At 49.0% G+C, this 57,671-nt stretch carries 54 protein-coding genes (1 of these 54 running past the window's edge); 17 read left to right on the forward strand and 37 right to left on the reverse strand.

All coding sequences use genetic code 11. From position 1 onward, the window contains the following. Window positions 1–3,478, reverse strand: a 3,478-nt coding sequence (locus OGX86_RS19615) for a retention module-containing protein (protein WP_286640466.1), incomplete at its 3' end; no start/stop codon positions are given. 332 nt (window positions 3,479–3,810) lie between these two features. Here OGX86_RS19615 and OGX86_RS19620 point away from each other — a divergent pair. From OGX86_RS19620 to OGX86_RS19630, 3 genes are all read left to right on the forward strand, one after another. Further along, a complete protein-coding gene (locus tag OGX86_RS19620; protein ID WP_286640467.1) occupies window positions 3,811–5,154 on the forward strand; it encodes a TolC family outer membrane protein in 1,344 nt (447 codons plus the stop codon). Between the two features lie 89 nt (window positions 5,155–5,243). Continuing rightward, window positions 5,244–7,436, forward strand: coding sequence for a type I secretion system permease/ATPase (locus tag OGX86_RS19625; RefSeq protein ID WP_048225311.1), 2,193 nt, complete (start codon window positions 5,244–5,246; stop codon window positions 7,434–7,436). Beyond that, complete coding sequence (locus OGX86_RS19630) at window positions 7,423–8,796, forward strand: HlyD family type I secretion periplasmic adaptor subunit (protein WP_053069286.1); 1,374 nt, start codon at window positions 7,423–7,425, stop codon at window positions 8,794–8,796. The genes OGX86_RS19625 and OGX86_RS19630 overlap by 14 nt, the downstream gene beginning before the upstream one ends. A gap of 41 nt (window positions 8,797–8,837) precedes the next feature. Here OGX86_RS19630 and OGX86_RS19635 read toward each other — a convergent pair whose 3' ends face one another. Beyond that, window positions 8,838–9,443, reverse strand: a complete 606-nt coding sequence (locus OGX86_RS19635; protein WP_048215661.1) for a helix-turn-helix domain-containing protein — start codon at window positions 9,441–9,443, stop codon at window positions 8,838–8,840. A 455-nt stretch (window positions 9,444–9,898) separates the two neighbouring features. Here OGX86_RS19635 and OGX86_RS19640 point away from each other — a divergent pair, with 455 nt between their 5' ends. The 4 genes from OGX86_RS19640 to OGX86_RS19655 all read left to right on the forward strand — a co-directional run bounded on the left by OGX86_RS19640 (window position 9,899) and on the right by OGX86_RS19655 (window position 13,148). Further along, complete coding sequence (locus OGX86_RS19640; protein WP_048225313.1) at window positions 9,899–10,684, forward strand: winged helix-turn-helix domain-containing protein; 786 nt, start codon at window positions 9,899–9,901, stop codon at window positions 10,682–10,684. Beyond that, on the forward strand, window positions 10,684–11,196 hold the full coding sequence (locus OGX86_RS19645) for a YqeJ family protein (RefSeq protein WP_003825820.1): 513 nt from the start codon (window positions 10,684–10,686) through the stop codon (window positions 11,194–11,196). Before OGX86_RS19640 ends, OGX86_RS19645 begins: the two co-directional genes overlap by 1 nt. A 506-nt stretch (window positions 11,197–11,702) precedes the next feature. Continuing rightward, a complete protein-coding gene (locus OGX86_RS19650) occupies window positions 11,703–11,960 on the forward strand; it encodes a hypothetical protein (RefSeq protein ID WP_286640470.1) in 258 nt (85 codons plus the stop codon). Between the two features lie 186 nt (window positions 11,961–12,146). Next, window positions 12,147–13,148, forward strand: coding sequence for a BsuBI/PstI family type II restriction endonuclease (locus tag OGX86_RS19655; RefSeq protein WP_286640472.1), 1,002 nt, complete (start codon window positions 12,147–12,149; stop codon window positions 13,146–13,148). A gap of 49 nt (window positions 13,149–13,197) precedes the next feature. Here OGX86_RS19655 and OGX86_RS19660 read toward each other — a convergent pair whose 3' ends face one another. The 4 genes from OGX86_RS19660 to OGX86_RS19675 form a co-directional block, all read right to left on the reverse strand. Further along, the gene (locus OGX86_RS19660) at window positions 13,198–14,688 is read right to left on the reverse strand and encodes an Eco57I restriction-modification methylase domain-containing protein (RefSeq protein WP_286640474.1); all 1,491 of its coding nucleotides are present in this window, start codon (window positions 14,686–14,688) and stop codon (window positions 13,198–13,200) included. 189 nt (window positions 14,689–14,877) lie between these two features. Continuing rightward, entirely contained in the window at window positions 14,878–16,350 is a 1,473-nt protein-coding gene (locus tag OGX86_RS19665) for a hypothetical protein (protein ID WP_286640476.1), read from the reverse strand. Window positions 16,351–17,001: 651 nt separating this feature from the next. Further along, on the reverse strand, window positions 17,002–18,225 hold the full coding sequence (locus OGX86_RS19670) for a hypothetical protein (protein WP_286640477.1): 1,224 nt from the start codon (window positions 18,223–18,225) through the stop codon (window positions 17,002–17,004). Between the two features lie 179 nt (window positions 18,226–18,404). Further along, entirely contained in the window at window positions 18,405–18,590 is a 186-nt protein-coding gene (locus OGX86_RS19675; protein ID WP_032160635.1) for a helix-turn-helix transcriptional regulator, read from the reverse strand. Window positions 18,591–18,853: 263 nt separating this feature from the next. Between OGX86_RS19675 and OGX86_RS19680 the strand changes: the two genes are divergently transcribed. Both OGX86_RS19680 and OGX86_RS19685 read left to right on the forward strand, forming a co-directional pair. Further along, a complete protein-coding gene (locus OGX86_RS19680; protein WP_286640478.1) occupies window positions 18,854–19,354 on the forward strand; it encodes a hypothetical protein in 501 nt (166 codons plus the stop codon). A gap of 238 nt (window positions 19,355–19,592) precedes the next feature. Continuing rightward, window positions 19,593–20,882 (forward strand): HNH endonuclease, encoded by a 1,290-nt coding sequence (locus OGX86_RS19685; RefSeq protein WP_286640479.1) that lies wholly within the window; start codon window positions 19,593–19,595, stop codon window positions 20,880–20,882. Between the two features lie 101 nt (window positions 20,883–20,983). Here OGX86_RS19685 and OGX86_RS19690 read toward each other — a convergent pair whose 3' ends face one another. The 5 genes from OGX86_RS19690 to OGX86_RS19710 all read right to left on the reverse strand — a co-directional run bounded on the left by OGX86_RS19690 (window position 20,984) and on the right by OGX86_RS19710 (window position 24,030). Continuing rightward, window positions 20,984–21,913 (reverse strand): tyrosine-type recombinase/integrase, encoded by a 930-nt coding sequence (locus tag OGX86_RS19690; RefSeq protein WP_286640480.1) that lies wholly within the window; start codon window positions 21,911–21,913, stop codon window positions 20,984–20,986. A 46-nt stretch (window positions 21,914–21,959) separates the two neighbouring features. Further along, entirely contained in the window at window positions 21,960–22,412 is a 453-nt protein-coding gene (radC, locus tag OGX86_RS19695; RefSeq protein WP_286640482.1) for a RadC family protein, read from the reverse strand. Window position 22,413: 1 nt separating this feature from the next. Beyond that, a complete protein-coding gene (locus OGX86_RS19700) occupies window positions 22,414–22,875 on the reverse strand; it encodes a hypothetical protein (protein WP_353655323.1) in 462 nt (153 codons plus the stop codon). Between the two features lie 119 nt (window positions 22,876–22,994). Next, window positions 22,995–23,387 (reverse strand): DUF2787 family protein, encoded by a 393-nt coding sequence (locus OGX86_RS19705; protein WP_286640485.1) that lies wholly within the window; start codon window positions 23,385–23,387, stop codon window positions 22,995–22,997. A 268-nt stretch (window positions 23,388–23,655) separates the two neighbouring features. After that, complete coding sequence (locus tag OGX86_RS19710; RefSeq protein WP_286640727.1) at window positions 23,656–24,030, reverse strand: helix-turn-helix domain-containing protein; 375 nt, start codon at window positions 24,028–24,030, stop codon at window positions 23,656–23,658. 190 nt (window positions 24,031–24,220) lie between these two features. Between OGX86_RS19710 and OGX86_RS19715 the strand changes: the two genes are divergently transcribed. From OGX86_RS19715 to OGX86_RS19725, 3 genes are read left to right on the forward strand one after another with little or no spacing between them, the layout of a single operon-like run. Then, window positions 24,221–24,748 carry a hypothetical protein gene (locus OGX86_RS19715; RefSeq protein WP_286640487.1) on the forward strand — a complete coding sequence of 176 codons (528 nt, stop codon included), beginning with the start codon at window positions 24,221–24,223 and terminating at the stop codon, window positions 24,746–24,748. Window positions 24,749–24,762: 14 nt separating this feature from the next. Continuing rightward, window positions 24,763–25,122 (forward strand): acyl-CoA dehydrogenase, encoded by a 360-nt coding sequence (locus OGX86_RS19720; RefSeq protein ID WP_286640491.1) that lies wholly within the window; start codon window positions 24,763–24,765, stop codon window positions 25,120–25,122. A 30-nt stretch (window positions 25,123–25,152) separates the two neighbouring features. Then, window positions 25,153–25,488 (forward strand): hypothetical protein, encoded by a 336-nt coding sequence (locus tag OGX86_RS19725; RefSeq protein ID WP_286640493.1) that lies wholly within the window; start codon window positions 25,153–25,155, stop codon window positions 25,486–25,488. Window positions 25,489–26,200: 712 nt separating this feature from the next. On the opposite strand, the gene OGX86_RS19730 is transcribed toward OGX86_RS19725, so the two are convergent. The 3 genes from OGX86_RS19730 to OGX86_RS19740 all read right to left on the reverse strand — a co-directional run bounded on the left by OGX86_RS19730 (window position 26,201) and on the right by OGX86_RS19740 (window position 29,714). Beyond that, window positions 26,201–27,145 (reverse strand): HEPN domain-containing protein, encoded by a 945-nt coding sequence (locus OGX86_RS19730; protein ID WP_286640494.1) that lies wholly within the window; start codon window positions 27,143–27,145, stop codon window positions 26,201–26,203. 12 nt (window positions 27,146–27,157) lie between these two features. Beyond that, entirely contained in the window at window positions 27,158–28,360 is a 1,203-nt protein-coding gene (locus OGX86_RS19735) for a DUF262 domain-containing protein (protein WP_286640496.1), read from the reverse strand. A 76-nt stretch (window positions 28,361–28,436) separates the two neighbouring features. Further along, window positions 28,437–29,714 (reverse strand): tyrosine-type recombinase/integrase, encoded by a 1,278-nt coding sequence (locus OGX86_RS19740; protein WP_286640498.1) that lies wholly within the window; start codon window positions 29,712–29,714, stop codon window positions 28,437–28,439. Window positions 29,715–29,931: 217 nt separating this feature from the next. On the opposite strand from OGX86_RS19740, the gene mutS reads away from it, so the two are divergent. Beyond that, a complete protein-coding gene (gene mutS / locus OGX86_RS19745) occupies window positions 29,932–32,493 on the forward strand; it encodes a DNA mismatch repair protein MutS (RefSeq protein WP_286640500.1) in 2,562 nt (853 codons plus the stop codon). Between the two features lie 92 nt (window positions 32,494–32,585). On the opposite strand, the gene OGX86_RS19750 is transcribed toward mutS, so the two are convergent. From OGX86_RS19750 to OGX86_RS19760, 3 genes are read right to left on the reverse strand one after another with little or no spacing between them, the layout of a single operon-like run. Then, the gene (locus OGX86_RS19750; protein ID WP_032944812.1) at window positions 32,586–32,822 is read right to left on the reverse strand and encodes a non-oxidative hydroxyarylic acid decarboxylases subunit D; all 237 of its coding nucleotides are present in this window, start codon (window positions 32,820–32,822) and stop codon (window positions 32,586–32,588) included. 10 nt (window positions 32,823–32,832) lie between these two features. Further along, window positions 32,833–34,260 carry a non-oxidative hydroxyarylic acid decarboxylases subunit C gene (locus tag OGX86_RS19755; protein WP_048215658.1) on the reverse strand — a complete coding sequence of 476 codons (1,428 nt, stop codon included), beginning with the start codon at window positions 34,258–34,260 and terminating at the stop codon, window positions 32,833–32,835. Beyond that, window positions 34,260–34,853 carry a non-oxidative hydroxyarylic acid decarboxylases subunit B gene (locus OGX86_RS19760; RefSeq protein ID WP_048225317.1) on the reverse strand — a complete coding sequence of 198 codons (594 nt, stop codon included), beginning with the start codon at window positions 34,851–34,853 and terminating at the stop codon, window positions 34,260–34,262. Before OGX86_RS19760 ends, OGX86_RS19755 begins: the two co-directional genes overlap by 1 nt. A 160-nt stretch (window positions 34,854–35,013) precedes the next feature. On the opposite strand from OGX86_RS19760, the gene OGX86_RS19765 reads away from it, so the two are divergent. Beyond that, a complete protein-coding gene (locus OGX86_RS19765) occupies window positions 35,014–35,418 on the forward strand; it encodes a MarR family winged helix-turn-helix transcriptional regulator (RefSeq protein ID WP_020996296.1) in 405 nt (134 codons plus the stop codon). A gap of 142 nt (window positions 35,419–35,560) precedes the next feature. On the opposite strand, the gene rpoS is transcribed toward OGX86_RS19765, so the two are convergent. The 12 genes from rpoS to cysD form a co-directional block, all read right to left on the reverse strand. After that, complete coding sequence (gene rpoS / locus OGX86_RS19770) at window positions 35,561–36,553, reverse strand: RNA polymerase sigma factor RpoS (RefSeq protein WP_000081498.1); 993 nt, start codon at window positions 36,551–36,553, stop codon at window positions 35,561–35,563. Between the two features lie 62 nt (window positions 36,554–36,615). Beyond that, window positions 36,616–37,698 carry a murein hydrolase activator NlpD gene (gene nlpD, locus OGX86_RS19775; protein ID WP_223849051.1) on the reverse strand — a complete coding sequence of 361 codons (1,083 nt, stop codon included), beginning with the start codon at window positions 37,696–37,698 and terminating at the stop codon, window positions 36,616–36,618. A gap of 184 nt (window positions 37,699–37,882) precedes the next feature. Next, a complete protein-coding gene (locus OGX86_RS19780; RefSeq protein ID WP_286640502.1) occupies window positions 37,883–38,509 on the reverse strand; it encodes a protein-L-isoaspartate(D-aspartate) O-methyltransferase in 627 nt (208 codons plus the stop codon). After that, window positions 38,503–39,264, reverse strand: coding sequence for a 5'/3'-nucleotidase SurE (gene surE, locus OGX86_RS19785; RefSeq protein ID WP_003825728.1), 762 nt, complete (start codon window positions 39,262–39,264; stop codon window positions 38,503–38,505). The genes OGX86_RS19780 and surE overlap by 7 nt, the downstream gene beginning before the upstream one ends. Next, the gene (truD, locus tag OGX86_RS19790) at window positions 39,245–40,294 is read right to left on the reverse strand and encodes a tRNA pseudouridine(13) synthase TruD (protein ID WP_048215656.1); all 1,050 of its coding nucleotides are present in this window, start codon (window positions 40,292–40,294) and stop codon (window positions 39,245–39,247) included. The genes surE and truD overlap by 20 nt, the downstream gene beginning before the upstream one ends. After that, window positions 40,291–40,770 carry a 2-C-methyl-D-erythritol 2,4-cyclodiphosphate synthase gene (gene ispF / locus OGX86_RS19795; protein ID WP_003034167.1) on the reverse strand — a complete coding sequence of 160 codons (480 nt, stop codon included), beginning with the start codon at window positions 40,768–40,770 and terminating at the stop codon, window positions 40,291–40,293. Before ispF ends, truD begins: the two co-directional genes overlap by 4 nt. 55 nt (window positions 40,771–40,825) lie before the next feature. Then, window positions 40,826–41,521, reverse strand: a complete 696-nt coding sequence (gene ispD, locus OGX86_RS19800; protein ID WP_003825722.1) for a 2-C-methyl-D-erythritol 4-phosphate cytidylyltransferase — start codon at window positions 41,519–41,521, stop codon at window positions 40,826–40,828. Window positions 41,522–41,539: 18 nt separating this feature from the next. Next, complete coding sequence (gene ftsB / locus OGX86_RS19805) at window positions 41,540–41,851, reverse strand: cell division protein FtsB (protein WP_003034163.1); 312 nt, start codon at window positions 41,849–41,851, stop codon at window positions 41,540–41,542. Window positions 41,852–42,065: 214 nt separating this feature from the next. Next, complete coding sequence (locus OGX86_RS19810) at window positions 42,066–42,389, reverse strand: DUF3561 family protein (RefSeq protein WP_020996298.1); 324 nt, start codon at window positions 42,387–42,389, stop codon at window positions 42,066–42,068. 47 nt (window positions 42,390–42,436) lie between these two features. Beyond that, window positions 42,437–43,042, reverse strand: a complete 606-nt coding sequence (cysC, locus tag OGX86_RS19815; protein WP_003034157.1) for an adenylyl-sulfate kinase — start codon at window positions 43,040–43,042, stop codon at window positions 42,437–42,439. After that, window positions 43,042–44,469: a sulfate adenylyltransferase subunit CysN gene (cysN, locus tag OGX86_RS19820; RefSeq protein WP_008785677.1), complete on the reverse strand. Its 1,428-nt coding sequence runs from the start codon at window positions 44,467–44,469 to the stop codon at window positions 43,042–43,044. Before cysN ends, cysC begins: the two co-directional genes overlap by 1 nt. 9 nt (window positions 44,470–44,478) lie before the next feature. Further along, on the reverse strand, window positions 44,479–45,387 hold the full coding sequence (cysD, locus tag OGX86_RS19825; RefSeq protein WP_003034152.1) for a sulfate adenylyltransferase subunit CysD: 909 nt from the start codon (window positions 45,385–45,387) through the stop codon (window positions 44,479–44,481). Between the two features lie 254 nt (window positions 45,388–45,641). On the opposite strand from cysD, the gene OGX86_RS19830 reads away from it, so the two are divergent. Beyond that, window positions 45,642–46,685, forward strand: coding sequence for an aminopeptidase (locus OGX86_RS19830; protein ID WP_032944823.1), 1,044 nt, complete (start codon window positions 45,642–45,644; stop codon window positions 46,683–46,685). A gap of 45 nt (window positions 46,686–46,730) precedes the next feature. Here OGX86_RS19830 and cysH read toward each other — a convergent pair whose 3' ends face one another. The 3 genes from cysH to cysJ all read right to left on the reverse strand — a co-directional run bounded on the left by cysH (window position 46,731) and on the right by cysJ (window position 51,060). Then, window positions 46,731–47,465 carry a phosphoadenosine phosphosulfate reductase gene (gene cysH / locus OGX86_RS19835; RefSeq protein WP_048215654.1) on the reverse strand — a complete coding sequence of 245 codons (735 nt, stop codon included), beginning with the start codon at window positions 47,463–47,465 and terminating at the stop codon, window positions 46,731–46,733. An 83-nt stretch (window positions 47,466–47,548) separates the two neighbouring features. After that, the gene (gene cysI, locus OGX86_RS19840; RefSeq protein WP_286640505.1) at window positions 47,549–49,261 is read right to left on the reverse strand and encodes an assimilatory sulfite reductase (NADPH) hemoprotein subunit; all 1,713 of its coding nucleotides are present in this window, start codon (window positions 49,259–49,261) and stop codon (window positions 47,549–47,551) included. Beyond that, window positions 49,261–51,060: an NADPH-dependent assimilatory sulfite reductase flavoprotein subunit gene (gene cysJ, locus OGX86_RS19845; protein ID WP_286640507.1), complete on the reverse strand. Its 1,800-nt coding sequence runs from the start codon at window positions 51,058–51,060 to the stop codon at window positions 49,261–49,263. Before cysJ ends, cysI begins: the two co-directional genes overlap by 1 nt. Before the next feature lie 430 nt (window positions 51,061–51,490). Here cysJ and queD point away from each other — a divergent pair, with 430 nt between their 5' ends. Then, entirely contained in the window at window positions 51,491–51,853 is a 363-nt protein-coding gene (queD, locus tag OGX86_RS19850; RefSeq protein WP_003825707.1) for a 6-carboxytetrahydropterin synthase QueD, read from the forward strand. A gap of 91 nt (window positions 51,854–51,944) precedes the next feature. Here the strand turns inward: queD and queE are convergent, their stop codons facing one another. From queE to OGX86_RS19865, 3 genes are all read right to left on the reverse strand, one after another. Beyond that, entirely contained in the window at window positions 51,945–52,616 is a 672-nt protein-coding gene (gene queE, locus OGX86_RS19855; RefSeq protein ID WP_003034139.1) for a 7-carboxy-7-deazaguanine synthase QueE, read from the reverse strand. Between the two features lie 71 nt (window positions 52,617–52,687). After that, window positions 52,688–53,377 carry an N-acetylmannosamine-6-phosphate 2-epimerase gene (locus OGX86_RS19860; RefSeq protein WP_032944829.1) on the reverse strand — a complete coding sequence of 230 codons (690 nt, stop codon included), beginning with the start codon at window positions 53,375–53,377 and terminating at the stop codon, window positions 52,688–52,690. Beyond that, window positions 53,377–54,933 carry a maltose/glucose-specific PTS transporter subunit IIC gene (locus OGX86_RS19865; protein WP_286640509.1) on the reverse strand — a complete coding sequence of 519 codons (1,557 nt, stop codon included), beginning with the start codon at window positions 54,931–54,933 and terminating at the stop codon, window positions 53,377–53,379. The genes OGX86_RS19860 and OGX86_RS19865 overlap by 1 nt, the downstream gene beginning before the upstream one ends. Before the next feature lie 165 nt (window positions 54,934–55,098). Between OGX86_RS19865 and OGX86_RS19870 the strand changes: the two genes are divergently transcribed. Next, window positions 55,099–55,923, forward strand: coding sequence for a MurR/RpiR family transcriptional regulator (locus OGX86_RS19870; protein ID WP_048225330.1), 825 nt, complete (start codon window positions 55,099–55,101; stop codon window positions 55,921–55,923). Window positions 55,924–55,979: 56 nt separating this feature from the next. Here OGX86_RS19870 and eno read toward each other — a convergent pair whose 3' ends face one another. Both eno and pyrG read right to left on the reverse strand, forming a co-directional pair. Continuing rightward, complete coding sequence (gene eno / locus OGX86_RS19875) at window positions 55,980–57,278, reverse strand: phosphopyruvate hydratase (RefSeq protein ID WP_003034129.1); 1,299 nt, start codon at window positions 57,276–57,278, stop codon at window positions 55,980–55,982. 87 nt (window positions 57,279–57,365) lie between these two features. Further along, window positions 57,366–57,671 carry the 3' end of a glutamine hydrolyzing CTP synthase gene (gene pyrG, locus OGX86_RS19880; RefSeq protein WP_003034127.1) on the reverse strand. It continues 1,332 nt past the right edge of the window, so only the last 306 of its 1,638 coding nucleotides appear in the window; the start codon falls outside the window, past its right edge; it ends in the stop codon at window positions 57,366–57,368.

The raw sequence follows: 57,671 nt of genomic DNA on the forward strand, positions 1-57,671 counted from the left end.
GCTCAGTAAAGTTCAGGGTGTTGTCGGCGGTGACATCATGAATATTGACGGTGTTATGCGCTTTAGTGTCCAGCACCACGGTACGGTGCGCCAGCGCGGTCACTTCATTACCCACCGCATCGTGGCTGACCAGCGTCACCACCACCGCATTTTTACCTTCCTTCAGCGTGCCGACCGGCACCGCCACTTCGTAGCGCAGTTCGCCGTTATCATCGACCACCGTTCCGGTAAAACTCTGCCCCCGCACGCTGACGGTAACGGTATCCCCCGCTTTGGCATCGCCGCCTGCCACGCCGCTTATCAGCGTGGTCATGCGGTTTTCAATGGCGTTGACCACATTGTCGTTCGCGACGGTATCGATATGTACCGTGTTTTCCGCGAAGTTATCGAGATGCACGTCGTGGCTGCTGGTGGCTATCGCCAGGTTGCCCGCCGCATCATGGGAGGTGACGCTGACATGGACCGTCGCCTCTTTCAGCACATGGCCGACGTTGTCAGAGAACGCGCTCGAATCCACCTCGATACGGTAGCCGAGGGTATGTTTCCCGGTATTAATCACCTGGCCGTGATACTGGTGGCCGTTAATCTCCACCAGCACCGGGTCGCCCGCTTTCGCATCTTCCCCGCGCACGTTTCCGGTAATCGTCTGCTTCGCCGCCGACAGCTCAGTAAAGTTCAGGGTGTTGTCGGCGGTGACATCATGAATATTGACGGTGTTATGCGCTTTAGTGTCCAGCACCACGTTACGGTGCGCCAGCGCGGTCACTTCATTACCCACCGCATCATGGCTAACCAGCGTCACCTGCACATCATTTTTACCTTCGTGCAGCGAGCCCACCGGCACCGCCACTTCGTAGCGCAGTTCACCATTGACCTCAACCACCTTGCCGGTAAAGACTTGCCCTTTCACGCTAACGGTCACCGGGTCATTGACAGCTGCATCGCCACCAACGGCACCGCTTATCAGCGTGGTCATCCGGTTTTCAATGGCGTTCACCACATCGTCGTTCGCTACGGTATCGATATGCACCGTGTTTTCCGCGAAGTTATCGAGATGCACATCGTGGCTGCTGGTGGCAATCGCCAGGTTACCCGCCGCATCGTGGGAAGTGACGCTGACATGGACCGTCACGTCTTTCAGCACCTGACCGACATTGTCAGAGAATGCCACAGAATCCACCTCAATGCGGTAACCGAGGGTATTTTTCCCGGTATCAATCACCAGGCCGTGATACTGATGGCCGTTGATCTCCACCAGCACCGGGTCGCCCGCTTTCGCGTCTTCCCCGCGAACATTCCCGGTAATTGTCTGCTTCGCCGCCGACAGCTCAGTAAAGTTCAGGGTATTATCAGCGGTAACGTCATGAATATTGACGGTGTTATGCGCTTTGGTATCCAGCACCACGGTACGGTGAGCGAGCGCGGTGACTTCGTTACCTGCGGTATCGTGGCTGACCAGCGTCACCTGTACCGCATTTTTACCTTCTTTCAGCGTGCCGACCGGCACCGCCACTTCGTAGCGCAGTTCGCCGTTTTCATCGACCACCGTTCCGGCAAAATTCTGTCCCTGTACGCTGACGGTAACCGCATCCCCTGCTTTAGCATCACCGTCTGCCACACCACTTATCAGCGTAGTCATGCGGTTTTCAATGGCGTTGACCACATCGTCCGACGCCACCTTATCGATATGTACGCTGTTTTCCGCGAAGTTATCGACATGCACGTCGTGGCTACTGGTGGCAATCGCCAGGTTACCCGCTGCATCATGGGAGGTGACGCTGACCTTCACTTCCACATTCCCATCGACCAGGGTGCTGTTATTTGCAAAGTCAGAAGCGTTCACCGCAATACGGTAGCCCAGCGTGTTATTGCCGAGATCGATAACCTGCCCGTTGTACTGATGACCGTTAATCTCCAGCTGTACCGGGTCACCAACCTTGGCGTCTTCGCCGCTCACGGTTCCGGAAATCACCTGATTGCGCGCATACAGTTCAGCACGGTTCAGAGTGTTATCGTCGGTCACATTGTCGATAGTCAGCACGTTATGTGCCTGGGTATCAAGCACCACGGTGCGGTGCGTCACAGCAGTAGCTTCATTGCCTGGCGCGTCATGGCTTACCAGCGTCACCTGCACATCGTTAGCCCCCTCTTTGAGAGTTGCGGAAGGCACAACGATTTCATAGCGTAGCTGGCCATGATCGTCGAAAACTGTGCCGTGAAACGCTTTGCCCTGAATGGTCAACGTGACCGGATCACCCACTTTCGCATCACCGCTGGCAATGCCAGAAATAATGGTCGGCATACGAAACTCATTAGCGTTGACGACATCATCATTCGCCACCGTTCCAATGGTCACGGCATTTTGCGCATACAGATCGTTATCGACATGATGATCCGTGGAAACAATGGTGGTGTTTCCTGCGTCGTCAGTAGAGGTTAATGTAGCGTGAATGTTCGGGTCATTCAGTAACCCCTGGGTCAGGACCGGGATGGTATAAGTCAGAGTCCCATTTCCGGGGTCGGTAACAACACCGGTATATTCTTTACCATCAACCAATAAAGTAACGATATCGCCTGGTTTAGCATCGCCGCCGATCGACCCGTGGATCAGGGTTTGCGGTTGACGCGACTCTTCGTAGTTAATGAGGTTATCCGGCGTGACGTTATCAATGGTAATGTCGATGTGTGGTCCGGTAATATCAATCAGCGCATGATCAAAACTTTCTGCCGTTCGTCCCGTCACATCGGTGGCTATTGCCACCACTGTTACATTTCCCGGGACCAGTCCCCCCAGATCGGTATCAATATTCCAGTGCCCGTTGCTCACCGGAACAGTAACGGTGAATGTGTTTTTTTGGCTATCGGTGAAGGTGAGTGTGATGTGATTTTGATTACTGGTGCCGCTTAAATGGGTCTGATGGAATTCGCTTTTGTTAATGAAACCGTCGTTGCCGGCAAACTCGGTAATTTGTACCTCAGGCGGGAAAACACTCGCGGAACCTGCGGTAACTCCCCCTATCGGCAGATTGATATCCCAGTTCGGGCTTCCCAGACCTTTAGTGTTAAAACCTGCTGTCGGATCAACCACCTGCCCGGTCAATTCAAGCTGAACCAGAGTGTGCCCCCCGCCGCCACCTTCTAATGTTGCCGGTGCTTCATTACCCGCCGCGGTGGCTTCCAGCACCTGCGTCGGGTCAGCGCCATCGGCAATGGCCTTTTGTGCGGCGGCAATATCCTGAGCACTACTTTCCGGATGATGGCTAACCTGTAGCCCGTGCTCACCCCAATGGCTATTACGGCCTATATCCAGCGTTTTTCCGTCTGGTAAAGAGATACTTACCGCGCCGCTGGCACCGGTCACAATTTCTTCACCGCTATATACCCTGTCGCCTTCATGAACCAGTCGTTGTGCACCATTGGCATCAACTACGTAAACCTGTCCAATAATTGCTTTGATCACACCGAGTAATTTGCTCACCGTAACCTCACTTAATTACCATCATTATTTTTATAAACTCGTTAATACATTAACGAACAAATATCACATTCAATTAATGTAAACATTAATATCTCAATGTAGAAAAAAACACATTTTATAGAATGCAATTACATGAGACTTGACTGGCAAATGAATATAATAAAAAATAACCAAAAATAAAACACGATGTGACAAAACATGTCGCTGAATAGCTGATTACAGCCATCAATTAAGACAATTCATATTTGTTAATTAATATAACGTGTTTGTAAAAATGGATGATAGCGACGACACCTGGATGTCATAACCGTGAGATATAGGGCATTCATGTCATGAAGAAGTTTTTAGTTTTTCTGCTTTCATGTTTTTCAATAAATGCAGTAAACGCAGAAGACTTACAAAATACCGTTAAAGATGCATTAGCTAATCATCCTGAAGTTAATGCTGCAATAAATAGCCGTTATTCCTCGGTGCAAGATCTGCGTGCGGCACAAGGTGGCTATTTGCCATCACTGAATTTAAATGCCGAGGCCGGGCGCAAAGATGTTGATGATGCAACTACCCGCGCTGCAGGACGCAATAACGGTCTGACTCAATCACCTAACGAGGCGACTATCAGCCTCGAGCAAAATGTGTTTAACGGCTTTGCGACCAACAGCGAAGTGGCGCGACAAAAAGCGACCGTAGACTCACGCGCTTACAGCGTGATGAACACCAGCGAAAGCACCGCTTATGCGGTGATTCAGGCCTATTTCGACGTGCTGCAACGCGAAGAATTTGTGCGCCTTGCTGAAGACGATCTGGCGAACCACGAGCGCATTTATGACCAGATAAAACTGCGTACCGATCAGGGCGTTGGGCGCTCTGGGGATTTTATGCAGGCCGAAGCGCGTCTGGCGCAGGCGCGAAACAACCTGCTGACCGAGCAGACTAACCTTGAAGATGCGAAAACCACCTTTGTCAGCGTGACGGGCATGGATCCGCAGGGCTTAAGCCAGCCAGAGAGCATTGACTCTCAGTTGCCAGCCTCGCTGGAAGATGCCAAAAGTCGGATGGAAAAAAATAATCCATTACTGAAGTCTGCCAATGCGGATATCGAAGCTGCGCACCAGCAGTATGAAGCGTCGAAATCCACCTTCTATCCACGTGTGGACGTTGAGCTTTCCCGCGGGATTAGCAACAACACCGATACCACTCGCGCACACACCGAAGAGTGGGAAGCGATGGTAAAACTGCACTACAACCTGTACCAGGGCGGCAGCGACAAAGCCAACATGAACTCCCGCGCTTATCTGCACAAGCAGGCTCAGGATGTACGTAATAACACACTGCGCCAGCTGAATCAGGAGCTACGCCTGGCCTGGACCGCACTGCAAAACGCACGCGCCCAGCTTCCTTCGGCGGAAGAATATGCCGACCGCAGCGTCAAAGTGCGCACGGCTTATCAGGATCAATTTAGTCTTGGCGAGCGCACGCTGCTGGATTTACTCGATAGTGAAAATGAAGTGTTCTCTTCTAAACGCCGTCTTGTTGAATTACGTTATCTGGCCATGACCAGTGGCTATCGTATTAGCGAACGCACCGGTGAATTAATGAATATTCTAAAAATTACACCGCCGCCATCGGGGCAACCGGTAGATTCAGCAGAAGAAAATAGCTTACCGGAACTTCATTAATAATTATTAATCCCCAATAAATCTCTGACCTGCACGCTTATAATTAGCTTGCTATTATTTAACCGTGCACGGTCAGAATGGTTGCGAAAATGAGTGCACAAGCCGAATTATTAAATGACGTCCCTGAGAATTACGCTAACCCTAATTCTCAACATCACGACCCACGTAGCCATAATGACGACCCGTTATTAGATAGCTTACTGATTCTGTGTTCTCTGCACGGTAAACCGGCGAGTCGTTCAACATTAAGCAGTGGCCTGCCATTAGAAAACGATCGGCTCACGCTAAATATATTTCCACGCGCGGCGGCAAGGGCCGGTTTAAAGGCGCGAGTCGTCACGCGCACGCTCGATAAAATTCCGGCAATGTCTCTGCCTGCTGTCTTGTTATTGAATGCAGGGGGAACCGGGGTGTTGTTGGCCTGGAACGATGACGGTAGCGCCCGTTTTATGCCCAGCGAAAGCGAAGGTGGGGAAATTTGCGTTGATGCCGCCACGCTTGAGCAAAACTATGCGGGCAAAGTCATTTTTGCGCATCCGCGCCACGAATTCGATTTGCAGGCAGAGGCCTTTCTGCCACGCACCAAATCCTGGTTTAAAGACACGCTGAAGCTGTCGCGTTTTCTGTATATGGATGCGGTATTGGCCAGTCTGTTAATCAATCTGATTGCGCTCGGCACACCGCTCTTTACCATGAATGTGTATGACCGCGTCGTGCCAAACCAGGCAACGGTCACATTATGGGTGCTGGCAGTCGGCATCTGCCTGGCTTTTGTCTTTGATCTGATTTTAAAAATGCTGCGCGGTATCTGCCTTGATATTGCAGGTAAGAAAAGCGATCTCATCATCTCTTCAACCCTGTTTGAGCGCATTGTCGGTATGGAGATGAAAGAGCGCCCGGCACGCGTGGGAAGCTTTGCACAAAACATTCACGAGTTTCAGTCACTGCGTGATTTCCTCTCATCCCTCACTTTGACGACGATTATCGATTTGCCCTTCACCCTGTTACTGCTGATTGTTATTGGCATTATCGGCGGCGCGCTGGCATGGATCCCGGTACTGACATTACCGATTGCCCTATTGTGCAGTTGGGCACTACAAAAGCCGGTCAACGCTGCTGTGGCAAAAACCATGAGCCTCGCCAGCGAACGTCAGGCGCTACTGATTGAAACCCTGAGCAGTCTGGATGCCATCAAAGTGAATAATGCCCAAAGCGAACGCCAGTTCCAGTGGGAACAAACGCTGGGCAGCCTGAGCCGTCTCGAACTGCGGGTGAAAACCTTGTCCAGCCTGGCCAGCAACCTTACCGGCTGGTTCCAGCAAATTTCAGGCGTGGTGATGATCATCGTCGGGGTGTACATGATTATCGACGGCAAACTGAGTATGGGTGGCTTGATCGCCTGCTACATGCTTAACGGCCGGGCACTCATGCCGCTGGGTCAGCTCACCGGCCTTATCGCCCGCTATCAGCAGGCGAAACTGACCATCAAAAATACTGAGAAAATGATGTCGCTGACGCAGGAGCGCCGTGCGGATGAAAACCCACTCAAGCGTGAACAGTTACAGGGCAGCATTGAATTTCGCGATGTGGATTTCAGCTACCCGGAGCAACAAAACCTGTCGCTGCACAAAATTAACCTGACCATTCAGCCCGGTGAGCGCATCGGCATTATCGGGCGTAGCGGTTCCGGTAAAAGTTCGCTGAGTAAACTTATCGTCAATTTATACCAGCCGAGCGCCGGGAACCTGCTGATCGATGGTATCGACTCTCGCCAGCTGGATGTGAACGATCTGCGCCACAGCATCGGCTACGTGCCGCAGGACATCCAGCTATTCAACGGCACGCTGCGCGATAACCTGCTGTGCGGAGCGCGCTATGTCGATGACGAAACGATGCTGCGAGCGGCAGAACTGGCTGGCGTCAACGAATTCGCACGCCTGCATCCCGACGGCTATAACCTGCAGGTCGGCGAACGCGGCTCCCAGCTTTCCGGTGGGCAACGGCAGGCGGTGGCGCTCGCGCGTGCACTGTTGCTTGATCCCCCTCTCCTGCTACTGGATGAACCCACCAGTTCAATGGACAACACCAGCGAAGAGAAGATCAAACACGCGCTGGCCCCCTGTATTGCGGGAAAAACGTTATTACTGGTCACGCACCGCGCTTCCATGCTGTCGCTGGTTGACCGTCTGATTATTGTTGATAAAGGTCGCATCATCGCAGACGGTCCGAAAGGGGTAGTGATGGATGCGTTGAAAAAGGGGCAAATTAATGCGTCTCGCTGATCTCCTGACTCGTGCCCGCAGTCACATGCAGCACTATTTTCGCGGTCGTGATGAAAATCAAACCGACAGTATTAATGAGGTTAGCCAGGCCATAATTGATGATGCCCCAAGAGTGATACGACTGACGTTGTGGGTGATCCTCGCGCTGGTGGTGCTGTCCTTCATCTGGGCTGGTTTTGCAAAAATTGATGAAGTGACACGCGGTGAAGGCAAAGCGATCCCTTCATCAAAACTGCAAAAAATCCAGAACCTGGAAGGGGGAATTGTCACCGAGCTGTACGTGCATGAAGGGCAAATCGTTAACGCCGGAACTCCACTACTGCACCTCGATGACACGCGCTTCGCCTCCAACGTTGGCGAAACTGAAGCCGACAAACTCGGTCTGCGCGCCAAGGTAGAACGCCTGACGGCTGAGGTTGAAAGCCGGGACTTTGTGATTTCACCCGAGATAGCCAGCCAGGCGCCGGATGTCGCCCGGGGAGAAACCGAGCTGTACAACAGCCGTCGGGAACAATTTCACAACGAAATTTCCGGGCTTGAAGAACAGCTGGTACAGAAAAAACAGGAGCTGCGCGACTTTGAGTCAAAGGAGGATCAGTTTAAGCACAGCCTCGGGTTAATCCGTCAGGAAATCAAAATGTCCGAGCCGCTGCTCGCTTCAGGCGCCATTTCAAAAGTCGAACTGCTGCGCCTGCGTCGTACCGAAGTGGAAACCGCCGGGCAGCTCAATTCTATTAGCCTGTCGCTGCCCAAGGCCACGTCAGAAATTAAAGAGATTGAGAATAAAATCGGTGAAAGCCGTGGCCGTTTCCAGAGCGATGCGCTGGCCCAACTCAATGAAGCTCGCACCAATCTGAGTAAAACCCAGGCAAGCGTTAAAGCACTGGAGGATCGGGTGAACCGTACCATGGTCACCTCACCGGTGCGGGGTATCGTCCAGCAGGTGATGGTGAATACTATCGGCGGCGTCATTCAACCGGGCAGCGATCTGGTGGAAATCGTTCCGCTGGATGACAAACTGTTAATCGAAGCCAAAATCCAGCCGCGCGATATCGCCTTCCTCCATCCGGGTCAACATGCGATGGTGAAATTTACCGCTTACGATTACACCATCTATGGCGGTCTGCAAGGCGAAGTAGTGCAGATAAGCCCGGACACCGTTACCGACAAGCAGGGGCGAAGCTTTTATATTGTGCGTTTGCAGACGGACAAAAATTACCTGGGAACAAAAGAGCATCCGATGCTGATCATTCCCGGCATGGTGGCGAGCGTCGATATTCTCACCGGCAAGAAAACGATTCTGAGCTACCTGTTAAAACCGATTATTCGCGCACGCGCGGAAGCACTCAGAGAACGTTGATCGGATGCGCTCCCTTACATTTTGCCGGGGAGCGCATGAATTTATAACGGCGTGCAAAAAGAGAGCTTCCCACGATTCAGGGTGATTTTCCCGTCATTAACCAGCTCCTGTAACACCTTATGGATGGCACTACGTGAAATATGGTTACGGGTCAAAATAAAAGTATACACGGATGTTTTCTCGCGAACCTCTGGCTCCATCGACCAGATATATTTTACGTGTTCAATAATCTGCTCACGAATAGTACGGTGCGACTGCAACGCTTCACGCTGAAAATAACGTTGAAGATGATGCGTTAAGATATCAAACGCCTGCTTCCATAAGTTTTTGGTCGTAAACAGGTGATCGGCATTTTGTACGCTCATCGCCCACATTTCACAATCGGTATCACAACGTAAATAGTGACCAGCCACTTCCGTACGCATTTGTGGCAGGCCGAGAATAGCAGGTGCAGAAATACTCACCGTGACTAAATCGTTTTCCACACGATAAACAGAGACAGTCCCTTTCTCCAGAAATAAGATATGTCCATCGGTCTTCAAATCAATACGCTGACGTTTTTTACGTAACGACAGCCAGGCATTATCCGACTTCTTCATTTCATCGCCAACGAGCACTACAGCATTTTCAATTTCTTTCTGGAACATGGGACTCTCTACCGCAAATTATGGCTTAGTCAAAAAGATGGTTAAATTTACTCGGCACTAAAAATAAATGTCAGCTCGCAAACAAGCTGACATTTATTCCCATCTACATCTACCACCGGCATTCCCTGGTGCCATTGACGCGTTAAGGTTCATGCTGTTTTCGCGTGGTGGTGCCAGGCAGTATATGGCGCTGTCCATAAAGAATTAATGGCAATCATCTTTGTCGACATTTTTTCATCTTTCTGTTCTTTGCAGAGTAGCCAAAAAGATACAATCAATTGATTTTAATGAATTTTATTTTCATTAAAAAGTTTTCATTCTTGTTATATCATGATACCAATTTGCAACACTTCGCGGTTCTCGCTGTGGAATCAGGTCCATGCTGGTGGTCTTTATAGGCTCAGTGGTATCATGACTAAACAACCACCAGACGCATCATCAAGAGTAGAGACAATATGTCTGAGACTGGCAATGTCAGTTATCTGATTGAAAATAGAATAATATTTACGCCAGCCACACAATGTCTGGCGCGGGTAGATCACCCCAATCAGCGGATAAAACTCAAACACTCAGCGTCGTTATGTCTTTTATTACTTATTCAACATCGCGGGCAAGTGGTTTCTCAAAACGAATTACTGGAATTCGGTTGGGGTAAAAATCACCGGCAGGTGAGTTTCAACGCCTTTTATCAAAGCATTCTCTCGTTGCGTAAAAGCTTACTGCAGCTGGAGCTTGAACAGCCGCTGATCACAACGCTCCCCCGCAAAGGGCTGATCATTCAGGAAGAGTTTGATATTCAGGTCATTGAAACACCGGAGGAGAACTCTGCTTCTGCTGAAGAATCCTTAGCGCCAGATGCCACCATTGAGGAATTTTTGGCTGACACACCGCGTCAACCTTTGATAACGGCTGCAGAAACAGTAATGTTGGCACTTACCCTGATAATTTGTGTGCTGATATTATATCCGTGGCAAGCCAGCGATGATTATTTCTCCGGCTATATTACTGCGGATAAAGCACCCACTGACTGTCAGTATTATTTCAATAACGATGCCAGTAATTTCTCCCGGCATACCGCGTTTATCGACAAAAACCCAGGACTGTGTCAGAGCCATAAATTTATCTATATCACGACCTATCCTGAGTCTAAGAAACTGTCCGTACTGGTGTGTCGCTCACCGATAAAAGCCAGGCAAGAAAATGCCTGTCAGTCGGTATATTACCCACGGTATGATAGCTAATGAACTTATATCCCCGAACGTCCCGCATCCAGACAGGTATTATCCTGCTGCTTTGTTTTGCTGCGCTTATTCTTACTGTCGTCTATCGGTACAGTAAGAACAATGGCGAGTTACATGATCTCACCTGCCGCTCTGCCATCGAAATTGTACGCAATACAAGCTCGTTCCGAGGGATTATTGATATTAAAACCGGGGGCAGTAAAGGTATTGTGAATATTGATGGTATTATCAAAGATGCCGAAAATAATGAGCAAACCGTGCAACGCATGGTACTTTTTACACAATCCAGCTACGGCTCAAGCCCGGTCTGGATTTCACAGAAAATCCAAATTTCCAATCGAGAAACGGCTCCCGCCAGCCTTATTCAGGAACTCCTCCCCGATTTTTTCCTGACCAATACCAGCGTATCCAACGTCGATTTTTTTGCACTGAACAGCGCGACATACCTGATTACCAAAGAGGGGATCCCCTATCTGTACTGCCAGAATTATGCTTTGCCGGAAAATGAATAATCAATAAGCGTTCTGGCGGCAAAACCTACGGATGAATCTCAGTCGTTGTCGGTGATAAGATAGACCATTCAGGTCGAGCCAACGCTCGTCGTTACTGCCCTTCAGGCGGCTTTCGAATGACAAATTTGTGGGTTTATGTGAGTTTCCAGGGGCTCACATGAGACTCCCCTGGTACCCAAAAAGATTAAAAAAAGAGCAAAAGCGATATGAAAGAGTCACTTGATACGGACTTCACGAACCACACCCCAATGATGCATTGGGGTGTTTATACTGATTAATAATATGTTTTTCATGTAAGATTTAAAAAACCACATAACAACCTACATTTTTTCTTTTGATTTCAACCTCGCAGTTATACCTTTCAGTTGCTTAGTTAAAATATCTTCACAGCTATGTCATAGCATGAACTCGCTCAATGTTATGTTTTTCAAACATAAAAATGAGTTCCTGAACTAGTCGAGTTGCTGATAAGATCAACACTCATCACAGACGATTGGAATCAGCTAATGGACAAACAAGCTTGGAAACAAAAGGCGTATGAAGTTGTAGTAAACGTAGCCAAGACAAATCAAGAGTTTACACCTGACGAAGTCTGGGCGGCTGGCCTCGAAAAACCTGAGGAAGCCAGAGCCTTAGGTGGAGTAATGGCCCGCGCTAGAAAAGAAGGATTAATTGAAAAAACAGGTCGTGTCAGACCGACCACTCAGCCTGAGAGTCATGCAACTGATGTAACTATCTGGCAATCAAATATTTTTGAAGGTTAATCTACACTGGATTTACCAACCGCCAGCAAAGTTTGTATCACAACAATGCCGCTATCTAGTGATATAGATAGCTGTCGTATCAATTAAGCTAATAATGCATGGGCAAGTAAACATAGCTTTAAGTTGCCGCTCTTACTCGATAGTTAGCCCATTGCTTGGCTTAAATTAATTTTGAAGGATTAAGATGTGGGTATAGAGGATGATGCGATTGCTCGTCGGAGAGAAGCACAGGAGAGAGGGGAGAAGGTTGTTCCTGATTCTTATCAAGGCGTCACGAAACAACGAGTAAGGAATGTACTGGCGGTAATAGACCGATGCACAGAAAACATGATTGATGTTGTCTACGCGCTTCTGTGTGATGAACCAAGTTGGTATAAAAAAGCTGCAAAAAATGGGTATAGATTTTGCGATGGTGGGTCGGTCGCGCATATAGGTACACATGTTGGAATCCTTCAACGTGGTGGAAACTTGAAGCTGGACCGTGAAGGACGGGATTATTGGCTGAAGCCACTATGGGAAATTGGTGCGATAGAGAAAGTATACCTCGATTCAAAAGATGGTCAGTTCAAACCCGGACATCCTATAGCTAAATCATCAAACTCAGCTTATCGTCTTTCAATGGATTTTTTGGTTATTCTTCAGGCTCCAGAAGCCGACTGGCTAGAGCTGGCACAAGGTTGGGCACAAATTGATGTACAGCGTGAGCGGTTAGCATTACAAGCCGCGCAAGCTTTAGAAACGTCAAATACTATTGAAAGTGCTCATTCAAAATTGATTCGTGCCAGCCATGAAATATATGCCACTCGTTTCCTTCCGGGATACCAAGTAATTTATATAGATGATGGTGATGGTGACCGTATTACAACAGAGCAAAAACAAATTTTAGCAGAAGCTGGAGTAACTTTGACGATTAATGACTCAATGCCTGATGTGTTATTATGGAATCGTCAGAGTGATTATTTGTGGGTTATTGAAGCTGTTACCAGCGATGGTGAAGTTGATATTCATAAAATGAACAGTATGAACTCCTTTGCTCAGCGAAATGGTAAAAAAGGCGTTGGATTCACAACGACTTATCCGACATGGAAAAAAGCAGCAGAAAGACAATCTGCTTTTAAAAACCTTGCCGGAAATGCATATTTTTGGATATCAGAAGACCCTTCGCGTGTCTTTAAAATTTTTCAATGAGTTTAAGTAAGTCAAGCTTTTATGCTCGACTTACTTTTTTAACTGAAACTCATAGAGCTTTTGCAAATTTATCAAAACTATCTTGATTAAATTCGCATGCCTGTTTTCCCATATTAATCAATTGCTCACGGTTTGGATATCTAATAGTGTAAAGATCTGCGGCATTAACTTGAGTATGCCCATTGAACTGGCGGAAATACTGATCAACCAAGTTGCTATTTAAATACACCCAAAGACCTTTAGCTATATCGAAATCCAATGGTTTCCCTTTAGCATGTAAATAGTTTGTTTTATTCTCAAACCCAACCATTTCAACATCTGCTATAGACTCAGTATATAACCCCGCAACAATCCTTCTTTTTTCTTCTTTAGAAGTCAATCGTTTAATTAAAATATAAGTTCCATTAGGAACCATCATTTTCTTAGTAAGGTCATTTAAAACAATTGCGTTAGATTTTTTCTTATTAAGTATTGGGTACTTTATCAATCCATTATCAAAATGCATTGGATGGATTAATGGCACAGTATCTTTTCCAGGAATGTCTCTTAGGTTTTCTCTAGTTCTAAAATCTACTACTTTCCCTGTACTTACCTCTATGCCTAAATCTTCGAGGGAACATGGTAACCCACCAATTTTCTTAGCAATATTAACCTGTTCGTCATTTGTTACTATATGAATAAATCGAGCTGAATTATTAGGGCTTACTACCTCATCAAAATCAGCTATTCGCATATCTGGATTTTGATCATCGGCGCAACGACTAGAAATAATCTCAACAGGTCCCTGTGCTTCACCTTTTATGATATGGAAAATCACATTTTCTTGAAGTACACTATCATCTTTAAATGCACTAGTTCGACTTTCAAAGACATGAAGTTTGTTTAAATTATTCCCATCAAGCAATAGTCGTCTAAAATCGCTAAAGTACGGACCATTGCAAAAGCTGCGTGGTGTAATCGCAACCAGCTCACCACCGTTGTCTAAAAGTAATAGTGATAGCGCCACAAAACAGGAATATAAATTCCCAGTTTCAACACCAACACTTCTTAACAGTTTTCGCTCATTACTTGATGCTGCAATTTTTAGATATGGGGGATTCAATATTGCCTTATTGAAATTAAGCTGCTGACCATTATCTTTCTGCTTGATTAAACTAACCGCATGGCTAATAAAGTCGATGTTGTTAACATTCGAACTCCACTCAACACCTGATAAATTAGCAGCCTGCTCGCAGAGCCTGAAAGAATCACTTAACCCATCTAATAAAGTATCTTCAAGCTCCCATGCGTTTGCATTAATTGCATTCGGAGAAAAACTATTTAACGCCCTTTCAACAAGGGCGGTGGTTAGAGAGCCGACCCCAGCCCCTGCATCAATTATATTTAATGTACCATTTAAGTCTCGAAATTTACCAGCAATTAATCTAGCCACAGCGGCAGGAGTCATATACTGACCTTTCTTGGCACGAGTAGAGTCATCTAACTTACTATTTTTTTCTACCCGCAATGCATCAACTTTATTAAGGATATTTTTCAACATAATAAATATAACCATCGACACGGAACTGTGTATTCATACAGTGTAACACATTTTAATTACTCATTCCATATTTTTATATATTACACCAATTTCTTAGGTGGCCTAATAAAAATAGTGCTATACCTAAAAAGCATTCTATAAAAACGCACCACTTTCAATAAAATGAATATAAATATAACAGAATGAAAGTTAGTGCTTCAGTTCAATTAATAAATAAGGATGCCCCCAGTCAGTGACCTCTTCATAAGAAACAAACCCATCGTGCTCTAGAGCACAAACGCCTTTATGGCGGGCAACATAATCGTATACAGCCTGACTTTCCAGCCCCTGTAACATGTACGACAGCAGCTTCCGGCGCATCACATCTGACTTCCTGCGTTTACGCGCTGCCACATCTTTGTAGGTAATGTTGAAAGATTGCCCTACCGCGTTGGTAACGCATTTGCCATAACGGTTGGTTTTCGCTGTAGCTTCGTAACTATCCAACAGCACGGCCAGATCACCTCGTAGAGGAGCTAAAAGACGCTTCCAGCGTTTTAGTACTCGCTTTGCCTCTGTTAGTCCTAGCTCACGATTCAACAAGCGTCGGGTACTGGATTTTAGCGATAGCGTAACGAACCCTGCGTTGAATACGCTGGAAAACCTGAATTGTTTCACCAGTTCTTCAGCAATACGCAATACCCGGCAGATATAGCTCGTTTCCAACACCTCCAGCGACTTTGCCGAAATACCAATACTCAACAGCTCATGCCGTAGTATATCAAGCTGGCATCCCTTGATGTCATAGTTGTGACCACGGGCCAGGCACGCCCACTTCATTTTAGACGGCAGACTTTGAAAGCCCGTACCTGCCTCAAAGGATCTTCCGCCAATGTACGCGGTTTTATACGATTGCTTGTAAGAAACCGTTAACGGTGACTCCTTCACCAGATCCACACCTGTTTCAGCCAGTCGCGACAGGAAGTTGAAAATGAATATTTTGTTCTTCTTCGTGGGATTCTCATTATAGTAATCCAGCAGTGCATCCAGATTGATTTCAAGCGGCTCAAGGTTGTTCCAGACACTCACTACCAGCTCCCTGAAGGCAGCGTTAGGGATATCGCGTTTAGACTGCTGATGTTTAGCATTCTGCCCACGGTCGATCGCAACGCCGATCAATTCATCAAATGAGTAACTTTTACGCTTGGTGAAAATATCCGTCAGATAATGGTAGCGATCCTTACGGCTAAGGTATGCCTCTCTGTCGTTGCCAAACAACTTACGCAGGAAACGTTGAGAAACAGCATATTCCCGGCATAAATGATTAGTATTTGAATACCCGGTTAGTTTAATGATTCCCGCGCTTGCCAGTGCCTCCATTGCACGTTCATGCGTCGGTCCACTTTTCTTAAATACTCCAGGAAGCTTCGCCCTGCCTAATTCAAATGGAACAGGCACAGAATAAGACCATTTTTTATTCGCCTTAATCTTTGCTTTCTTCTTGTTCTTACGACTACAGGTAGCGACACATATAACATGCTGAAGGAATACTGCTATATTACGATAAAAGGGACGCCGCAGACTTGGCACACCATTATAAGGAATACTGAAAACGATCGTCTTGAAATAGTCCAGTGTTGAATTTGTCACTAGGATAGTGTTATGCGTAATGTATGGTTTCATAATTCACCTGTATATATAGGCAGAGCACCATGCCCTGACCCCATTTATTTACAACTGAATTACTCAAATCATATGTGAACCCAACAAGGTTCAGATGCTAGATAATGATCATAATATTGGAGACTGGAGCCTCATGATAGCTGATACTGGATAATGGCTATAGTATGTAATGACATATATACAGTAATATAGAGATAGAGTGTATACAGAGCATAATAGATACGTCTATATACCTTGTAGACGTAAATAGCGATTAAATATCAGCTTGGTCAGAATGGTATTAGCGGATACTTAAAACGTTACCGGTTATTAAGCGGCACAACTTCCCCCCGGTAATATTCAATAGCGACTGTAGACACATGTACACATTATGGAATTTGATCTTTTGAAACCTCTAATTTGCTCAAAACCGCCGATCCTTGCAACTGTCAGAGTCAGGAAAAACCATCGGCGGTTTTCCCCTACCATTGTACGAGATGCGAACCTGACACTAAACAGCAGCGGTAGTTAGCTGGTCTGTCACACCAAAATCCTGCAACGATGAGCGGTTTTGAGGGAAGAATTCAGCGACACAAGACGCATGAGGGACCTTCTCACCGAGTATAAAAGCCAACGATATGGCGGCCTAAAAGACCACCATCAATGCTTGAACTACCGTTTTGGATGCTCCTGCTCATGACGTTTTTGACGCCGTGTTTTGCGCTTTCGTTTGCGTGTATCTTCAACAAGCTGGCTGATGGCCATCTCTTCCTTGGTAGCAAACTTTGGCTTTAATCCACCAATAGCCAGCCCCAACTTAGCCATGCAAACAGGCAGCCAAAAAGACCAGACGTCATGCTTGTTAAACAGCTCTACCTCATTAAGGTACAGGAGCTTGGTGAATTTACGAGCCAGACGTCCCTTTGAATCAACATCGCTCAACGTATTTGTCCATGCTTTGATCCCATTAGTTTTAGGGCGGTTGACAGTAAAAGCAGCATTCATTAGTTCCCCCTCCAGTTTGCGCTTATACACCAACAGACGCTCAAAGGGATGTTCGAGCTTTGAGAGGTCCGACAACATCAGCGCTTTTTGCTTGCATCCTCGCTTACCGGGGCCAGTAGACTCAGGTTGTATACGCACTTCAACACGTAGAAACTGCGGATATTCTTCCTTGTCAATTTCAAGGAAATACTCCCGTTTACGCCTCCCTTTTTCATTCACATATCCTGCGCGATCAGGGAATGCAATCCGCTTAAAGTGCGCAACATCAATCTTGCCATAGATTAACACCGACAGTTTCGAGTCTAACGCCCCAAGGGATAACCCCGGCAGCCCTTTATCATTATCGTAGTCTTTATATTTCGATGACCTTTTTAACCCCCAAAGATAATCATTCAACTTGCACCCATAGATATCCAGAGCGATATCCAGCCGGGTGACCCATGCCCGCGCCAGCAGGTGATCAAAAGTTTCGCCAAGGCGATTCCCCAGCCATTTAAGTAGCAGATCCATACGTTTTCCCGTCATGTGTTGGGGATGAAACTGGATACTGAACCCGCCAGTTCCTGTTTCTTTTGGTCCCCACATGATGTATGCCAGCATTGGTGCATCAGGTTCATTACGTGAAATAAACAGACCATAGTTGTAAGGATGACGTGTACCTTTTGCGTTTTCGGGCGATTTCTCTCGTACAACATAGTTTTTCCACTCCCGCCCCAGTAAAGACTGCAACTTTTGAACAAACTCAGCTTTCTCATCCTCACTGTGGAAGCGGGATACTATTGAAAGCCAGTCGATGCGCAACTTCATCTCATGCCCCTCAAGGCTGTCACAAATCTTATCTGATGGACTAAATTCAACATTCTTCTTGTTAAGCAACTTGTTCTTTTTCATTGGTGTTCCGTATCAGGGACTAACCCGATTGAAGAACAGAGAGCATCAGCAACCCATCAGCTATCAGTAGTAACTGTGGTGAATCGATCGATTAGTTAAACCAGTGTCAGCATTGGCTGATATGTTCTCTGTTCATGGTTATACGTGCGTGAATAACGTGCTGTTAGACGTTCATGCACTTACTGAACACGCTGGCGGTCAGCCAGCCACTGATTAACTTCATGTTCGTAGAAACCTACCGAACGGATACCTATGCGGACCTGCCGGGGGAATTCATTACGCTGGAGCATTCTGTAGAGCGAAGCCCTGCTCATGGCACAACGTTCAAGAACTTCCGGGACTTTGATGATACGAATTGTGGTCATAACGCACCTGTTTAAGTTACGCATCGGCTGATGCGAGCAGGCTTTTACAACCATCATTTCCACCCCTATTTGGGTCAAAAACGCCAAAAGCAACAGTTGCATAGTCGAGAAATCAAAATTGCAACCGTTGCTTTTGTGAGTCAGTTCAGGCTTAATCGTTTCATGAAGCAACTGTTGCTCTTTCGAATCAGTTCAGGTTTTATACTTCCACGAAGCAACAGTTGCTTTTTCATATGATGGTTGACTACAACATTGGGGGCTTAATGAAAAAGCAGAAAACAAGTGATGCCGTGATCCGGGTTATAGCCAGCCGGGAAAAACTCGAAGAGGAGATTGGAAGTGCTTTCTCAATCAATATGAGTGACGATGTCAAAACAAGATTACGGGAACTATGCGTGCTCTATGGCCATCAGGATATGCTCGACAGGATCTCTGGGACAGGTCGGCGTTTTAGCGAGGTACTGGCTACACTGATTGATGCTCATTACATTGTTTATGTATTCAATCCTCGAACTGATCCAGCTAAGGAGCTGATTCGAGTTTTCAAACATGTTCATCGTTTGAAAATGAGAGGCAAGGATAACGAAACCATCAGGGAGACCATGATCGACAGAGGATTTGACAGGCCTGGCGCTATTGCAGATGTCCTGACAGACCAAAAAATGGACCCTAAAGCATGGACAGAGAAGGACGTAGAAAAGATGCTAAACCCGGCGAGAGTCCTGAGGCTTTTGGTAAAAATCGAAAACAAACAAAATGAATGAAGTTTCGTATACATCCTAGCAGCTCACCACCAAGATAAATGGTAATAAAGGCGAGAAATGAATGCGCACAAGATAACTTTAGTGTCACTTGTAACGATATTACATCCTTTCGGGTAGTCACATTTTGTTTGCACTACAAAATTGCCTCCATGTCACCCTCCTTAGAGTTTCGCTTCCAATCTTCTGGCAAAATGTCGCGCTGTATGTTCTCATGGAATGCCTGCTAGAGGAGCCATTTATGAGCCAATACATTGGTGAAGTTCTTAACCTTCCCCCCTTACTTCGTGCAGTAGCGCATTGGAAAAATGAGTGTCTTTTAAAAAATAGATCTATTTTTAGTAAGAAAAAACTGTGGACTACCAAAAATGTAAACATTTTATTAGAACTATATGTTAACAATCCAGATGAGAGCAATAAAGACTTTTTTGAAAAGTTAAAAGGCCAACTTGGTGTTAATTATCCTGATGTTATTTGTCTCGTCGCAGAAATGATGTGGATTCTGTTATTACCATCCATAAACATCACAGAAAGAACAAAAATTGAGAATATTGCTCAGGTATGGGAGTGGTCCGGCTCACCTTTCAATAAAGTGCATAACCTTCTATCTGATGAAACTCTGGCTGGCTATGCCAATACTAGCATTGGTTATAATACTAATCGGTGGCGGGAGTTATCCTATTTAATTGAGATAACGGGAAAGTTGCTTTCACTTCCGTTAGCAGCAAGAAATAAGGTGCTAAACGATGGATGGGAGCTGGCATACTGGCTTGAAAAGACACCAGAGAGTAGACGCAGGCAATTTCGACACATCCTGTTATATCTCTTATTTCCTGATGACTTCGAACGTATTACTAGTGGTGTTCATCGTCTGAAAATTGTTAGTACTTTTGATAATGTCGCTGTAAAAAATTTGCGCAAAATGGAACTATGGAAGATTGATAGAAGGTTACTGGCTATCCGTAAGCAGCAAGAACAGATACTGGGAACCACGAAAATCGACTTTTACCAAGACCCATTACACGACATATGGCACATCAAAAAAAAATCATCTGCCATAGATATAGCCCCCCAGATAATCAAGAAAGAGGAGGCACGTGTTAACGCCATTAATAATGATAAGAAAATAAATATAAAGATAAAAGAACAAATGATCTACGCGCGCCAAGGACATGGCATTTACCGTCGAAAACTTGCTGAAGTGGAAAAAAGATGCAGAATCACTGGGGTTCAAGATACAAGATTTCTGACGGCAAGCCACATTAAGCCATGGCGAGATTGCGATACACATAATGAATGTCTAGATGGAAACAATGGTCTTTGGATGTCTCCACATCTTGATCGATTATTTGACCAAGGTTGGATTTCATTTAATGACGACGGCGACTTACTTTTTACCGATGAAATTGTCATGAACGTTTTGTCTGTATGGAAAATAAAATTACCTGTTAACATTGGGACACTGAATAAATTACAGCAATCTTATATGCTTTATCATCGAAAGTATGTTTATAAGAATGGGGATGCATAAATGCAAGACAGGAAATAAATCAATCGACTCGCGCCCGGAGCATTAGCACTATAAATAAAGATTGCTAACGGCAGAAATCAGTAAAGAAAATAGGTTAATTGTTAAAAACACTTGATGCGTTTGCTGGCGCTGATTTTCATGCTCTCACCACGACAGTCATAGCGTGTAGTCGTGGATATGTCGCTGTGGCCTGCCAGTTGGCGCACAGTATTGATATCCACGCCCTGCTCCAGCAAACGGGTGATGAAGGTACGCCGCATGTCATGCGGAGTAAATCGCGCTATGCCTGACGTATGCTGTAACTCCGCCAGGATACCCGTTAATCCGGTTGTTGTCAGCGGCTGAATGGCGGTCTTCCCGTTGCGCTGAACTCTCCTGAACAACGCACTGTCATCCTCATCTGCACTGACCTTTAGCCATGCACGGATGGCTTTGTCTACCACATTGGCTACGTGAATTTCACGGTATTTACGCCCCTTCCCTTGCCTCACTGTCAGAATGCCATTGTCATAGTCCCGACGCTCAATTTTAACCATTTCCCCGGCCCGCAGCCCTGTTCCGCACAGCGTCAGCACAATGGCGGTATCACGACAGCGGCGCGATGCGTGTTGGTGTTGTTTTGCAGCCTGAATCAGAGCCCGGATTTCCTGTTTGTCTAGAGCCCTTCCCTTGCGCTGGATATCGCCGCTCACGCGCTTAACTGACCGGATACGTGCCAGCATTTCGGCATTCATACAATTGAGGTTAAAGGCCGTCTGCGCCACGCCCCGCAGTGCTGATAACGCCATGTTCACCGATGACACGGCGTAACCGTCATCCAGCAGTGCCGCACGCACTTTAGCGACGGCGGCGTAGTTAAGTTGCTCCCACGGATAGTCTGCTGCATCTGCACCATGTTTAAGTATGCCAGCACTACGGTTTAACAGGCTGGTGATACCCCGCCGCCCTGAGGGAGCAAGGCCGTTGATATACGCATCGAACACGGTAGTTTGCACCACCGAAACGACCTGACGTAACGCGGCCCTTCTCATACGTTTAACCCGCAATAACGTACATTAAACCAGGTAACTTTCAGCATCACACCAGCCCCCGTTCAGCCATCGACACCGTTTCAGCCCCTGCCACGATAAAGTGATCAAGCAACCGTACATCCAGCATTTCGAGCAGTTCCTGAAGCTTTTTAGTCAACCTGATATCGCAACGGCTGGGCTCAGGCTCGCCGCTGGGGTGATTATGGACAAGGATGACGGCGGCGGCGTTATGTTTCAGCACACGTTTGATAACTTCGCGGGGGTGAACGCTGACCGAGTTTAACGTACCCCTGAACAGGATTTCGCGGTGCAGCAGCTGATTCTGATTATCGAGCAGGATGATGCCAAACTCTTCATGTTCAAGCGGTGCCAGCTCAACCATTACGCACCGTCGAACATCATCAGGGGAGCAGAGCTGAACCCCACGCTGATAATACCGGCTGATGATGTCACGCGCCTGGTCAAGGATACGGGTTTCACGCTGGGTAAAAATGGTCATGTCAGAACTCCCGTTCAATGAAGTAAATGGCGTCTGGAAACAGCTGGCGGCGGGTTACGCCAGTACGCAGGGAGAAAGCTTTACGGGGCATGGTGGTTCGCCCGTTGCTGTCGAAGAAACAGAGCGTTTCCTCATCCATTTTGACCAGAAGAGACCAGTGAAACTGGTCGCTGAGCATAATCAGGTGGGAGTAGTCAGTGACGTCCAGAAACCGCTGCATTTCCCTGAAAAGCCGCCCGTCTGTTAACCCCCGCTTCCCGGCAAAGGGTCTGGTGATTTGCACCGGGAACTGGCGGCTGTAATGCCCTTTCTGCAACACCTGAGCTATCAGCCAGTCTAAGCGGTCTTCTTCAATCCCTTCAGTCAGCCATTCATGCAAAGGCCAGCGCTGCTGATAAGTCTGAATAAGCCGGTTCATTAACGGGCGTCGTTTCACCCTGCCGTCAAACAGCCAGCTCAGCATGTTAACCACGCAATAAGCACCGCAAAGACAGTCCAGTTCGCCCTGTTGAGACGCACGTATCCCTCTGTCAGTCGTCACAGTTAATTCCTCATAAATTAGTGATGGTTAGTACAGGGGGATTAGCTTTCCCAGAGAACGGTAATGGTGTAGATGTTCATGGCGTGATACTGAATAAAGTTGGATTGCCAGAGTTCAAATAACTCCCTTCCGGCGTTAACAGGCAGGTCACCAACATGAGCCAGAAAGATATATTGCTGACTCCAGCTAAAATCAATTTCCTTTTCCAGTTCGGGGTAAACCACTCCCATATAACTGAAGTCGGTAATGTAATCGAAATACCATTCATCATTGCGTGAAATAATCCGTATTTCGACAGGATGGTAACCGCCATTTTCAGCGCTGTAACTCAAGTCTTTAAATAACAGACTGACGGCTGTAATTCTGGCTTTATGTGGCGGTGGATTTACCACTTCATTTAATATGATATTTATTAATTCCTGTTCGACGGGCATAGCTAGCCCTTCCTGATGGATAACTCTCATCGTTTTTATTCCGGTAAATATGCATTTGAATTGATGATACAAACCAATAATTGATCATTGCCCATACTGACTGTTTAGACGATAGACGTCCTCCCATCAGGATGGGATAATAAAATGAAATGCTAAGTTGGCAATCAGTGTGTATCAACTACTGGACAATATGACACTATCCAGCAATGTTATTTTACCAGGGGTATTCTTTCAATGCAAATGGTTTCGCTTAGAAATAATTTAGTTGTTATTTTATAAACTCATCCAAAAACATAATTAAGCTTTTCCTTTTAGGGTTATCTAGCTTATTCCAGACTTGCTCGAGACGTTGTTTTAATTCAACGTCAAACCCAGTAGCATAGTTAATCGGGATATCAGAAACATTTAAATCCTCCATACAATCAATAAAGAACCAGCTTATTGGAGTTTTTAAAGCAACAGCAATTTTGACTAAATGAGCAATATTGATCTTATTCGTTCCGCGTTCATAGCGGGAAAGTTGTTGTTGAGAGATATCGATAGTCTCTGCAAGATCGGCAGCAGTTAGCCCTGCTTCTTTACGTCTGGTCTGAATACGCTGCCCTACCAGCTTATCAGCTGAATCTGCCATCAGTTTAACCATCATTTTATCTCCAGAACGTCCATAAGAGGGATTCTGGGGCTTTTTTACTCTTGCATGAACATCACTAATGGACATAAAATTAATCATTACGTCATTTATAGACAAAAATAGCTGCAACCGATCAACTCAACTGGATTGGAAGCCCACTCAGTTGAGCAGCAGATCAAAGGTGGGCAAAAAGGAGAACATTGTGGCAACCACCATTACTGAGATAACGGATTGCTTTGAGTACTTTTTCAGCTCTCTTTACCGGCGAGAATTTGTCAAAACCCTGCGTTTGAACGAATGTAGCGAGCGGGAATTACTGCCTCTGGTACGTTGCTATTTGCTGGGTTGGTTTGCCGATAATGTCTCACCGGAAGTCAAAAGCAAGCTGCCAGGAACTGTATCCGGATACGGTTACATTGATTTTGTCATTGATGATGTAGCCGTTGAGTTTGCAGTACGTAAACCAACTGCGGCACGTTCCAATGTCTCCGCCACCATCAACAGTACAGAAGTAAAGAAATTGATGAAGCACGACGGCAAAGCCTTGCTTGTGCTGTTTGACTTCTCTGACACGCCCTACTCAGAAGAACAGATTGAATCCTTCCGTAACTGGCCCTCTCTCGGTCGAGGGAATCACCGTAAATCAGCTTTCAATGTGGTCTATTTCTTTGTGGAAAAACGCAGGCCGCTGGCACTGGGGAAAATCACCAAAAACATCCGTATCATTTAACAGAGAATTAATTAATGAACAGAAAACTGTTGGCCTTATTGATGGCAACCATAACGCTACCTGTCGCAGCAGCGCAGTACGTAAAACCCGGAGCGGTTCTAACCCTGAATCCGGGAAAGGGCAATGCTGAATTCAGCATTAATGCCTCAACGGGGGATGGTTCTGGCGTATGTAATATGGAGGGTACAGCACAGCAAATAGCTGCCGGAGAAAGCCAGAAGCGTCGCTGGGTCTGGAATGACAATACTAGCCAGTGTGTCGCAATTATCAGTGAACTGAAAAACGGTAAGACCAGCATTATGACTCGTGGTTGCGAGGGATACTGCGGGGCTTCTGCGGCAGGCGCAATGGATGGTCTGTTTAATAAGAAATAAAAGTATCATTAATTTACGAAGGAACTATAGATGAAAAGAGCAATACTTCTGGTATTAATTGCTGCTGGTTTGCTGGCTGGCTGCGGCGAAAAAACGCCAAAATGTAGTAGTGATGATGCAAAAAATCTGGTCGTAGATATTGCAAGAAAGACTATCGAGGAAGGGATGACACTGGATAAGGATGTACGTATTTCTGTAGAAAATATCAGAACAATAAGCCATGAATCAGGGCTTGATGTTTATCAGTGTGCCGCTGATTTAACATTCACAAAACCTGAGCTACAAAACGCCTTACCAATCACCTACCTGATTCAGAAAACCGATGAGGGTAAAGGCCAGTTCTATATAAACGTATCTGGATTATAATTTATATTAGTCAAACCGGTTCTAATATTATTAATTAAAAGGTTGGGAGTTACCGCTTTTTGATATCGGTGTTGAATTCTTATGCAAAACACTAGGTAACTCTCATGCCTCATACTACCAATCCCGTTATCAAATACAAAGCCATTTTTTCAATTTAGTTAAATATATCATCAATATATTTTAAACCTGTAAATTAATGGATATTTCACGTAATACTTTTAATCGATATAGCAAACTGGCTGATGATGATAGCATATATACGCTGATAATTCGTAATCGCCGCACGTCTAACCTTTCAAACCGTAAAGAGTACGGCGGTAAAAGAGTGAAATGATTATCATCTTTATTTGGCGATAAATAACACCAAACGCACAAAAATGAAGCCGACCTCCTCAAAAACTAGAGGAATCTGCGATACATTTTAATAAAACGATACTGAACGCGTTTTATTACGCTACGTTAAGCAAAAAATCATATCGCATTCTTAAGATATTGCAATCGGATCTGAATGAATGGCTGACTCACTATAATAATCAGCTTGTCCATCAATGGAGAATGTGCTGTAGTTAGGTGTAAACGGAAATGTTACTTGATGAAAAACGCATTTGTGCTCAGAAAAATTAAAGCCAGTTTAATCTGACAGTCACCTTTAAAAAATAGGTAACTGTCAGGTCTGGTCTGAGCTGAGCTAATACACATCCATAGCTATGATTCAAGTCTCTCCAAATATATCATGATATACTTCTGGATGTTTCTTCTGGGCCCATTCCAACAAAACATCCAGCTTTTTGGTTCTTTCTATATTAATTAACCGTGCTTTTTCTTTTTCATGTTCCCTCTTCTCCTTTTCTTCTTCTTTCTTCTTATTATTATTTTTTTCTTCCTCTTCTTTTAATTTTTCATTTTTGACTCGAGCTTCTTTTTTCTCATTATTTTTGATAATAAGCGAACTAACTGAGTTTTTATACTCTTTCATTAAGGATTCTTTAGCCCACTCGACTAATTTATATGAGAAAGAAATAGCCGAATCCCCAGCATCTCGGCATTTTTCTGGAGAAAGAGGTTTTTTGGCTTTTGTTTTATCTATATATGATATATCTGAATGAGCATAGGCACCACGATATTCTGCAATTGATTTCCAATCTGAATACATAACATCACTAAAATCAACATGTATGCCTAATACCATAACTATTTTTTTTATGTACTTACGTGATATACCATGGTTTGAAGTTAACATTGAATGAATAAAAGGCTCACAAGTATAATTGGAATTCAAAAAATACTCTATGGGTGATACTGGATAAAGCACCTCACCTTTTGATATTTCAACATCATCATCTGCGATCTCAGATAATCTTCTTTCAAGAACCCCGGACAAATGTAATGAATACATAAATGGAATTGTTATAACACCATCTTCTAAAAACAAATCATGTGATGCTTTATAGACACTTAAAACAACTCCTTCGATAAAATCTTCAATAGCGGCATGCAGTAGGACACAATATGACTTAACATCTAATTTAAAAGTTTCAGGTTCCACTAATGGGTCGTTAAAATAAGGTGCAAGAAACTTTCGCTCTAAATCGTCTTTTGTTTTTGACAGATCATTAGCCATTTGTGTTAATGAGTCTATATGTACCTGGTAGGACATAATTCCTCCCCGTCAAATATTTACACTAAATGGCACTGAATAATTTGTCTTTAATCGACTATTGAGACAGTCAAAGAATATATTAAATCGGTCATTGTGTTGTATCACGCCTGCTGTTGTGGATTCAACTGCACTGACAAATCTTTCATTTTTGAAAGCATCTTTCACACCTTCAATAAAATCATCAGAAAATGACTTATCAATATTGATACCATTCTCTAACAATCTTGAAGCATAATGAACCTGAACTTCAAATAAAGACCGATTGAAACGCGACTCCCATGCTCCTTTTTCAGTTAACCATTTCTTAGCAACTGAGCCGTCTGCATCTGCGAAACTAAAAATATTCAATAAAATAGCACAAGCATTATCAAAAATCGTGCATCCATTAATTAAATCCACCGAGTATTTATCCCAATTAAGATTCATATAATTGGTAAAAAGATCCAGTTCTCTTCTTAAGGCACCACCATACTTATCTTGTGAAAACTCTAAATATAGATATTTTAAGAGTAACTCTGCATCTTTAAATCTTTTATCCGCAACCTTGATATTTAAAATATTTCGAAGGGGTATCTCTTCATCAGTATGCTTAATAATTAACCTAGAAAACTCACCTTTATAAATTGAATTTCTCAATTCTTGCATAGTTAGAGGCGATGAACCGGTATTCAATCTATAAAAAATATCATAAAGTGTTGCATAATTTTTATAACCTGAAAGTAAAGTACATCTAACATCTGCATTTAGAAAGCGACGTTTTTCTTCGACTGTAAAATCATCAAAGGTCAAACCGTTATTATGTCCCAAAATAGTTTGATTTTTTAATTTTGGAAGCCCATCCCAAATTTCAGGATCAACCTTACTAAATCCATATATAGCCAATAAACGTTGTTTACCATCAATCACAACGTACTTCTTTTTCTCGCCTATAACTTCTGCCAATACAATTTCTGGAACAGGATATCCAATCATTAATGACTCGATCAATCTTGAGCGTTTTTGATTGTCCCAAACATTTCTACGTTGAAAATCTGGATTAAGATCAACATTACCTTCATCTATTTGTTGGACTATCGTTTGAACCGTCCAATCGCGTGAGTAAACGACCAATTGGCTAACGTCGTTCTCAGAGGCAGTGCTAAGCACTTCTTCTTCATTATTTTGAAGAATTTCTTCATTATATGCATTATCCGTATCGTCAAATCTACTCATAAATCCCCCATAAGTTCTAACTGACTTAGAATCATTCCATTTAGAATATCATTTATCCCACTAAGGTAATCATTGATTATACGGTTTCAAGATAGTTTGCCCAGACCTGTAACCATCTTTTGCACTCTGAATCATACTTGTATAGGTTATAAATCCCTTCCATACCACCTTTTGTATGTCCCAGAATCGCCTCTGCCACTTCGTTAGGGCATTGAAGCCGCGACAACCCGGTACGAACAGTACGCCGTAAATCGTGCGGAGTCCAACTCGGTATATCTAACATCTGGCCGGATTCACGTAAGCGCCACGCACTCTCTGTCAGATATTTTTGCTGGATTGGAAGTCTTGTTCGTGTAGACGGAAATAAATACTTATCCGAATTGAGACGAAGTACACTTAGGAAATCTATGGCTTGCGTAGATAGCTGAACGTAACGTTCAACACCTGTTTTAGTCTCACGCAGGTATATCGTCCCCTTTTCCAGATCAACATCACTCCACGCCATGTTACAGACCTCACCGGTACGACACCCGGTCCAGAGAGTCAGACGTAACACGTTTTTGATCGTTGGCGTATAAGCCGAACCTGGAAGCCATTTAAGAAATTTTGCAAGTTCATCCTCGCTCAGTACTCGTGTTCCACGTCCATTTGTGAGCTTGATTCTGGTCTGTCGTAAACTGGATTTTGCTAACAACGCTGGATTCGCAAAACTGTCATCAAAGCGCCCAAGGCCAATTGCAAACTCATAAGCGAGTGAAAGTTCCCTCAGAACATTACCGGCCTGTACGGTTGCCCCTCGGGCTACAATGCCATTGATTAAATCAATGATATCCTGGCGCGTAATCTCAGCAGCATTTCGTGTTCCCAGACTTTTGACGGCATCACCATAAAGAGTACGACGGACTTCGGCCTGCCCTTTCGGTTTTCTGGCACCGGCTATGATCTTTCCGTCCTTCGTTTTACGATCCTCAATACGCTCGGTAAGATACAATTCAACCAATCCCCGTACGGTCAATTCAGGGATCTTAGCCTGTTCAGCTTCAATTGCACGCTGGAGCTTATCTTGTTTAAGTTCTGATGCTGGGCACCGACCTTCCTGTCGGAGGAGCTTTAATTCGTGGAGTTTAAGACGTGCAGCGGCGAGAGAAGTCTGCGGGAAGTTACCAATTTTAACCTGAGCAAGCTTGCCAGTCAGAGGACTTGTGTAACGGTAGAAAAAAGACTTAACCCCAGTTGCACCACAGGAGACACGTAAGCCTCGATTTTCGCCTACATCAGCCTTATCTTTATCGCCTGGCTTCATCATTTCTACCGCTTTAAACGAAAGTGGCTTTCCCTCTTGTTTTCCTGCCATAAAGACTCCGTTATCATGCACCTTATGCAGTCATGAACATAAATGTAGGTTGCGCTGTATGTGCCCATATTTTACCAGGCTATAGGTTGGCAAGCTACACTTTAACCTACATTTAAATGTAGGATTCCATGATATCCGATGAGACAACGTGAAACCTAATGATAATCATAAAAAACACTAACTCATTAAAAATTAAGAGAATGGACATCACAAGCCGATGAGTACAATAGAAAATTTAGACTTACACACCCCAATGATGCAGCAGTATCTCAAGCTGAAAGCCCAGCATCCGGAGATACTGTTGTTTTACCGCATGGGCGACTTTTACGAACTGTTTTATGACGATGCGAAACGTGCGTCTCAGTTGCTTGATATCTCCCTGACCAAACGCGGCGCGTCTGCGGGCGAGCCAATCCCGATGGCGGGCATTCCTCACCATGCGGTAGAAAACTACCTCGCCAAGCTGGTCAACCAGGGGGAGTCCGTCGCTATTTGTGAGCAGATTGGTGATCCGGCGACCAGCAAAGGTCCGGTCGAGCGCAAAGTGGTGCGTATCGTCACGCCAGGCACCATCAGTGATGAAGCGCTGTTACAGGAACGCCAGGACAACCTGCTGGCCGCTATCTGGCAGGACAGTAAAGGTTATGGTTACGCCACGCTGGATATCAGCTCCGGGCGTTTTCGTGTTAGCGAACCCGCCGACCGCGAGACCATGGCCGCAGAATTGCAGCGCACCAATCCAGCTGAACTGCTGTATGCCGAAGATTTCGCTGAAACTTCACTGATTGAGGGACGTCGCGGATTACGTCGTCGTCCACTATGGGAATTTGAAATCGATACCGCTCGCCAGCAGCTAAACCTGCAGTTTGGCACACGGGATCTGATTGGTTTTGGCGTGGAAAACGCCCCGCGTGGATTATGCGCGGCTGGCTGCCTGCTGCAATACGTAAAAGATACCCAGCGTACCTCGCTGCCGCATATTCGTTCCATCACCATGGAACGTCAGCAGGACAGCATCATTATGGATGCCGCCACGCGCCGCAATCTGGAAATTACCCAGAACCTGGCGGGCGGTGTTGAAAACACGCTGGCTTCAGTACTCGACTGCACCGTGACGCCGATGGGCAGCCGTATGCTCAAACGCTGGCTGCATATGCCGGTCCGTGACACCAAAGTCCTCACTGAGCGCCAACAGACCATCGGCGCGCTACAGGATTCCACCGGTGAATTGCAACCCGTGCTGCGTCAGGTCGGCGATCTGGAACGTATCCTTGCTCGTCTGGCCCTGCGTACCGCGCGCCCGCGCGATCTGGCCCGTATGCGTCATGCCTTCCAGCAATTACCAGAACTGCGCGCACAACTGGAAAGCGTAGACAGTGCCCCCGTGCAGATGCTGCGCGAGAAAATGGGTGAGTTTGCTGACCTGCGTGAACTGCTGGAACGTGCCGTAGTGGAAGCTCCACCTGTGCTGGTTCGCGATGGTGGCGTCATCGCCCCCGGCTATAATGAAGAACTGGACGAGTGGCGAGCGCTGGCTGATGGCGCAACTGACTATCTGGACAGACTGGAAATTCGTGAGCGCGAGCGCACCGGTCTGGATACGCTGAAAGTTGGGTTTAACGCCGTCCATGGCTACTACATTCAGATCAGTCGCGGGCAAAGTCATCTGGCGCCGATTAACTATGTGCGTCGCCAGACCCTGAAAAATGCCGAACGCTACATTATTCCGGAGCTGAAAGAGTACGAAGACAAAGTTCTGACATCAAAAGGCAAAGCGCTGGCGCTGGAAAAACAGCTGTACGATGAGCTGTTCGACATGCTGCTGCCGCACCTGGCTGATTTGCAACAAAGCGCCAGCGCGCTGGCAGAACTGGACGTACTGGTCAACCTCGCAGAACGTGCTTATACCCTGAATTACACCTGCCCGACCTTCACCGACAAGCCTGGTATTCGTATTACCGAGGGACGTCATCCGGTGGTTGAACAGGTGCTGACCGAGCCGTTTATCGCCAACCCACTTAACCTCTCGCCTCAGCGACGGATGCTGATCATCACCGGCCCGAACATGGGGGGTAAAAGTACCTATATGCGCCAGACTGCGTTAATTGCGCTGCTGGCCTACATCGGCAGCTACGTTCCGGCGCAGAAAGTGGAGATCGGGCCTATCGACCGCATCTTTACCCGCGTGGGCGCGGCGGATGATCTGGCCTCCGGTCGTTCCACCTTCATGGTAGAAATGACTGAAACCGCCAACATTCTGCATAACGCCACTGAGAACAGCCTGGTGCTGATGGATGAGATTGGACGCGGCACCTCCACCTACGACGGCCTGTCGCTGGCGTGGGCGTGCGCGGAAAATCTGGCCAATAAAATCAAAGCATTAACGTTGTTTGCCACCCACTACTTCGAACTGACTCAGTTACCGGAGAAAATGGAAGGCGTAGCAAATGTGCATCTTGATGCGTTAGAGCACGGCGATACCATCGCCTTCATGCACAGCGTACAAGATGGTGCGGCGAGCAAGAGCTATGGTCTGGCGGTAGCTGCCCTGGCAGGTGTACCAAAAGAGGTTATTAAACGCGCGCGGCAAAAACTGCGCGAACTGGAAAGCATCGCGCCGAATGTTGCTGCGACCCAGGTCGACGGCACACAGATGTCGCTCCTGACAGCTCCGGAAGAAACGTCGCCCGCTGTTGAAGCACTGGAAAATCTCGACCCGGATTCGCTAACGCCTCGCCAGGCGCTGGAGTGGATCTACCGGTTGAAGAGTCTGGTGTAACGCCGTAATGCCCGATAGTGATACACTTATCGGGCCTGCAAAATATCGCTGTATTTAGGCCGGGTAAGGCGAAGCCGCACCCGGCGTGTTGATTAGCGCTTATCTTCTGCCAGCAGCGGTGGAATACTTGGCACCATCGGTGCGTCATCAATATCCTTCTGCGTCATGCGAAACGCTTGCGGGTAGTGCTCGCGGCTTGTACGGCGTAGCGGCTCAGTATCACGCCAGGTGTATAGACAATGCTGGCACTGATATACCGTCCAGACACCTTTTACCGGCGAGTTTGCCATCACTTCAATATGTTCATCGGCACAACGTGGACAAATCATCTGCTACTCCTTATTTACGGTTGGCCAGCATGGCGGTCAGTTTTTCTGCCCAGGCTTTCGTTTCCGGTAAATCACATACCGGCTGGCTGTAGTGCCCACGGTTATCCGGCGCAACCGGCGTGGTCGCATCAATAATTAACTTGTCGGTAATCCCCGCCGGACTGGAACCCGGATCAAGCTCCAGCACCGACATATTCGGCAATTGCACCAGATCGCCCGCCGGATTGACCTTCGAAGACAGCGCCCACATCACCTGCGGCAGGTTGAACGGATCTACATCCTCATCAACCATAATCACCATTTTCACGTAACCCAGGCCATGCGGCGTCGTCATTGCGCGCAGCCCCACCGCGCGGGCAAAGCCGCCGTAGCGTTTTTTGGTGGAGATAATCGCCAGCAAACCGTGGGTATACATGGCATTCACCGCCTGCACTTCCGGGAATTCGGCTTTCAACTGTTGATAAAGCGGTACGCAGGTTGCCGGCCCCATCAGGTAGTCAATCTCCGTCCACGGCATCCCCAGATACAGCGATTCAAAAATAGGTTTGGTGCGATAAGAGACTTTATCGATACGCACGACCGTCATATTACGTCCACCGGAATAGTGCCCGGTAAACTCGCCAAACGGCCCTTCGATTTCACGCTTACGACCTTCAATGACCCCTTCGAGGATCACTTCTGAACCCCATGGCACGTCAAAGCCGGTGAGCGGCGCGGTAGCGATCGGATACGGGCTTTCACGCAGTGCTCCCGCCATTTCGTATTCCGACTGATCGTACTTCAGCGGCGTGGCCCCCATCAGGGTGATGATCGGATCGTTACCCAGCGTGATGGCAATCGGCAGATCTTCACCACGCTCTTCGGCTTTATGCAGGTGCAGCGCGATATCGTGCATCGGCACCGGCTGCAGGCCAAGCTTGCGTTTACCCTTCACTTCCATACGATAAATGCCGACGTTCTGTTTGCCAAAGTTGTCCGGATCCAGCGGATCGCGCGACACCACGCAGGCTTTATCAAGATAGAAACCGCCGTCGCCATCGTTCAGGCGAAACAGCGGCAGAATATCAAACAGGTTGATCTCATCACCATCAACACAGTTTTCAGCCCACGCCGGATTGGCGCGACGCTCCGGCGTAACCGGAAATTTATCCCAACGGCGAATAAACTCATCAATCTGTTTTTTCACTGGGGTATTTGGCGGCAGGCCTAAAGAGATGGCGTGATTCTGCCACGAACCAATAGTGTTCATCGCCACACGGGCGTCGGTAAAACCACGAATATTGTCAAACCACAGCGCTGGCGCACCGTCACCAATGCGTCCGGTCGCATTGGCTGCCGCAGCCAGATCCGGCTCGGCGTTAACTTCTTCACTGATTTTCAGCAATTGTCCCTGGTCGTCCAGCGCTTGTAAAAAGCTGCGCAAATCATCAAATGCCATTATTCATTCTCCTGTGAAAAATTCTGCGCCTGCCGTAAACCCTGCCAGCGACGGGCGTTGGGGTGTTCCAGACCAAACTGATCGAGCACACGCGCAACGATATGCTGAGTGATGTCATCGACCGTTTGCGGGTGGTTGTAATACGCGGGCATGGGCGGGACCATCGCCACGCCCATGCGGGAAAGCGCGAGCATGTTTTCCAGATGAATAGTGCTAAGCGGCATTTCACGCGGAACCAGCACCAGCTTGCGCCCTTCTTTCAGCACCACATCGGCAGCGCGCCCCACCAGCCCTTCCGCGTAGCCTGCACGAATACCGGCCAGGGTTTTCATACTGCAGGGGATAATGATCATGCCGTCAGTGCGAAACGATCCAGAGGAGATGGTCGCCGCCTGGTCCGCCGGGTTGTGGCAAAAATCGGCCAACGCAGACACATCGCGGACGCTGTACGGCGTTTCCAGTTCAATAGTGGTTTTGGCCCACTTTGACAGCACCAGATGGGTTTCCACCTCGGGCATTTCTCGCAGCACCTGCAATAGCGACACACCAAGGGGAGCGCCGGTTGCCCCGGTCATTCCGACAATCAGTCTCATTTAGCCTCTCAATTTTTGTTCGTACACGAACGTTTTGATTAAAATACTCTCACATAACATTTCGGGCAAGGCCATCGCGCACAGATCGCTAAAGCCGCAATTGTTAAAAAAAGATGCGTAACCCGCTATGATAGAGACTGACAGGAATTCCGGAGCGCTCATGCCGTTACGAAATAAAGCATTTCACCTTTTACGTCAGCTCTTCCAGCAGCATACATCCCGCTGGCAACATGAATTACCGGACCTGACCAAACCACAGTATGCGGTAATGCGCGCCATTGCTGAACGTCCCGGCATTGAGCAGGTTGACCTGACCGAAGCCGCAGTCTGTACCAAGGCAACCCTTGCGGAAATGCTGAGCCGAATGGAAAAACGGGAGCTGGTCAGGCGTGAACATGACCCGGCAGATAAGCGTCGACGGTTTGTTTATTTGACCGCGCAAGGAGAAGCATTACTGGCCAGCGCAACTCCGTTAGGCGATAGCGTGGATGATGAGTTTCTGGGACGATTATCTGATGAAGAACGTGAGCAGTTCACACGTCTGGTGCGTAAGATGATGAACTAATCTGCCGGATGGCGACATAAATGTCTTATCCGGCCTACAAAGTCCAGCTCCCCGTAGGCCTGATAAACGCAGTGCCATCAGGCAACAAACATAGAAAAAGGCCAGTCCCAATGAGACTGGCCTTTCTTGATAGAACTTGTGCTTACTCGCGGAATAACGCTTCGATATTCAGTCCCTGAGTCTGCAGGATTTCACGCAGACGACGCAGACCTTCAACCTGAATCTGGCGAACACGTTCACGGGTGAGACCAATTTCACGGCCCACATCTTCCAGTGTCGCAGCTTCGTACCCCAGCAGACCAAAACGACGTGCCAGCACTTCACGCTGTTTGGCGTTCAGTTCGAACAGCCATTTAACGATGCTCTGTTTCATATCATCGTCTTGCGTGGTGTCTTCCGGGCCGTTTTCTTTTTCATCGGCCAGAATATCCAGCAACGCTTTTTCTGAATCGCCACCCAGCGGGGTGTCTACCGAGGTAATACGCTCGTTGAGTCGGAGCATACGGCTGACGTCATCAACCGGTTTATCCAGTTGTTCAGCAATCTCTTCTGCGCTCGGTTCGTGGTCCAGTTTATGCGACAACTCACGCGCGGTACGCAGATAGACGTTCAGCTCTTTTACAATATGAATCGGCAGTCGGATCGTACGGGTTTGGTTCATAATCGCCCGTTCGATCGTCTGGCGGATCCACCAGGTTGCGTATGTTGAGAAGCGGAACCCGCGTTCCGGGTCAAACTTCTCGACTGCACGGATCAGTCCCAGATTGCCCTCTTCAATCAGGTCCAGCAATGCCAGACCACGATTGCCATAACGACGAGCAATTTTCACCACCAGACGCAGGTTACTTTCAATCATGCGACGGCGGGATGCGACATCCCCACGCAGTGCGCGACGCGCAAAATAAACTTCTTCTTCGGCTGTTAACAGTGGTGAATAACCAATCTCACCAAGGTAAAGCTGAGTCGCGTCCAACACACGCTGTGTGGCACCCTGCGATAACAGCTCTTCTTCAGCCAGGTCGTTATCACTGGGTTCCTCTTCACTCAAGGCTTTTTCATCAAAAGCCTCTACTCCGTTCTCATCAAATTCCGCATCTTCATTTAAATCATGAACTTTCAGCGTATTCTGACTCATAAAGGTGGCTCCTACCCGTGATCCCTAACGGAACTAGCACGTGAAAGCCTGGTTCCGCCGAATTATCGCTGCGGTAAATAGCGCAGCGGGTTTACGGATTTCCCCTTGTAACGAATTTCAAAATGCAAGCGTGTTGAACTGGTTCCGGTGCTACCCATGGTAGCTATTTTCTGCCCCGCCTTGATTTCTTGTTGTTCCCGGACCAGCATTGTATCGTTATGGGCGTAGGCACTCAGGTAATCATCGTTGTGTTTGATGATAATAAGATTACCGTAACCGCGCAGTGCGTTACCGGCATATACGACGCGTCCATCTGCGGTCGCGACAATAGCCTGTCCTTTACTGCCTGCAATATCGATCCCTTTATTGCCACCTTCAGTAGCCGCGAAGTTTTCGATTACTTTGCCGTCAGTCGGCCAGCGCCAGGTAGAGATTGGCGAGCTGGTTGACGTTGAGCTTGCAGTTGATTCGGTTGCGCTAACTGCTGGAGCCGTTACAGGCGCTGTGACAACGGTCCCAGCAGGCTTGTTGTTCGGCAACATTTTATTAGCACTTTGTTCACCTGAATCCTCAGAATACGTAATTGTTGGTTTCGAAGCAACAGCAACGGTGGAATTTTGTGCAGGGTTGGTCACAACTCCTTGCTGTGCTGCATCCGCCTGGGTGATGGCATTCCCACCAGTAATCGGTGTACCCGACGCGTTGCCCACTTGCAGAGTTTGACCGACATTCAGGCCATACGGGGCCGGAACGTTATTGCGTTGTGCGAGATCACGGAAATCGTTCCCGGTAATCCAGGCGATATAGAAAAGGGTATCGCCTTTCTTAACAGTATAGGTACTGCCGCCCGTATAGCTACCTTTCGGAATGTTCCCATACTTACGGTTGTACACAATACGACCGTTTTCCATCTGCACAGGCTGTTCCGCAACAGGCTGGATCTGTGTTGACTGTGTGGTCGGACGCTGCACCGGCTGGATCTGTGGCGTTTGCTGTACTGTCGACGTCGAGCCCATTTTTGGTGGAGGCGTAATCAGCATGCCGGAATTGGTGTTCGTTGATGCACCGCCATCAACGGAACTGACCGGTGCAGGTGGATTCGAGGTATTTGAACAACCTGCCAGCCATAATGAAACCAGTGACAATGCCGCAATGCGGCGAACGGTAAATTTGTGGCTTCCCGCGCTCATTTATCCCCCAGGAAAATTTGGTTAAAACCAGTGACGTAATCACCGTGCAAGGCATCGGACTGGGCACTGGAAACGTGACCACGATACGCTTACTAATTCCAGAATATCCAGGAAAACTCCAGGTATTCAGAGCCAGTATCTACGCAAGCTCCCCTTTTACTAAGGGAACGAAACGTACGGCCTCCACGGTATCGATAATAAATTCGCCTCCCCGACGACGCACCCGTTTCAGAAACTGGTGCTCGTCGCCCACGGGTAAGACGAGAATACCGCCTTCATCCAACTGCATCATTAGCGCAGTTGGAATCTCAGGCGGCGCTGCCGTAACAATGATAGCGTCAAACGGGGCTCGCGCTTGCCAGCCCTGCCATCCATCACCATGACGGGTAGAAACATTATGTAAATCAAGCTGTTTAAGTCGACGACGCGCCTGCCACTGCAAACCTTTAATGCGCTCAACAGAGCACACATGGTGCACCAGGTGTGCCAGAATCGCCGTTTGGTAGCCAGAGCCGGTACCAATTTCCAGCACCCGGGACTGCGGCGTTAACTCAAGCAGCTCGGTCATCCGCGCAACCATATAGGGCTGCGAAATCGTCTGCCCCTGACCAATCGGCAGAGCAATATTGTCCCAGGCCTTATGTTCAAACGCCTCATCAATGAATTTTTCACGCGGCACGGCGGCAAGTGCATCGAGAACAAGCTCATCTCTGATGCCCTGCGCACGTAATTGTTCAAGAAGAGTGTGTACGCGTCCGCTTACCATTGCGTGTCGGCTCCCACGCTGTCTAACCAGTCAGAAACAACTTCATGCGCACCATATGCGGTTAAATCGACATGCAGCGGCGTAATGGAAACATAGCCTTCATCGACGGCGGCAAAATCTGTATCCGGTCCGGCGTCGCACTTTTCGCCCGGCGGCCCGATCCAGTACAGCGTATTACCGCGCGGGTCCTGCTGTGGTATCACCTGATCCGCAGGATGGCGACTACCGCAGCGAGTAACGCGGATACCTTTAATCTGATCCAGCGGTAAATCCGGCACGTTGATATTCAAAATGCGCCCGGTGCGCAGCGGTTCGCGACTCAGCGCCCGTAAGATACGGCAGGTTACTGCGGCAGCAGTATCGTAGTGTTTATGCCCATCAAGTGAGACCGCCAGCGCAGGAAAGCCCAGGTGACGACCTTCCATCGCCGCCGCAACGGTACCGGAATAGATAACATCATCGCCCAGATTAGGACCTGCGTTAATACCAGACACGACAATGTCCGGACGCGGACGCATTAATGCGTTCACGCCCAGATAGACGCAATCGGTAGGTGTACCCATTTGTACGGCGATATCACCGTTATCATAGGTGAACGTGCGAAGTGAGGATTCCAGCGTCAGCGAGTTAGACGCGCCACTGCGGTTACGATCCGGGGCAACCACCTGTACGTCAGCAAACTCACGCAGCGCTTTCGCCAGCGTTTGTATACCGGGTGCGTGGACCCCATCATCGTTACTCAGCAATATACGCATAATCACCCATTGTGTTAATAAGTTCCCTTACAACACTGGTGGCGAAGCTACCTGCCGGTAGCCAGAAACGTAACTCAACGGTTACGTCATCCCACCAGTTCCAGCTTAATTGTTGTGGATACAGCAACATAGCACGACGCGATGCGTCGACTTTCTCGCGCAACAACAGCGACTGCAGCGCGGTTTCATCAGCAATAGCGGCTTCTTCAAACGCCAGTGCGTCGCGCTGAGTTCCCCACTCACCGCTGCCCGGTAATGCTGCTGTAATCATCAATTCTTTATCATCGACGCGACGCTGTAATTCGGTCTGTTCTTCCTGCGTGGCGACAAACCAACTTCCGCGTCCCGACAATTGTAGCGCATCGCCGTCAACAACTTGATTAAAGTCTGTTTTTTTCAAGCGTTCACTGACTATCTGATTAAACAACGCACTACGGGCCGCCGACAACCAAAAACTGCGCTTATTTCGATCGCGCACCGGCGCATCGCTTTGCGCCCAACGCAGCGCCCCTTGCAGGTTGCTGCCGCCAATACCAAAACGCTGAGCGCCAAAATAGTTCGGTACGCCGCGCTCGCTAATCGCCTGCAAACGCGCTTCAACGTCATTTCGCTGGCTCACTTCACGCAGCACCAGCGTAAATTCGTTACCTTTCAGCGCCCCTAAACGCAGCTTACGCTTGTGGCGCGCGTACTCCAGCACTTTACAGCCTTCGAGTTCAAATTTGCTTAAATCAGGCATTGCATTGCCCGGCACGCGCGCGCACAGCCACTGTTCCGTGACTGCATGCTTGTCTTTCTGGCCAGCAAAGCTCACTTCACGGGCGTGAATTTTCAGGAACTTCGCCAGCGCGTCAGCCACAAAACGGGTATTACAGCCGTTTTTCAGGATACGCACCAAAATGTGCTCACCTTCGCCATCCGGTTCGAAGCCTAAATCTTCGACGACGACAAAGTCTTCCGGATTCGCTTTCAGAACGCCATGGCCTTGTGGTTTGCCGTGGAGATACGTCAGATCTTCAAACGCAGTCATTTTGTTGCCTTAATGAGTAACGCCACCGCTTCACAGGCAATCCCTTCCCCACGCCCGGTAAAACCGAGTTTTTCCGTGGTGGTCGCTTTCACGTTAACATCATCCATATGGCAGCCGAGATCTTCGGCAATAAACACGCGCATTTGCGGAATGTGCGGCAGCATCTTCGGCGCCTGAGCAATAATCGTCACATCCACATTACCAAGCGTATAGCCTTTGGCCTGAATACGCCGCCAGGCTTCACGCAATAATTCACGACTATCTGCACCTTTAAAGGCCGGGTCGGTGTCCGGGAAGAGTTTACCGATATCCCCCAGCGCAGCCGCGCCCAGCAGTGCATCGGTTAACGCGTGTAACGCCACGTCGCCATCAGAATGCGCCAGCAATCCTTTTTCATACGGGATGCGCACACCACCAATGATAATTGGGCCAACTCCGCCAAAAGCGTGTACGTCGAAACCGTGTCCAATTCGCATTATGCCTTCTCCTGATATACACAACATCCTCCAGGCAGCCTGAAGAATGATGTAACTAGATAGTTCGGGTCAGATAAAATTCCGCCAGCGCCAGATCTTCCGGGCGGGTGACTTTGATGTTGTCAGCGCGTCCTTCGACCAGCAGCGGATGAAAACCGCAATATTCCAGCGCCGAGGCTTCATCCGTAATGGTTGCGCCTTCGTTTAGCGCACGGGTCAGACAGTCATGCAACAGCTCGCGAGGGAAAAACTGCGGCGTCAACGCATGCCATAAATCGGTGCGATCGACCGTATGGGCGATGTCTGTTCGGCCCGGCTCCGCGCGTTTCATCGTGTCGCGCACCGGCGCAGCAAGGATCCCGCCGATGCGGCTGGTTTCACTTATTGCCAGCAAACGAGATAAATCTTCCTGATGCAGACACGGACGCGCGGCATCATGCACCAGAACCCAACTGGCCTCACCTGCGGCTTGCAAACCAGCAAGGACAGAATCGGCACGCTCATTGCCACCATCCACCACGGTAATTTGCGGGTGCGCTGCGAGTGGAAGTTGGGCAAAACGACTGTCGCCTGGGCTAATAGCGATGACGACTCGCGTCACCCGGGGATGAGCCAGCAGCGCATCAACCGAGTGTTCGAGAATGGTTTTATTGCCAATAGAGAGGTACTGCTTAGGACACTCTGTTTGCATTCGGCGGCCAAACCCGGCAGCCGGCACCACGGCGCAAACGTCCATTAAAGTGGCTGCCATGTTAAATCCCTGGACGGTTTATCGATTGTTTTGCCCTGCAGTCTGAGCGCGTTTAGACGCGTCAGGCACCAGACGATAAAAGGTTTCGCCTGGCTTAGTCATACTGAGTTCGTTACGCGCGCGCTCTTCGATAGCCTCTTGCCCGCCATTGAGATCGTCAATTTCGGCAAAAAGCTGATCGTTACGCGCTTTCAGTTTCGCGTTTGTAGCTTGCTGCGCCGCAACATCATCGTTGACGCGACTATAGTCATGTATGCCGTTCTTACCGAACCACAGCGAATACTGTAGCCAGACTAATAAAGCCAGCAACAGCAACGTAAGTTTACCCATCCTGCCCCCTGAAAAACGGCATCAACATCCCATAAACTCCGCTGACAACTTTACATCAACGGACGGGAATGCCGCGACAACGCGGGCAAATGTACCACATTTGCCCGTTGTTACGTATACCCCATGTAAGGAGAACATAATCTCATTGTTGGTTACGGTTTGAATTATGGCCAGACAGTGAACAACAGCGGCGATCGCGTGAAAGGACGTATGCCTAACCCAGTAGCCACAGGAACAGTGCGCCAAACATTGCGCCAACCACCAGCAGGGTACAGGCAATACTCAGCAGCAATCTCCCCTTCAATAGCGAATGCAGGGCAATACCCGCGACAATCGCCACGGGCAACAACGCAAGGAAAAAGGGCCAGGTATAGAGGAAGAAAAACAGTGTGTTAGGGCCATACATCAGACACGGGAATCCCAGCGCCAGCAACCACGCGACAAAACCGACCACGGCTCCTGGGAGTGACCAGGTAGTTTCGTCGTCGGCGGCGAAGGTATCTGACTCTGTAATAGTAATGTTATGGCTGTTACGCATATCTAATCCTGTGACCGTGACTGACCGGGCGTGCAAGCTCGGGTGTCTCAGGATCTGATAATATCTTCCTGCCTCAGCAGGTCTAATAATTGAGGAACCAAATTTGTTACCAATTGTTCACCATCAAGATGAATCTCTGGCGATTCAGGCGCTTCGTAAACCGAGTCAATTCCGGTGAAATTGCGCAACTCTCCCGCACGCGCTTTTTTATACAGCCCTTTTGGATCGCGAGCTTCGCACGTTGCTAATGGCGTATCGACAAAAACCTCAATAAAACGCCCTTCACCCACGCGCTCGCGAACCATTTTTCGCTCGGCGCGATGTGGAGAGATAAACGCAGTCAACACCACCAGGCCGGCGTCTACCATTAGGTTAGCCACTTCACCAACCCGACGAATATTCTCCTTACGATCGGCATCGCTAAACCCAAGATCGCTACACAGACCGTGACGCACGTTATCGCCATCCAGCAGATAGGTGCTCACCCCTAGCTTATGCAGCGCCTCTTCCAGCGCCCCTGCTACCGTGGATTTACCGGAACCTGACAGCCCGGTAAACCACAGCACAACACCACGATGACCGTGGCGTTGTTCCCGCTGTTGCGGTGTAACAGGATGGGCATGCCAGACGACGTTTTCGTCATGCAGCGCCATTATTTTCCTCCCAGCAGATCGCGCGCACCCCAGTGTGGGAAGTGGCGACGCACCAGTGCATTAAGCTCCAGCTCAAACGCGCTGAACTGAGAAGCTGTGGCAAGCTCCTGGACGATTGGCTCACGCACCAGTCCCGCGCCAACGGTAACGTTAGTCAGGCGGTCAATGATAATCAGCCCGCCCGTAACCGGATTCTGCTGATAGGTATCCAGCACCAGCGGCTCATCAAAAGTCAGATTAACCAGACCGATGCCGTTCAGCGGCAGCGCTTCAACGTCACGTTGGGTCAGGTTGTTTATATCGACCTGATACTGCACGCTATCAACGCGTGCGCGGGTCTTCTTGCCTGCGACTTTTATGTCGTAGCTCTGCCCGGGCGACAACGGTTGTTCCGCCATCCACACCACATCAACTGCAGCGCTTTGTACTGTCGGCAGCGTTTCACCGGCATCAAGCAGCAGGTCGCCCCGGCTGATATCGATCTCATCTTTCAGCACCAGGGTGATCGCTTCACCCGCATGCGCTTCCTGTAAATCGCCATCAAAGGTTACGATCCGCGCCACGCTCGACTCCACGCCGGACGGCAACACTTTGACGCGCTGTCCAACCTTCACGCTACCGGAGGCCAGCGTTCCGGCATAACCACGGAAATCCAGATTCGGTCGGTTCACATACTGCACCGGGAAGCGCATCGGCTGAGTATCAACAATGCGCTGGATCTCAACGGTTTCCAGCACTTCCAGCAGCGTCGGACCGCTGTACCACGGCATACTGGCGCTTTGCGAAGCCACGTTATCGCCTTCCAGCGCAGAGAGCGGCACAAACCGGATATCCAGGTTGCCCGGCAGTTGTTCAGCAAAAGTAAGATAGTCTTCGCGAATGCGGTTAAATGTCTCTTCGCTAAAGTCCACCAGATCCATTTTGTTGATCGCCACCACCAGGTGTTTGATCCCAAGCAGCGTGGAGATAAAGCTATGACGACGAGTCTGATCCAGCACGCCTTTACGCGCATCGATCAATAGGATCGCCAGGTCGCAGGTCGACGCACCGGTCGCCATGTTACGGGTGTACTGCTCATGCCCGGGAGTGTCCGCAATAATAAATTTACGCTTCTCGGTAGAGAAATAACGATACGCCACGTCGATGGTGATGCCCTGCTCACGCTCGGCCTGCAAGCCGTCAACCAATAACGCCAGATCAAGCTTTTCGCCCTGAGTGCCGTGACGTTTACTGTCATTGTGCAGCGATGAAAGCTGGTCTTCATAAATCTGACGCGTGTCGTGCAGCAGGCGGCCAATCAGGGTACTTTTCCCATCATCCACGCTACCGCAGGTTAAAAAGCGCAGCAGACTTTTGTGTTGCTGGGCAACCATCCAGGCTTCAACGCCGCCTTCATTAGCAATTTGTTGTGCAAGTGTCGTATTCATGGCGGCTCCTTAGAAATACCCCTGACGTTTCTTCAGCTCCATGGAGCCCGCCTGGTCGCGGTCAATCACGCGGCCCTGACGTTCACTGGTGGTTGAAACCAGCATCTCTTCGATGATTTCCGGCAGCGTCTGCGCATTCGACTCCACCGCGCCTGTCAGCGGCCAGCAACCGAGCGTACGGAAACGCACCATGCGTTTTTTAATCACTTCACCGGGTTGCAGATCGATTCTGTCGTCATCAATCATCATCAGCATGCCGTCGCGTTCCAGCACCGGACGCTCCGCCGCCAGATACAGCGGCACGATATCGATATTTTCCAGCCAGATGTACTGCCAGATATCCTGTTCAGTCCAGTTAGAGAGCGGGAAGACGCGAATACTTTCGCCTTTGTTAATCTGCCCGTTGTAGTTGTGCCACAGCTCCGGGCGCTGATTTTTAGGATCCCAGCGATGAAAACGATCGCGGAAAGAGTAAATACGCTCTTTGGCACGCGATTTCTCTTCGTCACGACGAGCACCGCCAAACGCGGCATCGAAACCGTATTTATTCAGTGCCTGCTTCAGCCCTTCAGTTTTCATAATGTCGGTATGCTTGGCGCTACCGTGGACAAACGGGTTGATACCCATCGCCACCCCTTCCGGGTTTTTATGCACCAGCAGTTCGCAGCCGTAGGCTTTCGCCGTGCGGTCACGAAACTCGTACATTTCGCTGAATTTCCAGCCGGTATCAACGTGCAGCAATGGGAACGGCAGCGTGCCCGGATAAAACGCTTTACGCGCCAGATGCAGCATTACGCTGGAATCTTTGCCGATGGAATACATCATCACCGGATTAGAAAACTCGGCGGCCACCTCACGAATGATATGGATGCTTTCCGCTTCCAGTTGCCGCAGGTGGGTAAGTCGTTTTTGATCCATAACCGTTCCTATGTAATGCCGTTATTTTGCTAACGATGCTCAGATAACCTGACTATAGGGAGGGCAAGAGGGCGAATGAAATTACGAATTGGAATGAGTAGTTCCTCAAAGGAATAACGATCCGGAAAAGCAAATATCAAAAAGTGCTTAAGCTACCGGAATTCGGGCATTTAGGAGCAAATGAAATTGTTTTACCTCGATCACGGTTTCATACTAGCGGCTGAAAATTTCTGCTTGGTATTTAAGGACTCATCATGTTTCTCGCATTGCGCCACCTTCTTGCAGCCATGGCGCTCGGCGCGTGCTTCATCCTTCCCGCACAGGCAACATCTTCGAAGCCCGGAGATATCGCAAATACCCAGGCTCGATATATCGCAACGTTTTTCCCAGGCCGCGTGACGGGATCTCCGGCAGAAATGTTGTCTGCTGATTATATACGTCAACAATTTCAGCAGATGGGTTATAGCAGCGATATTCGGACGTTTAATAGCCGTTATGTTTATACCGCCAAAGATAACCGTAAAAACTGGCATAACGTAACGGGAAGCACCGTTATTGCTGCACATGAAGGCAAAGCGCCGCAGCAGATTATTATTATGGCGCACCTCGACACCTACGCCGCACAAAGCGACGCCGACTCCGATGCCAATCTGGGTGGATTAACCCTGCAAGGTATCGATGACAACGCCGCAGGTGTTGGCGTAATGCTGGAACTGGCGGAAAAACTCAAAAACGTGCCGACGCAGTACGGTATTCGATTTATCGCCACCAGCGGCGAGGAAGAAGGCAAACTGGGCGCGGAGAACATCCTGAAGCGAATGAGCGCCGCCGAGAAGAAAAACACGCTGCTGGTTATCAACCTCGATAACCTGATCGTCGGCGATAAGCTCTATTTCAATAGCGGTAAGAAAACCCCGGAAGCGGTGCGAAAACTGACGCGCGACCGGGCACTGGCTATCGCGCACAGCCGCGGTATCGTTGCCAGCACCAATCCAGGTCTGAACAAAGACTATCCGAAAGGCACTGGATGTTGTAACGATGCAGAGGTCTTCGACAACGCGGGGATTGCCGTTCTTTCAGTTGAAGCGACCAACTGGAACCTGGGTAAGAAAGATGGCTATCAACAGCGCGCCAAAAGCGCCTCATTCCCGGCAGGCAACAGCTGGCACGATGTGCGACTGGATAACCAGCAGCACATTGATAAAGCGTTACCAGGCCGGATAGAGCACCGTAGCCGCGACGTGGTACGCATTATGCTGCCACTGGTAAAAGAACTGGCAAAAGCGGGTAAATCCTGAAGAAGTGGTCCGGTAGGATGTAAATCTTACCGGACCACTTTCCTGTTACCCTTCGTGCAGTCCGCACTCACGCTTCAATCCGAAGAAGCGCGTCTCTTCTTCCGCCATACCCGGCTCCCATTTGCGGGTGGTGTGGGTATCGCCTACCGACAGATAGCCCTGATCCCACAACGGATGGTATTTCAAACCGTGTTTTTGCAGATACTGGTAAACCGTACGGTTATCCCAGTCGATGATTGGGAGAACTTTAAACACGCCGCGCTGGATAGCCAGCACGGGCAAATGCGCACGACTGCCCGATTGCTCTCGACGCAGACCGGCAAACCAGGTTTGCGCGTTCAGCTCCTGCAGCGCCCGGTTCATCGGCTCGACTTTGTTGATGTCATTGTATTTTTCAATGCCCTCAACGCCCTGCTCCCACAGTTTGCCGTAGCGTGCTTCCTGCCAGGCCGCACTTTCCTTTGCCCGGTAGACTTGCAAATTAAGCTTAAGCTTGTCCGTTAACTCATCAATAAACTGATAGGTTTCCGGGAACAGGTAGCCAGTATCGGTGAGGATCACCGGGATATCTGGGCGAATCTGATTTACCAGATGCAGGCTCACTGCCGCCTGGATACCAAAACTTGATGACAGTACATATTCACCAGGCAGGTTTTCCAGCGCCCACGCTACGCGATCCTCGGCGCTCAATTTTTCCAGTTGGTCGTTGGTTTGTGCCAACGCCATAACGCGTTCAACTTTCGGCAGTTCGTTCAACGCGTTGAGATCGAGTTTGGACATAAGTTCCTCACTGTTTGCCTTGCCTGATGGCGCTGCGCTTATCAGGCCTACCGATTCAGCAGACCCGATAAGTCAATTTCACATTATTCCCAGAAATCACGGGCGGGATCGAGCACCGGGCGAATAATGCCCGCACGCACCGTAAAGTCACCGAAGCCTTCACCCGCTTCGCGCTCTTTCGCCCAGCGCCCAATCAGTTCATCCAGCGATGCCAGAATTTCCGGCTCGGTGATGTTCTCTTTAAACATCCGGGGAATACGGGTTCCGATACGGTTGCCCCCTAAATGGAGGTTGTAACGCCCAGGAGCTTTACCCACCAGACCAACTTCCGCCAGCATCGCACGACCACAACCGTTCGGGCAGCCGGTCACACGCATGACAATGTTTTCATCACTCAGGCAGTGCTTCGCCATCAGCGTGTCGATGTTGTCGATAAACGTTGGCAGGAAGCGCTCGGCTTCCGCCATCGCCAGCGGACAGGTTGGGAACGAGACGCAGGCCATCGAGTTTTCACGCTGCGGAGTGACCGCGTTCATTAAGCCACTCTTCTGCGCAATCTTCTCTATCTTCGCCTTTTCACTCTCAGGAACACCGGCAATGATCAGGTTCTGGTTCGCGGTAATGCGGAACTCACCTTTGTGGATCTTCGCGATCTCAAGCAGACCGGTTTTCAGCGGTCGGCCCGGATAATCGAGGATTCGTCCGTTTTCAATAAACAACGTCAGATGCCATTTATTGTCGATCCCTTTCACCCAGCCGATACGATCGCCACGACCGGTGAACTCGTACGGACGGATCGGCTCAAATTTGATCCCCGCCCGGCGCTCAACTTCAGCTTTAAAGGTCTCAAGGCCTACGCGTTCCAGCGTGTATTTGGTTTTCGCGTTTTTACGATCGGTACGGTTACCCCAGTCACGCTGCGTGGTCACCACAGCCTCCGCCACGGCCAGCGTATGCTCAAGCGGCAGATAACCAAACTCGCTTGCCGTACGGGCATAGGTTTTCTTGTTGCCGTGCTCAATCGATAAACCACCGCCCACCAGCAGGTTAAAGCCCACCAGCTTGCCGTTTTCCGCAATCGCCACGAAGTTCATGTCGTTGGCGTGCAGATCGATGTCATTCTGCGGTGGGATCACGACGGTGGTTTTAAACTTACGCGGCAGATAGGTTTGACCGAGGATCGGCTCTTCGTCGGTGGTCGCGACTTTTTCCTGATCGAGCCAGATCTCTGCATAGGCGCGGGTGCGCGGCAACAGGTGCTCGGAAATTTTCTTCGCCCATTCATAGGCTTCGGCATGCAGCTCAGATTCATACGGATTCGAGGTGCACAGCACGTTACGGTTCATGTCGTTGGCGGTCGCCAGCGCGTCCAGGCCGACGGAGTGCAGCATCTGGTGTACCGGCTTAACGTTCTTCTTCAGAATGCCGTGAAACTGGAAGGTCTGACGGTTGGTCAGACGAATGCTGCCGTAAATGGTGTTGTCATGGGCGAACTTGTCGATCGCCTGCCACTGTTTGGTGGTGATCACCCCACCCGGCAGACGACAGCGCAGCAGCATCGCGTGACGCGGCTCCAGCTTTTGCTCGGCACGTTCGGCGCGGATATCGCGGTCGTCCTGCTGGTACATACCGTGAAAACGGATCAGCAGGAAGTTGTCGCCTTTAAATCCGCCGGTCAGGCCGTCGTTTAAATCTTCGGCAATGGTACCGCGCAGATAGTTGCTTTCCAGCTTCATACGCTCAGCGTCGGACAGTTTGCCTTCGACCACCAATGGTCCTGGATGTTTTTCGCTCATTAGTAGACATCTCGCTGATAACGGCGCTCAATGCGCAGCTCACTTAAAAATTCATCCGCCGCTTCGATATCCATACCACCGAATTCGGCAATCACTTCCAACAACGCCTGCTCAACGTCTTTCGCCATGCGATTGGCGTCGCCGCAGACATAAATGTGCGCACCGTCGTTAATCCAGCGCCACAGTTCCGCGCCCTGTTGGCGCAGTTTATCTTGTACGTAGACTTTTTCTTTTTGATCGCGGGACCAGGCGAGATCGATACGGCTCAGTACGCCCTCTTTGACGTAACGCTGCCATTCCACCTGATACAGGAAATCTTCGGTAAAGTGTGGGTTACCAAAAAACAGCCAGTTTTTGCCTTCGGCTCCGTCAGCCGCACGTTGCTGCATGAATGCACGGAACGGCGCAATCCCCGTACCCGGTCCAATCATAATTACCGGCGTCTGTGGGTTCGCAGGCAGACGAAAGTTGTCGTTGTGTTCAATGAACACGCGAACTTCACCTTCTTCTTCCACGCGGTCGGCGAGGAAACTGGAAGCACCACCAGCACGGGCGCGACCTTCTATCTCATAACGCACCACGCCCACGGTGACGTGCACTTCGCTTTCCACTTCCGCCTGAGAAGAAGCAATGGAGTACAAACGCGGCGTCAGCGGACGCAGAAGATCAACTAACGCCTGAGCATCCAGTTGCGCCGGAGAGAAGCGCACCATATCGACGATGGGCGTGGTTGAGGCGTAATGCTGCAACTGTGCTTTGTCACCCACTAACGGCAGCAAAGTTTCGCTGCGGGTTAAGGTGGCATAGTTTTCTACGATATTGCCGGTGTTAACCGTCAGCTCGAAATGCCACTGCAACGCTTCAGCGAGCGACAGGGTTTTGCCTTCAACCGTGACCGGCTCATCACCTTTCAGCCACAGCAGTTCAACCAGCTCTTTAACCAGAGCCGGGTCATTCTGATACCAGACGCCCAGCGCATCGCCCGGCTGATAACGCAGTCCGGAATCGCCTAAATCAATTTCAATATGGCGCACATCTTTTTCAGAGTCGCGGCCGGTAATTTTCTGATTCACCGCAAGGGACGCCGTTAGCGGCGCTTCTTTGGTGTATGGGCTGGTGTGTACTTCATTTACTGCACCGCTGGCGGCAACTTGCACAGACGGTGCCGCAGGCGCACGCGCTTTCAGGACATCAACCAGACGAGCACGCCACTGCGCGGCGGCGGTCTGGTATTCGACGTCGGCGTCGACGCGGTCGAGCAGACGTTCACCGCCCAGCTCAGTCAGTTTCGCATCGAAGTCTTTTCCTGCCTGGCAGAAAAACTCATAAGAGGTATCGCCAAGACCAAATACGGCAAAAGCGGTGTTATCAAGCTTCGGCGCTTTTTTCGAGAACAGGAATTTATGCAACGCCACGGCTTCTTCCGCCGGTTCACCTTCCCCTTGCGTCGACGCCACCACGATCAGCAGTTTTTCATTGGCGATTTGTTTGAATTTATAGTCGCCAGCGTTGATGAGAGTGACGTTGAGCTTCGCGGCGATCAGATCATCGCGCAGGGCTTCCGCCACACGACGCGCATTACCAGTTTGCGAGGCGGAGATAAGCGTAATGCCAGGCATTTCAGCGACAGGCGCAGTCGCCACCACATTGCTGCCAGGCTGCTGATTCAGCACGCCCCAAAAATAGCCAGAAACCCACGCAAGCTGTGCGGGAGTGAAATCGGTCGTGGCCGCCTGAAGGCGTGCCAGTTGCTCCGGGTTTAGCGGTAGCAAAGCGGAAGGTGGGGCCTGTGTCGTCATGCGTTGTCATGTTCCAGTAAGCAAAGCGGATTTCAGCAATAAAACCCAAACTGAAGATAAGGTTAACGGCGGGGATAGTAACAATTAAAGAAGGGATGGAAATAACAAATAACCAAATGGACTAACCTGTTTTAGTTATAGTTATTAACAGCAAAACAGATTATATAAACATTTGATATATAAACAATTAATCAATATTGATTGTATGAATATGTAGCTTTGGTGCTGAGCATCCTTTTATACACAAAATAATTTAAGATGCATCGAGGCGGCAACTGAGCAAGTCCCCGGGAGCTTACATGAGTAAGTGACTGGGGCGAGCAAAGGCAGCCAACAAAGAAGCAGCTTAAAGAATGACGTGTATAAATAATGATAAAATATCCTCTTTACGGTACCCTACCGCGGTTTTTCGCATTCTTGAGAGTAAATAATGTCCACCACCTTGTTTAAAGATTTCACCTTCGAAGCCGCTCACCACCTGCCGCATGTACCGGAAGGGCATAAGTGTGGCCGTCTGCATGGTCACTCATTTATGGTGCGTCTTGAAATTACCGGTGAAGTCGATCCGCATACCGGTTGGATCATGGATTTTGCTGAGTTAAAAGCCGCGTTTAAGCCGACTTACGACAGACTCGATCACTACTATTTGAACGATATTCCTGGCTTAGAAAATCCAACCAGCGAAGTGCTGGCCAAATGGATTTGGGATCAGGTTAAACCTGTGGTCCCTCTGCTGAGTGCTGTAATGGTGAAAGAAACCTGCACAGCGGGCTGCGTTTATCGCGGCGAGTGATTGTAGGCTTGCCGGATGGCAACGCATCTTCTCCGGCCTGCATTGAGCAATAAACTATGGCCGGGTAAGCGAAACGCCCCCGGCAAAGTTATCAGGCAATATTCAGATACTTATGGGTCTGCATCGACAGACGCCAGTTACGCGCAATACAGGTATCAATGCACAAACGCGTCGCATCTTCTTTCTGGCTGATTGGCTGTAAGGCGATGATTCGCGGTTTGTCGTCACTCAACGTCGCCAGCAGTTCATCCAGTGCTTCAATATCGCGGACACGGCCAACCGGATGCTTGATTTCATTCGCGCGCTCCAGCGCCTGTGACAGCACATCATAGCCACCGCGCATATTCACCTTCGGCGATACGGTCACCCAGGTATTCGGCGTACAGCGTACTTCGTGCGTGCCGCTGGTCTCAATCTGGCAGCTAAAACCGTTCTTTTCCAGCAGGTCAGTCAGCGGCATCAGGTCATGAATGCAGGGCTCACCACCGGTGATCACCACGTGACGGGCGGTATAGCCCTGACGCGAAATGACCGCCAGCAGATCTTCGCTGCTCGCAGCACCCCATTTATCGCTTTCTTTGGTCTTGGCCAGGATGCTGTACAGGGAGACTTCCCGATCCTCAAGCTTATCCCAGGTGTGTTTGGTATCGCACCAGGCACAGCCAACCGGGCATCCCTGTAAACGAATAAAAATGGCGGGGACGCCGGTAAAGTAACCCTCACCTTGCAGGGTCTGGAACATCTCGTTAATCGGGTACTGCATAGCGCTCTCAATATGGGGATAAACGATAATTATCGCAGATCCCCGCCAAAGTATCATGCCCCATCGATGCTTTACGAGGCGATCGCTGCGACAAAGCGTGCCGTTATCTGCTGCGGACGGGTGATAGCCCCACCAACCACCACGGTATGGGCGCCTAATGCCAGGCATCGTGCAGCACGTTCCGGAGTATCGACGTTTCCTTCTGCCACAACCGGTACGCTAACTGCAGCCAACACATCACGTAAAAAACCGCAGTCGTTTTCCGCCAGCACATGCCCGGCAGTGTCAGCGGTATAACCGTAGAGCGTAGTGCCCACACAGTCAAAACCCAGGCGCTCAGCGGTCACCGCTTCGTCTACGGTGGCAATATCCGCCATCAGCAGTACGGACGGATAGCGAGCGCGGATCTGCGTGACCAGTTCTTCCAGCGTTTGCCCACCGGGGCGCGGGCGCGCTGTCGCATCCAGAGCAATAATTTCCGGCTCAACGGTCATCAGTTCATCGACTTCCTGTAAAGTGGCCGTGATAAACACATCGCTACCCGGATAATCACGCTTGATAATCCCAATCACCGGCAGGGAGACGCTCTCTTTGATCGCGCGAATGTCCACCACGCTGTTTGCACGAATACCTACCGCACCGCCCTGCGCTGCCGCCAGCGCCATACGTGACATAATAAACGGGCTGTGCAGGGGCTCATTTTCCAGCGCCTGGCAGGAGACGATTAATTTACCTTTCAGGGAATCCAGTACAGTTTTCATTACGATAAGATCTCTTCGACTTCGTTTTTAATGATGGTGACATGCGGGCCATAAATCACCTGAACCCCGTTGCCGCGAATAATTACGCCACGCGCTCCGGTCGCTTTCAGTGCCGCTTCATCAACCTTGCTGCTCTCTTTCACCGTCACGCGCAGGCGTGTGGCACAACAATCCACCTCTTCCAGATTCTCTTTGCCTCCCAGCCCAGTAATTACGGCCGCAGCACGCTCACTTTGCGGCAGGCCGGATTCAGTCGGCGCTGCGTTTTCACGACCTGGTGTCAACCAGTTAAAGCGGTTAATCAAATAGCGGAAGGTGAAGTAGTAAAGGAAGAACCACGGGATCCCCACCATGGGGACGTACATCCAGTTGGTTTTAGCTTCCCCCTGTAGCACGCCGAAAAGGAGGAAATCGATAAGCCCACCCGAAAAGGTTTGCCCGATGGTGATATGTAAAATATGCGCCATCATAAACGCCAGCCCATCGAAGAAGGCGTGAATGACGTATAACACGGGTGCGACAAACAGGAAGGAGAACTCGATAGGCTCAGTGATGCCTGTCAGGAAAGAGGTCAGGGCCGCTGACAACAGCAGACCAGCGACAAGTTTTCTGTTCTCAGGCTTGGCGGTGTGGTACATCGCCAGACATGCGCCAAGCAGGCCAAACATCATGGTGATGAAGCGCCCGGACATAAAGCGCGAGGTGCCCGCATAGAACTGCTGCGTATTCGGATCGGCAAGTTGCGCGAAGAAAATACGCTGCGTACCTTCAACTAACTGGCCGTTGACGATTTCACTACCGCCAAGCGCTGTCGTCCAGAACGGCAAATAAAAGATATGGTGTAAACCCAGTGGGCCAAGCATACGCAGGATGAAGCCGTACAACAGCGTCCCCAGATAGCCTGTCGCATCCACCAGAGCACCCAGTCCAAAAATGAGTTTCTGGAAATGCGGCCAAACCACCGTCATGACCGCACCCACGACAATCGCGGCAAGGGAGCTAATAATCGGTACAAAGCGCGAACCGCTGAAGAAACCAAGGAACTGAGGTAATGAGACTTTATTGAAACGGCTATGCAGCGCGCAGGTGACAAGCCCAATCACCACCCCACCGAACACACCCGTTTCCAGTGTCTGAATACCCAGCGTCATCCCCTGGCCTACGGCACCGGGATTCTCGTGTGCCAGCGTTCCGTTGAGCGTCAATAAAGCGTTGATGGTGGCGTTCATCACCAGAAATGCCAGCAATGCCGCAAGCCCGGCGGTGCCTTTATCCGTTTTCGCCAGTCCCACTGCGACACCTACCGCAAAGAGCACCGACAGGTTGGCAAACACAATAGAACCTGCGCTGGTCATGATCGTGAAGATTGCCTGTAACCAGTCAACGTCCAAAAACGGATAAGCAGTCAATGTGTTTGGATTCGACAGCGCGCCGCCAATCCCTAACAACAGCCCCGCAGCGGGCAGTACCGCAATCGGCAGCATGAACGATTTGCCGAACCGCTGTGCCTTTTCGAACCATGCGCCCGATGAAGCGCCGCTAAACATTTGCATCATTTTTTCATCTCCCCGATTAATGATGAAAATTTTTACCATATTTAATATATAAAATGAAAATTATCATCAAAATCCAGGAAGCCGATCATACTTTTTTAAAATGACTGGCATCTCTCCCCTGCTTTCCGCCACACTATCAACAGATAAACGCATTAAGGATTTTGCATGTCAGAAAATGAAAACCTGCTGCTGAGATTGCGCCAGGGCGTTGACGGATATAGCCGAACACAGCAGAAGCTGGGAGAGTTTGTGCTCAGCGATCCGGCAAAAGTTGTCTACCTGACGATTACCGAACTGGCGCGTGAAAGCGACACCAGCGAGGCGAGCGTCACACGTCTGTGCCGCGCACTTGGGTGTAAGGGTTATAACGAATTCAAAATGGCGCTGGCACTCGATCTCCAGCAAGGACAGCCGGTAGAGCACAGCGGGGATGAAATTGACAATGTGGTCAATGAATCCGTACAAGCACTGCAGGACACAGCAAAATTACTCGACAGGACATTACTGGAATCCGCCGCTTTGGCACTGCATCAGGCCCAGTCGGTACAGATTTATGGCGTAGCGGCCAGCGCTATTCTGGGTGAGTATTTACATTACAAACTCCTGCGCCTCGGCAAACCTGCACAATTGTTCAGTGACATGCATCGTGCAGCCATGAACGCCACAACGCTTAACAAAGACTCGCTGGTGGTAGCGATTTCCAGTTCAGGCTCGACGCGCGATCTACTGCATGTCGTTAAACTGGCGCGTAAGCAAGGCGTGCGCGTACTGGCGTTAAGTAATACGCCGCGCAGCCCGTTAGCTTCGCTGAGCGATATTCAACTGGTCGCAGCCAAACCAGAAGGTCCGTTGAGTGCTGGCGCGCTAAACGCCAAGGTGGGAGTGATGCTGTTGGTAGAACTACTGACTACGTCGCTGATTGCTCTGGATGAAAAGTACAGTGATGTGAGCCAGCAAACCGCCAGCGCAACCCTTCCTCTACTGCTTTAAGAGCATAAAAAAAACCCGCCGCAGCGGGTTTTTACGTTAAGAGTTAAAGAACAGGATTACGCCTGACCTTTGATCTCTTTACGACCGTTGTACGGTGCTTGTTCACCCAGAGCTTCTTCGATACGAATCAGCTGGTTGTACTTAGCAACGCGGTCAGAACGGCTCATAGAACCAGTTTTGATCTGGCCTGCAGCGGTACCAACAGCCAGGTCAGCGATGGTAGCGTCTTCAGTTTCGCCAGAACGGTGAGAGATGACAGCGGTGTAGCCAGCGTCTTTCGCCATTTTGATCGCAGCCAGAGTTTCGGTCAGAGAACCGATCTGGTTGAATTTGATCAGGATGGAGTTAACGATGCCTTTTTCGATGCCTTCTTTCAGGATCTTGGTGTTAGTTACGAACAGATCGTCACCAACCAGCTGGATTTTGTCGCCCAGTACTTTAGTCTGGTATGCGAAACCGTCCCAGTCAGACTCGTCCAGACCATCTTCGATGGATACGATCGGGTACTGTTTGGTCAGTTCTTCCAGGAAGTGAGTGAATTCTTCGGAGGTGAATGCTTTGTTGCCTTCGCCAGCCAGAACGTATTTACCGTCTTTGTAGAATTCAGAAGCTGCACAGTCCATCGCCAGGGTGATGTCTTTGCCCAGCTCGTAGCCAGCTGCTTTAACCGCTTCAGCGATTACAGCCAGAGCTTCAGCGTTGGAACCCAGGTTCGGCGCGTAGCCACCTTCGTCACCAACTGCAGTGTTCATACCTTTAGCTTTCAGAACTTTAGCCAGGTTGTGGAACACTTCAGAACCCATACGAACGGCTTCTTTCAGAGTCTTAGCGCCAACCGGCTGAATCATGAATTCCTGGATGTCGACGTTGTTGTCAGCGTGCTCACCACCGTTGATGATGTTCATCATCGGAACCGGCATGGAGTATTTACCCGGAGTACCGTTCAGTTCAGCGATGTGTGCATACAGCGGCAGGCCTTTTGCAGCAGCTGCCGCTTTGGCGTTAGCCAGGGACACAGCCAGGATGGCGTTTGCACCGAAGTTGGATTTGTTTTCAGTACCGTCCAGATCGATCATGATCTTGTCGATGCCAGCCTGATCTTTAGCATCTTTACCCAGCAGAGCCTGAGCAATTGGGCCGTTAACAGCTGCAACAGCTTTCAGTACGCCTTTACCCATGAAACGGGATTTGTCGCCATCGCGCAGTTCCAGTGCTTCGCGGGAACCAGTAGAAGCACCTGACGGAGCTGCTGCCATACCAACGAAACCACCTTCCAGGTGTACTTCGGCTTCAACAGTCGGGTTACCACGGGAGTCGATGATTTCACGACCGATGATTTTAACGATTTTGGACATTAGATTTTCCTCAGTACAAGTTAAACTAAAACTCCAGACAAACAATGCACCCTAATGGGTGCATTGCCGTTCTAACTTATTTACTTCTTACTTCGCCTGACGCTTCTGATGTTCACTGGCGGCTTTCACAAAGCCGGCAAACAGCGGGTGCCCATCACGTGGCGTGGAAGTAAATTCCGGGTGGAACTGACAGGCCACGAACCACGGATGATTCGGTACCTCAATGATCTCGACCAACTGATCATCACCGGAACGGCCTGCAATACGCAGACCCGCAGCTTCAATCTGTTTCAACAGCATATTGTTGACTTCGTAACGGTGGCGATGGCGTTCAACAATTGTCGGCGCGCCGTACAGCTGACGAACCAGGCTATCGTCGCTCAACTGACACTG

It is taken from the genome of Citrobacter sp. Cpo040, from assembly GCF_030332915.1.
Classification (GTDB): domain Bacteria; phylum Pseudomonadota; class Gammaproteobacteria; order Enterobacterales; family Enterobacteriaceae; genus Citrobacter; species Citrobacter portucalensis.

Coding starts and splice junctions, on each gene's coding strand:
- queD (WP_003825707.1), top strand. CDS start 51,491: ATGTCCACCACCTTGTTTAAAGATTTCACCTTCGAAGCCGCTCACCAC.
- OGX86_RS19740 (WP_286640498.1), bottom strand. CDS start 29,714: ATGGCAGGAAAACAAGAGGGAAAGCCACTTTCGTTTAAAGCGGTAGAA.
- queE (WP_003034139.1), bottom strand. CDS start 52,616: ATGCAGTACCCGATTAACGAGATGTTCCAGACCCTGCAAGGTGAGGGT.
- rpoS (WP_000081498.1), bottom strand. CDS start 36,553: ATGAGTCAGAATACGCTGAAAGTTCATGATTTAAATGAAGATGCGGAA.
- OGX86_RS19870 (WP_048225330.1), top strand. CDS start 55,099: ATGTCAGAAAATGAAAACCTGCTGCTGAGATTGCGCCAGGGCGTTGAC.
- OGX86_RS19625 (WP_048225311.1), top strand. CDS start 5,244: ATGAGTGCACAAGCCGAATTATTAAATGACGTCCCTGAGAATTACGCT.
- OGX86_RS19760 (WP_048225317.1), bottom strand. CDS start 34,853: ATGAGACTGATTGTCGGAATGACCGGGGCAACCGGCGCTCCCCTTGGT.
- cysN (WP_008785677.1), bottom strand. CDS start 44,469: ATGAATACGACACTTGCACAACAAATTGCTAATGAAGGCGGCGTTGAA.
- truD (WP_048215656.1), bottom strand. CDS start 40,294: ATGACTGCGTTTGAAGATCTGACGTATCTCCACGGCAAACCACAAGGC.
- OGX86_RS19705 (WP_286640485.1), bottom strand. CDS start 23,387: ATGCCCGTCGAACAGGAATTAATAAATATCATATTAAATGAAGTGGTA.
- OGX86_RS19665 (WP_286640476.1), bottom strand. CDS start 16,350: ATGAAACCATACATTACGCATAACACTATCCTAGTGACAAATTCAACA.
- OGX86_RS19660 (WP_286640474.1), bottom strand. CDS start 14,688: ATGTTGAAAAATATCCTTAATAAAGTTGATGCATTGCGGGTAGAAAAA.
- cysD (WP_003034152.1), bottom strand. CDS start 45,387: ATGGATCAAAAACGACTTACCCACCTGCGGCAACTGGAAGCGGAAAGC.
- ispF (WP_003034167.1), bottom strand. CDS start 40,770: ATGCGAATTGGACACGGTTTCGACGTACACGCTTTTGGCGGAGTTGGC.
- OGX86_RS19685 (WP_286640479.1), top strand. CDS start 19,593: ATGAGCCAATACATTGGTGAAGTTCTTAACCTTCCCCCCTTACTTCGT.
- mutS (WP_286640500.1), top strand. CDS start 29,932: ATGAGTACAATAGAAAATTTAGACTTACACACCCCAATGATGCAGCAG.
- OGX86_RS19645 (WP_003825820.1), top strand. CDS start 10,684: ATGAACTTATATCCCCGAACGTCCCGCATCCAGACAGGTATTATCCTG.
- surE (WP_003825728.1), bottom strand. CDS start 39,264: ATGCGTATATTGCTGAGTAACGATGATGGGGTCCACGCACCCGGTATA.
- cysJ (WP_286640507.1), bottom strand. CDS start 51,060: ATGACGACACAGGCCCCACCTTCCGCTTTGCTACCGCTAAACCCGGAG.
- OGX86_RS19630 (WP_053069286.1), top strand. CDS start 7,423: ATGCGTCTCGCTGATCTCCTGACTCGTGCCCGCAGTCACATGCAGCAC.
- OGX86_RS19755 (WP_048215658.1), bottom strand. CDS start 34,260: ATGGCATTTGATGATTTGCGCAGCTTTTTACAAGCGCTGGACGACCAG.
- eno (WP_003034129.1), bottom strand. CDS start 57,278: ATGTCCAAAATCGTTAAAATCATCGGTCGTGAAATCATCGACTCCCGT.
- cysH (WP_048215654.1), bottom strand. CDS start 47,465: ATGTCCAAACTCGATCTCAACGCGTTGAACGAACTGCCGAAAGTTGAA.
- OGX86_RS19700 (WP_353655323.1), bottom strand. CDS start 22,875: ATGCTGAGCTGGCTGTTTGACGGCAGGGTGAAACGACGCCCGTTAATG.
- OGX86_RS19635 (WP_048215661.1), bottom strand. CDS start 9,443: ATGTTCCAGAAAGAAATTGAAAATGCTGTAGTGCTCGTTGGCGATGAA.
- OGX86_RS19810 (WP_020996298.1), bottom strand. CDS start 42,389: ATGCGTAACAGCCATAACATTACTATTACAGAGTCAGATACCTTCGCC.
- OGX86_RS19720 (WP_286640491.1), top strand. CDS start 24,763: ATGAACAGAAAACTGTTGGCCTTATTGATGGCAACCATAACGCTACCT.
- OGX86_RS19865 (WP_286640509.1), bottom strand. CDS start 54,933: ATGATGCAAATGTTTAGCGGCGCTTCATCGGGCGCATGGTTCGAAAAG.
- cysI (WP_286640505.1), bottom strand. CDS start 49,261: ATGAGCGAAAAACATCCAGGACCATTGGTGGTCGAAGGCAAACTGTCC.
- ispD (WP_003825722.1), bottom strand. CDS start 41,521: ATGGCAGCCACTTTAATGGACGTTTGCGCCGTGGTGCCGGCTGCCGGG.
- OGX86_RS19725 (WP_286640493.1), top strand. CDS start 25,153: ATGAAAAGAGCAATACTTCTGGTATTAATTGCTGCTGGTTTGCTGGCT.
- OGX86_RS19860 (WP_032944829.1), bottom strand. CDS start 53,377: ATGAAAACTGTACTGGATTCCCTGAAAGGTAAATTAATCGTCTCCTGC.
- cysC (WP_003034157.1), bottom strand. CDS start 43,042: ATGGCGCTGCATGACGAAAACGTCGTCTGGCATGCCCATCCTGTTACA.
- OGX86_RS19620 (WP_286640467.1), top strand. CDS start 3,811: ATGAAGAAGTTTTTAGTTTTTCTGCTTTCATGTTTTTCAATAAATGCA.
- OGX86_RS19765 (WP_020996296.1), top strand. CDS start 35,014: ATGCCGTTACGAAATAAAGCATTTCACCTTTTACGTCAGCTCTTCCAG.
- OGX86_RS19680 (WP_286640478.1), top strand. CDS start 18,854: ATGAAAAAGCAGAAAACAAGTGATGCCGTGATCCGGGTTATAGCCAGC.
- OGX86_RS19830 (WP_032944823.1), top strand. CDS start 45,642: ATGTTTCTCGCATTGCGCCACCTTCTTGCAGCCATGGCGCTCGGCGCG.
- OGX86_RS19650 (WP_286640470.1), top strand. CDS start 11,703: ATGGACAAACAAGCTTGGAAACAAAAGGCGTATGAAGTTGTAGTAAAC.
- OGX86_RS19735 (WP_286640496.1), bottom strand. CDS start 28,360: ATGAGTAGATTTGACGATACGGATAATGCATATAATGAAGAAATTCTT.
- OGX86_RS19675 (WP_032160635.1), bottom strand. CDS start 18,590: ATGACCACAATTCGTATCATCAAAGTCCCGGAAGTTCTTGAACGTTGT.
- OGX86_RS19670 (WP_286640477.1), bottom strand. CDS start 18,225: ATGAAAAAGAACAAGTTGCTTAACAAGAAGAATGTTGAATTTAGTCCA.
- radC (WP_286640482.1), bottom strand. CDS start 22,412: ATGACCATTTTTACCCAGCGTGAAACCCGTATCCTTGACCAGGCGCGT.
- OGX86_RS19730 (WP_286640494.1), bottom strand. CDS start 27,145: ATGTCCTACCAGGTACATATAGACTCATTAACACAAATGGCTAATGAT.
- OGX86_RS19710 (WP_286640727.1), bottom strand. CDS start 24,030: ATGGTTAAACTGATGGCAGATTCAGCTGATAAGCTGGTAGGGCAGCGT.
- OGX86_RS19690 (WP_286640480.1), bottom strand. CDS start 21,913: ATGAGAAGGGCCGCGTTACGTCAGGTCGTTTCGGTGGTGCAAACTACC.
- OGX86_RS19750 (WP_032944812.1), bottom strand. CDS start 32,822: ATGATTTGTCCACGTTGTGCCGATGAACATATTGAAGTGATGGCAAAC.
- ftsB (WP_003034163.1), bottom strand. CDS start 41,851: ATGGGTAAACTTACGTTGCTGTTGCTGGCTTTATTAGTCTGGCTACAG.
- OGX86_RS19780 (WP_286640502.1), bottom strand. CDS start 38,509: ATGGTAAGCGGACGCGTACACACTCTTCTTGAACAATTACGTGCGCAG.
- OGX86_RS19640 (WP_048225313.1), top strand. CDS start 9,899: ATGTCTGAGACTGGCAATGTCAGTTATCTGATTGAAAATAGAATAATA.